The sequence below is a fragment of the Nonomuraea sp. bgisy101 genome (assembly GCF_057708945.1).
Genome location: NZ_JBYITD010000029.1, coordinates 56,343 through 112,424, shown reverse-complemented (window position 1 = coordinate 112,424; position 56,082 = coordinate 56,343). Strand labels below are relative to the sequence as shown.

At 70.5% G+C, this 56,082-nt stretch carries 53 protein-coding genes and 2 tRNA genes (1 of these 55 cut by a window edge); 27 read left to right on the top strand and 28 right to left on the bottom strand.

What is annotated here, in order from left to right:
• A protein-coding gene (locus AC3EO4_RS40910; RefSeq protein ID WP_431900914.1) for an efflux RND transporter periplasmic adaptor subunit crosses the window boundary here: on the bottom strand, positions 1-6 show its start. It extends 1,059 nt beyond the left edge of the window; the window shows 6 of its 1,065 coding nt (coding positions 1-6); it begins with the start codon at positions 4-6; its stop codon lies off the left edge, out of view.
• A complete protein-coding gene (locus AC3EO4_RS40905; protein WP_431900912.1) occupies positions 3-548 on the bottom strand; it encodes a hypothetical protein in 546 nt (181 codons plus the stop codon). Before AC3EO4_RS40905 ends, AC3EO4_RS40910 begins: the two co-directional genes overlap by 4 nt.
• Before the next feature lie 227 nt (positions 549-775).
• Here AC3EO4_RS40905 and AC3EO4_RS40900 point away from each other — a divergent pair, with 227 nt between their 5' ends.
• Both AC3EO4_RS40900 and AC3EO4_RS40895 read left to right on the top strand, forming a co-directional pair.
• Positions 776-1,432, top strand: a complete 657-nt coding sequence (locus AC3EO4_RS40900; RefSeq protein WP_431900909.1) for a response regulator transcription factor — start codon at positions 776-778, stop codon at positions 1,430-1,432.
• Positions 1,429-2,694 (top strand): sensor histidine kinase, encoded by a 1,266-nt coding sequence (locus tag AC3EO4_RS40895; protein ID WP_431900906.1) that lies wholly within the window; start codon positions 1,429-1,431, stop codon positions 2,692-2,694. Before AC3EO4_RS40900 ends, AC3EO4_RS40895 begins: the two co-directional genes overlap by 4 nt.
• Before the next feature lie 25 nt (positions 2,695-2,719).
• Here AC3EO4_RS40895 and AC3EO4_RS40890 read toward each other — a convergent pair whose 3' ends face one another.
• A complete protein-coding gene (locus tag AC3EO4_RS40890) occupies positions 2,720-6,034 on the bottom strand; it encodes a beta-N-acetylglucosaminidase domain-containing protein (RefSeq protein ID WP_431900903.1) in 3,315 nt (1,104 codons plus the stop codon).
• Between the two features lie 182 nt (positions 6,035-6,216).
• Between AC3EO4_RS40890 and AC3EO4_RS40885 the strand changes: the two genes are divergently transcribed.
• From AC3EO4_RS40885 to AC3EO4_RS40875, 3 genes are all read left to right on the top strand, one after another.
• Positions 6,217-6,918: a TetR/AcrR family transcriptional regulator gene (locus tag AC3EO4_RS40885; protein WP_431900900.1), complete on the top strand. Its 702-nt coding sequence runs from the start codon at positions 6,217-6,219 to the stop codon at positions 6,916-6,918.
• 163 nt (positions 6,919-7,081) lie between these two features.
• On the top strand, positions 7,082-8,299 hold the full coding sequence (locus AC3EO4_RS40880; RefSeq protein WP_431900897.1) for a cytochrome P450: 1,218 nt from the start codon (positions 7,082-7,084) through the stop codon (positions 8,297-8,299).
• An 84-nt stretch (positions 8,300-8,383) separates the two neighbouring features.
• Positions 8,384-9,295: an adenosine deaminase gene (locus tag AC3EO4_RS40875; protein WP_431900895.1), complete on the top strand. Its 912-nt coding sequence runs from the start codon at positions 8,384-8,386 to the stop codon at positions 9,293-9,295.
• Here AC3EO4_RS40875 and AC3EO4_RS40870 read toward each other — a convergent pair.
• Genes AC3EO4_RS40870 through AC3EO4_RS40855 form a run of 4 tightly spaced genes read right to left on the bottom strand, consistent with a single transcriptional unit; the run spans position 9,292 to position 14,840 of the window.
• Positions 9,292-9,981 (bottom strand): hypothetical protein, encoded by a 690-nt coding sequence (locus tag AC3EO4_RS40870; RefSeq protein ID WP_431900892.1) that lies wholly within the window; start codon positions 9,979-9,981, stop codon positions 9,292-9,294. The genes AC3EO4_RS40875 and AC3EO4_RS40870 overlap by 4 nt on opposite strands.
• A 10-nt stretch (positions 9,982-9,991) precedes the next feature.
• Positions 9,992-11,317, bottom strand: a complete 1,326-nt coding sequence (locus AC3EO4_RS40865; RefSeq protein WP_431900890.1) for a hypothetical protein — start codon at positions 11,315-11,317, stop codon at positions 9,992-9,994.
• On the bottom strand, positions 11,314-12,687 hold the full coding sequence (gene pelF / locus AC3EO4_RS40860) for a GT4 family glycosyltransferase PelF (RefSeq protein WP_431900887.1): 1,374 nt from the start codon (positions 12,685-12,687) through the stop codon (positions 11,314-11,316). The genes AC3EO4_RS40865 and pelF overlap by 4 nt, the downstream gene beginning before the upstream one ends.
• Positions 12,684-14,840, bottom strand: a complete 2,157-nt coding sequence (locus tag AC3EO4_RS40855) for an Agd3-related carbohydrate deacetylase (protein WP_431900884.1) — start codon at positions 14,838-14,840, stop codon at positions 12,684-12,686. Before AC3EO4_RS40855 ends, pelF begins: the two co-directional genes overlap by 4 nt.
• A gap of 142 nt (positions 14,841-14,982) precedes the next feature.
• Between AC3EO4_RS40855 and AC3EO4_RS40850 the strand changes: the two genes are divergently transcribed.
• Complete coding sequence (locus tag AC3EO4_RS40850) at positions 14,983-15,804, top strand: AfsR/SARP family transcriptional regulator (RefSeq protein WP_379575981.1); 822 nt, start codon at positions 14,983-14,985, stop codon at positions 15,802-15,804.
• Between the two features lie 17 nt (positions 15,805-15,821).
• Here the strand turns inward: AC3EO4_RS40850 and AC3EO4_RS40845 are convergent.
• Positions 15,822-15,895, bottom strand: a tRNA-Met gene (locus AC3EO4_RS40845).
• A 580-nt stretch (positions 15,896-16,475) separates the two neighbouring features.
• On the opposite strand from AC3EO4_RS40845, the gene AC3EO4_RS40840 reads away from it, so the two are divergent.
• From AC3EO4_RS40840 to AC3EO4_RS40830, 3 genes are all read left to right on the top strand, one after another.
• Complete coding sequence (locus AC3EO4_RS40840) at positions 16,476-17,153, top strand: hypothetical protein (RefSeq protein ID WP_431900881.1); 678 nt, start codon at positions 16,476-16,478, stop codon at positions 17,151-17,153.
• Positions 17,154-17,258: 105 nt separating this feature from the next.
• The gene (gene ybiA, locus AC3EO4_RS40835; protein ID WP_431900878.1) at positions 17,259-17,807 is read left to right on the top strand and encodes a riboflavin biosynthesis intermediates N-glycosidase; all 549 of its coding nucleotides are present in this window, start codon (positions 17,259-17,261) and stop codon (positions 17,805-17,807) included.
• Between the two features lie 179 nt (positions 17,808-17,986).
• Complete coding sequence (locus AC3EO4_RS40830) at positions 17,987-18,415, top strand: GNAT family N-acetyltransferase (RefSeq protein WP_431900876.1); 429 nt, start codon at positions 17,987-17,989, stop codon at positions 18,413-18,415.
• A gap of 41 nt (positions 18,416-18,456) precedes the next feature.
• On the opposite strand, the gene AC3EO4_RS40825 is transcribed toward AC3EO4_RS40830, so the two are convergent.
• Positions 18,457-19,515 (bottom strand): glycoside hydrolase family 19 protein, encoded by a 1,059-nt coding sequence (locus tag AC3EO4_RS40825; protein WP_431900950.1) that lies wholly within the window; start codon positions 19,513-19,515, stop codon positions 18,457-18,459.
• Between the two features lie 214 nt (positions 19,516-19,729).
• Here AC3EO4_RS40825 and AC3EO4_RS40820 point away from each other — a divergent pair, with 214 nt between their 5' ends.
• The 4 genes from AC3EO4_RS40820 to AC3EO4_RS40805 all read left to right on the top strand — a co-directional run bounded on the left by AC3EO4_RS40820 (position 19,730) and on the right by AC3EO4_RS40805 (position 21,731).
• A complete protein-coding gene (locus AC3EO4_RS40820) occupies positions 19,730-19,909 on the top strand; it encodes a hypothetical protein (RefSeq protein WP_431900874.1) in 180 nt (59 codons plus the stop codon).
• Positions 19,910-20,038: 129 nt separating this feature from the next.
• Entirely contained in the window at positions 20,039-20,263 is a 225-nt protein-coding gene (locus tag AC3EO4_RS40815) for a hypothetical protein (protein ID WP_431900872.1), read from the top strand.
• Positions 20,263-20,679 (top strand): nucleotide triphosphate diphosphatase NUDT15, encoded by a 417-nt coding sequence (locus tag AC3EO4_RS40810; RefSeq protein WP_431900869.1) that lies wholly within the window; start codon positions 20,263-20,265, stop codon positions 20,677-20,679. The genes AC3EO4_RS40815 and AC3EO4_RS40810 overlap by 1 nt, the downstream gene beginning before the upstream one ends.
• Before the next feature lie 266 nt (positions 20,680-20,945).
• Entirely contained in the window at positions 20,946-21,731 is a 786-nt protein-coding gene (locus AC3EO4_RS40805) for a macro domain-containing protein (RefSeq protein WP_431900866.1), read from the top strand.
• Here the strand turns inward: AC3EO4_RS40805 and AC3EO4_RS40800 are convergent.
• The 6 genes from AC3EO4_RS40800 to AC3EO4_RS40775 all read right to left on the bottom strand — a co-directional run bounded on the left by AC3EO4_RS40800 (position 21,658) and on the right by AC3EO4_RS40775 (position 26,939).
• Complete coding sequence (locus AC3EO4_RS40800) at positions 21,658-22,887, bottom strand: alanine--tRNA ligase-related protein (protein WP_431900863.1); 1,230 nt, start codon at positions 22,885-22,887, stop codon at positions 21,658-21,660. The genes AC3EO4_RS40805 and AC3EO4_RS40800 overlap by 74 nt on opposite strands.
• A 540-nt stretch (positions 22,888-23,427) precedes the next feature.
• Positions 23,428-23,501: transfer RNA gene (locus AC3EO4_RS40795), tRNA-Lys, on the bottom strand.
• A gap of 45 nt (positions 23,502-23,546) precedes the next feature.
• Positions 23,547-24,470, bottom strand: a complete 924-nt coding sequence (locus AC3EO4_RS40790) for a nucleoside hydrolase (RefSeq protein WP_379575991.1) — start codon at positions 24,468-24,470, stop codon at positions 23,547-23,549.
• A 250-nt stretch (positions 24,471-24,720) separates the two neighbouring features.
• Positions 24,721-25,110: an OsmC family protein gene (locus AC3EO4_RS40785; RefSeq protein WP_431900861.1), complete on the bottom strand. Its 390-nt coding sequence runs from the start codon at positions 25,108-25,110 to the stop codon at positions 24,721-24,723.
• 138 nt (positions 25,111-25,248) lie between these two features.
• Entirely contained in the window at positions 25,249-26,265 is a 1,017-nt protein-coding gene (locus AC3EO4_RS40780) for a HAMP domain-containing sensor histidine kinase (RefSeq protein ID WP_379575993.1), read from the bottom strand.
• The gene (locus AC3EO4_RS40775) at positions 26,262-26,939 is read right to left on the bottom strand and encodes a response regulator transcription factor (RefSeq protein WP_379575994.1); all 678 of its coding nucleotides are present in this window, start codon (positions 26,937-26,939) and stop codon (positions 26,262-26,264) included. The genes AC3EO4_RS40780 and AC3EO4_RS40775 overlap by 4 nt, the downstream gene beginning before the upstream one ends.
• A 45-nt stretch (positions 26,940-26,984) precedes the next feature.
• Between AC3EO4_RS40775 and AC3EO4_RS40770 the strand changes: the two genes are divergently transcribed.
• Both AC3EO4_RS40770 and AC3EO4_RS40765 read left to right on the top strand, forming a co-directional pair.
• Positions 26,985-27,647, top strand: coding sequence for a ferric reductase-like transmembrane domain-containing protein (locus tag AC3EO4_RS40770; RefSeq protein WP_431900857.1), 663 nt, complete (start codon positions 26,985-26,987; stop codon positions 27,645-27,647).
• 80 nt (positions 27,648-27,727) lie between these two features.
• Positions 27,728-28,477, top strand: coding sequence for an FAD:protein FMN transferase (locus AC3EO4_RS40765; protein WP_431900855.1), 750 nt, complete (start codon positions 27,728-27,730; stop codon positions 28,475-28,477).
• Here the strand turns inward: AC3EO4_RS40765 and AC3EO4_RS40760 are convergent.
• Positions 28,474-28,749 carry a hypothetical protein gene (locus AC3EO4_RS40760; protein WP_379575997.1) on the bottom strand — a complete coding sequence of 92 codons (276 nt, stop codon included), beginning with the start codon at positions 28,747-28,749 and terminating at the stop codon, positions 28,474-28,476. The genes AC3EO4_RS40765 and AC3EO4_RS40760 overlap by 4 nt on opposite strands.
• A gap of 210 nt (positions 28,750-28,959) precedes the next feature.
• On the opposite strand from AC3EO4_RS40760, the gene AC3EO4_RS40755 reads away from it, so the two are divergent.
• Both AC3EO4_RS40755 and AC3EO4_RS40750 read left to right on the top strand, forming a co-directional pair.
• Complete coding sequence (locus tag AC3EO4_RS40755) at positions 28,960-29,331, top strand: phage holin family protein (protein ID WP_379575998.1); 372 nt, start codon at positions 28,960-28,962, stop codon at positions 29,329-29,331.
• On the top strand, positions 29,331-30,647 hold the full coding sequence (locus tag AC3EO4_RS40750; protein ID WP_431900851.1) for an aromatic amino acid lyase: 1,317 nt from the start codon (positions 29,331-29,333) through the stop codon (positions 30,645-30,647). The genes AC3EO4_RS40755 and AC3EO4_RS40750 overlap by 1 nt, the downstream gene beginning before the upstream one ends.
• On the opposite strand, the gene AC3EO4_RS40745 is transcribed toward AC3EO4_RS40750, so the two are convergent.
• A complete protein-coding gene (locus tag AC3EO4_RS40745) occupies positions 30,637-31,629 on the bottom strand; it encodes a LacI family DNA-binding transcriptional regulator (protein WP_379576000.1) in 993 nt (330 codons plus the stop codon). The two genes, AC3EO4_RS40750 and AC3EO4_RS40745, sit on opposite strands and share 11 nt — an antisense overlap.
• A 124-nt stretch (positions 31,630-31,753) precedes the next feature.
• On the opposite strand from AC3EO4_RS40745, the gene AC3EO4_RS40740 reads away from it, so the two are divergent.
• Together AC3EO4_RS40740 and AC3EO4_RS40735 are read left to right on the top strand one after the other, a co-directional pair.
• Complete coding sequence (locus AC3EO4_RS40740) at positions 31,754-32,650, top strand: amidohydrolase family protein (RefSeq protein ID WP_431900847.1); 897 nt, start codon at positions 31,754-31,756, stop codon at positions 32,648-32,650.
• Positions 32,651-32,656: 6 nt separating this feature from the next.
• Entirely contained in the window at positions 32,657-33,184 is a 528-nt protein-coding gene (locus tag AC3EO4_RS40735) for a cysteine dioxygenase (protein ID WP_379576002.1), read from the top strand.
• A 2-nt stretch (positions 33,185-33,186) separates the two neighbouring features.
• On the opposite strand, the gene AC3EO4_RS40730 is transcribed toward AC3EO4_RS40735, so the two are convergent.
• Both AC3EO4_RS40730 and AC3EO4_RS40725 read right to left on the bottom strand, forming a co-directional pair.
• Positions 33,187-33,858: a hypothetical protein gene (locus AC3EO4_RS40730; RefSeq protein ID WP_379576003.1), complete on the bottom strand. Its 672-nt coding sequence runs from the start codon at positions 33,856-33,858 to the stop codon at positions 33,187-33,189.
• Between the two features lie 34 nt (positions 33,859-33,892).
• A complete protein-coding gene (locus AC3EO4_RS40725; RefSeq protein WP_379576004.1) occupies positions 33,893-35,050 on the bottom strand; it encodes a CynX/NimT family MFS transporter in 1,158 nt (385 codons plus the stop codon).
• Between the two features lie 220 nt (positions 35,051-35,270).
• On the opposite strand from AC3EO4_RS40725, the gene AC3EO4_RS40720 reads away from it, so the two are divergent.
• A complete protein-coding gene (locus AC3EO4_RS40720; RefSeq protein ID WP_431900843.1) occupies positions 35,271-36,269 on the top strand; it encodes a LacI family DNA-binding transcriptional regulator in 999 nt (332 codons plus the stop codon).
• 46 nt (positions 36,270-36,315) lie between these two features.
• Here the strand turns inward: AC3EO4_RS40720 and AC3EO4_RS40715 are convergent, their stop codons facing one another.
• A complete protein-coding gene (locus tag AC3EO4_RS40715; RefSeq protein ID WP_431900840.1) occupies positions 36,316-37,530 on the bottom strand; it encodes an MFS transporter in 1,215 nt (404 codons plus the stop codon).
• A gap of 57 nt (positions 37,531-37,587) precedes the next feature.
• Between AC3EO4_RS40715 and AC3EO4_RS40710 the strand changes: the two genes are divergently transcribed.
• A complete protein-coding gene (locus tag AC3EO4_RS40710) occupies positions 37,588-38,559 on the top strand; it encodes an ArsR/SmtB family transcription factor (protein WP_379576007.1) in 972 nt (323 codons plus the stop codon).
• On the opposite strand, the gene AC3EO4_RS40705 is transcribed toward AC3EO4_RS40710, so the two are convergent.
• The 4 genes from AC3EO4_RS40705 to AC3EO4_RS40690 form a co-directional block, all read right to left on the bottom strand.
• Positions 38,549-39,346 (bottom strand): carbohydrate ABC transporter permease, encoded by a 798-nt coding sequence (locus AC3EO4_RS40705; protein WP_379576327.1) that lies wholly within the window; start codon positions 39,344-39,346, stop codon positions 38,549-38,551. The genes AC3EO4_RS40710 and AC3EO4_RS40705 overlap by 11 nt on opposite strands.
• Positions 39,346-40,251, bottom strand: coding sequence for a carbohydrate ABC transporter permease (locus AC3EO4_RS40700; protein WP_379576008.1), 906 nt, complete (start codon positions 40,249-40,251; stop codon positions 39,346-39,348). The genes AC3EO4_RS40705 and AC3EO4_RS40700 overlap by 1 nt, the downstream gene beginning before the upstream one ends.
• 13 nt (positions 40,252-40,264) lie before the next feature.
• Positions 40,265-41,563 (bottom strand): extracellular solute-binding protein, encoded by a 1,299-nt coding sequence (locus AC3EO4_RS40695; RefSeq protein WP_379576009.1) that lies wholly within the window; start codon positions 41,561-41,563, stop codon positions 40,265-40,267.
• Positions 41,564-41,686: 123 nt separating this feature from the next.
• Entirely contained in the window at positions 41,687-42,436 is a 750-nt protein-coding gene (locus AC3EO4_RS40690) for an AMP-binding protein (RefSeq protein WP_379576010.1), read from the bottom strand.
• 435 nt (positions 42,437-42,871) lie between these two features.
• Between AC3EO4_RS40690 and AC3EO4_RS40685 the strand changes: the two genes are divergently transcribed.
• On the top strand, positions 42,872-43,189 hold the full coding sequence (locus AC3EO4_RS40685; protein ID WP_431900834.1) for a hypothetical protein: 318 nt from the start codon (positions 42,872-42,874) through the stop codon (positions 43,187-43,189).
• A gap of 20 nt (positions 43,190-43,209) precedes the next feature.
• Positions 43,210-45,072, top strand: coding sequence for an ABC transporter ATP-binding protein (locus AC3EO4_RS40680; RefSeq protein WP_379576012.1), 1,863 nt, complete (start codon positions 43,210-43,212; stop codon positions 45,070-45,072).
• 292 nt (positions 45,073-45,364) lie between these two features.
• On the opposite strand, the gene AC3EO4_RS40675 is transcribed toward AC3EO4_RS40680, so the two are convergent.
• Together AC3EO4_RS40675 and AC3EO4_RS40670 are read right to left on the bottom strand one after the other, a co-directional pair.
• The gene (locus AC3EO4_RS40675; RefSeq protein WP_431900831.1) at positions 45,365-46,798 is read right to left on the bottom strand and encodes a peptidoglycan D,D-transpeptidase FtsI family protein; all 1,434 of its coding nucleotides are present in this window, start codon (positions 46,796-46,798) and stop codon (positions 45,365-45,367) included.
• Between the two features lie 60 nt (positions 46,799-46,858).
• Entirely contained in the window at positions 46,859-47,218 is a 360-nt protein-coding gene (locus AC3EO4_RS40670) for a MerR family transcriptional regulator (protein WP_379576014.1), read from the bottom strand.
• Positions 47,219-47,298: 80 nt separating this feature from the next.
• Between AC3EO4_RS40670 and AC3EO4_RS40665 the strand changes: the two genes are divergently transcribed.
• Positions 47,299-48,222, top strand: a complete 924-nt coding sequence (locus tag AC3EO4_RS40665; RefSeq protein WP_431900827.1) for an aldo/keto reductase — start codon at positions 47,299-47,301, stop codon at positions 48,220-48,222.
• On the opposite strand, the gene AC3EO4_RS40660 is transcribed toward AC3EO4_RS40665, so the two are convergent.
• Positions 48,194-48,853, bottom strand: a complete 660-nt coding sequence (locus AC3EO4_RS40660; RefSeq protein WP_379576016.1) for a TetR/AcrR family transcriptional regulator — start codon at positions 48,851-48,853, stop codon at positions 48,194-48,196. The genes AC3EO4_RS40665 and AC3EO4_RS40660 overlap by 29 nt on opposite strands.
• Before the next feature lie 72 nt (positions 48,854-48,925).
• Here AC3EO4_RS40660 and AC3EO4_RS40655 point away from each other — a divergent pair, with 72 nt between their 5' ends.
• Entirely contained in the window at positions 48,926-50,200 is a 1,275-nt protein-coding gene (locus AC3EO4_RS40655) for a GH1 family beta-glucosidase (protein ID WP_431900825.1), read from the top strand.
• A 10-nt stretch (positions 50,201-50,210) separates the two neighbouring features.
• Here AC3EO4_RS40655 and AC3EO4_RS40650 read toward each other — a convergent pair whose 3' ends face one another.
• Positions 50,211-51,110, bottom strand: coding sequence for a coiled-coil domain-containing protein (locus tag AC3EO4_RS40650; RefSeq protein ID WP_379576018.1), 900 nt, complete (start codon positions 51,108-51,110; stop codon positions 50,211-50,213).
• A gap of 192 nt (positions 51,111-51,302) precedes the next feature.
• On the opposite strand from AC3EO4_RS40650, the gene AC3EO4_RS40645 reads away from it, so the two are divergent.
• Both AC3EO4_RS40645 and AC3EO4_RS40640 read left to right on the top strand, forming a co-directional pair.
• Positions 51,303-54,350: a M14 family metallopeptidase gene (locus tag AC3EO4_RS40645; RefSeq protein WP_431900820.1), complete on the top strand. Its 3,048-nt coding sequence runs from the start codon at positions 51,303-51,305 to the stop codon at positions 54,348-54,350.
• Positions 54,351-54,463: 113 nt separating this feature from the next.
• Positions 54,464-55,897, top strand: coding sequence for an aldehyde dehydrogenase (locus AC3EO4_RS40640; RefSeq protein ID WP_431900818.1), 1,434 nt, complete (start codon positions 54,464-54,466; stop codon positions 55,895-55,897).
• Positions 55,898-56,082 lie beyond the last annotated feature (185 nt).

Below are 56,082 nucleotides of genomic sequence, written 5' to 3'. Positions count from 1 at the left end.
CCTCATGAGGGGAATCCCTCGGGGGCGAACTCCTTGCACGCCCGCTGGACCTCCTGGACCTTCCGCTCGGGCGTCCCCCTGGGGATGTCGATGTCGACCCGGCCGTCGGGCGAGGGGTCCTTCATGTCGATGCCGTGCTCGCGCATGCACCGGGCGAACGCGACGAGCTGGTCAAGCATCTCCGGGTCGGGCTTTCCCTTGCTGTCGCCGACGGCGGCCTCCATGAAGTGCTTGCACGCCTGCTGGGCCTTGCCGACCTTCTGCTCCTCTCCCTTGCGGGTCTGGACGCTGATCGCGCCGTTCGGCTCGGGGTCCTTCATGGTGACGCCGTGTTCGCGCATGCACTGGGCGAACTTGAGCTGCGCCTCCCGCCGGTCGGTGGGAGCGGCGGCCGATGCCGAGGCGGCGGGCTTGGCCGTGTCGCCGCCTCGGTCGCCGCCCGTGCCGCTGCTCGCGCCGGTGCCGCCTGCGGGGGCGCCGCACGCGGCAAGGGCCAGTACCAGGACCGGCGGCAGGGCCGCCAGCGCACGGCGGGTTCGCATTCGCATGGTGTCGTCTCCTCGTGTCATGGCCGGAGCTGAAGGCGGCCGCTCGGCAGGCCATGCAACGCGAAGGGCTGTTTCCCCGGCGTTTCGAGGACGACGACCTCCGTCCCCGTGCCCGGTCGCCGCCGACGTCGGTCGCTAACGGAAAGGAAACGTGGCGTCGGCGAGCATGGCCTGCGCGGGCCACAGGCGTCGGATGCGGGCGGCCGCGTCGGGAAGGAGTGCGACGGATGCGGGTGCTGGTGGTGGAGGACGAGGCGATGCTCGCCGACGCGATCGCGGAGTGGCTCCGCGAGGAGACCCATGCCGTCGATGTCGCCTACGACGGCGCCGCCGCCCTGGAACGCGCGGCCGTCAACGACTACGACGTGGTCGTCCTGGATCGGGACCTGCCCGCCGTGCACGGCGACGAGGTCTGCCGCGAGCTGGTCGAGGCGGGGTCGGCGGCGCGGGTGCTGATGCTCACCGCCGCCGGCGAGGTCACCGACCGCGTCGCGGGACTGCGTCTCGGCGCCGATGACTACCTGACGAAACCGTTCGCCTTCGCCGAGCTGGCCGCACGCGTCCTGGCGCTGGGGCGGCGCTCTCGACCGGCCGTTCCTCCGGTGCTGCGCCGCGCGGGCATCACCCTGGACCCGGCGCGGCGCGAGGTGTTCCGCGACGACCGCTACGTGCCGCTGGCGAAGAAGGAGTTCGCCGTCCTGGCCGAGCTGCTGCGCGCCGAAGGGGCCCCGGTCTCGGCCGAACACCTGCTGGAGAAGGTCTGGGACGAGCACGCCGACCCCTTCACGGGGGCCGTCAGGCTCACGGTCCTCCGGCTGCGGCGCAAGCTCGCCGACCCGCCCGTCGTCGAGACCGTCACGGGAGTGGGGTATCGCATCCCGTGAGCCTTCGCCGACCGCTGCCGCGCCGCATCACCCTGCGGACCCGCCTCACGCTGATCTACGGCTGCCTGTTCCTCGCCGCAGGGGTGGTGCTGCTCGGTGTCACCTACGCGCTGTTCGACCAGCAGCTCAGCGGCTCAGGACCGACGTTCGACAGCGCGGGCGCCGCGCCTGCCTCGCAGACCGGCCCGCCCCAGACGAAGGACCTCACCGTGGTCACCGAGCACGGCGACAGGCTCACCGGCGCATCCGCGGAGACGTGGCTCAGTGACCAGAAGAACACGCTGCGCGACGCCGCCAGCACCTCCCTCATCACCCAGGGCGGGCTGGCGCTTCTCGTCGTCGGCGGCGCAGCCGTCGGCTTCGGCTGGCTCGTCGCCGGCCGGGTGCTGGCTCCGCTGCATCGGGTGACCGAGACCGCCCGCCGGATCGCCGGCGCCTCCGCCGCCGCCGACCGCGGCCTGCACGAGCGCATCGCGCTGCGCGGTCCTGACGACGAGGTCAAGGATCTGGCCGACACCTTCGACACCATGGTCGAGCGGCTCGACCGGTCCTTCGACGGGCAGCGCCTCTTCGTCGCCAACGCCTCGCACGAGATGCGCACCCCGTTGACTCTTGGCCGTGCCCTGGTCGAGCTGGCCATGCACCGCGCGACGGCCTCCGAGGACGTCAAGCGGCTCGGCGAGAACCTGCTGGAGATCAACTCGCGCCACGAGCGGCTCATCTCGGGATTGCTGCTGCTGGCCCGCTCCGAGCGTGAGATCACCGACGGCTCCCCTGTGGACCTCGCGGACGTGGTGGGCCACGTGGTCGCTCAGAACGCGCCGCAGGCCCGGCAGGCGGGGGTCACGGTGCGGGAGGAGGCGGGCCCCGCGCCCACCGCGGGCGACGGGCTGCTGCTGGAACGCCTGGTGCACAACCTGGTGGAGAACGGGATCAGGCACAACACCGGCGCAGGCGGCGCCTGGGTACGGGTGACCAGCCGTACGCTGCCCGAAGGGCGCGTGGCGGTGGAGGTGAGCAACACCGGCCCTGTCGTGCCGCCGTACGAGATCCAGTCCCTGTTCGAGCCGTTCCGCCGCCTTGGCGGCGACCGGCTGGTCACCGCCAAGGGCGCGGGCCTCGGCCTGTCCATCGTCCGCTCCATCGCCCGCGCCCACGGAGGCGACATCGTCGCCCGCTCCCGTGAGGGCGGCGGGATGACGGTGACCGTCACCCTGCCGCTGAGCCCCGAAGGCGGAGCGGCGGAGACGAGCGTGACGTGAACGGTGTGCCGGCAGACCCTTGCGGTCAGGTGGTGTGGACCTCCATCTCCCAGAGCGAGTAGCCGAAGCCGGTCGCCCGACGGACCCCTTGCATCCGGACGAACCTCGCGCTGTTGGGCTGGTCGATCCACACCTCGTCCACTCCGCCGTCACTGGCGGTCACCTCCGCGGCGGGCTGCCACGTGGTGCCGTCGGCGGAGACCTCGATGCGGTAGGCGGCGGCGTGGGCGGCCTCCCAGCGGAGCACGACCTTGCCGACGTCGGCCGCCCTTGCCAGCTCGACCTGGAGCCACTCACCGTCGGCGGCCCTGGACGACCAGCGGGTGGCGGCATCGCCGTCCACCGCCTTGGCGGCCTCGAACGTGGTGCCGTTCTCGACGCTGGAGGCGGTGGCGGGCCTGCCGAGCGCCTGGTTGACCGCCGTCACGGGCCGGTGGACTGCCACCTTCAGCTCGGCCTTGACCTCGCCGAAGCTCACCGTCACCGTCTCGGTACGGCCGGCCGCCCCGGCCGGCGGGGTGATCTCCAGCGGGACGACGACCTGCCCGCCGCGCGGCACGGTGACCCGCTTCCCCGCCGGGGCGACGGTCCATCCCTGGGGGGCGCCCACCGCGAGCGTTCCCTCGACCGACCTGGCCAGCCGCGTCGTCAGCACCGCCGTCGCCGTGGACTTCCTGCCCGCCATGGCCTCGAGCATGCCGGGAGTGAGCAGGAGGTCGGCGGGGGGCACGTCGGCGTAGCGTGGGACGATCTCGGCGATCCGCGGCGCGGCGCCGCCCGCCGTCCATGCCAGCCGTACGGCGTCGCCTGTCACGTCGGGCGCGTCGAGCTCGGTGTACGGCCCGGCGAGCGAGCCGATCGCCTGCCACTGGCCACCCACCCTGACCTGCACCTCGGCGGCTCCCGTGCCGATGACGACCACCTTGTCGATCGCGCGCGGCCGGGAGAGCGTCACCTGCAGGGCCTGCCCGCTCGACGGCGAGCCGGAGGCCGCGTAGGCGGTGTCGAGGTTGCCGTCGACGGTGGCCGCCAGGTTGCCCGCGGGCGTGCCGCTCGCGGTGAGCCTGGTCGTGTCCCGGTCGAGCGTGCCGACCGTGAACTCGCGCACGACCAGCCAGTTGTCCTGCCCGCCCGTCGAACGGTAGCGGACGTAGCGGGCCAGTGCGCCCTCGGGCGCCTTGGCCCTGACCTCGGCGCTCGTGCCCGTGGTCAGCGCCGTCCAGGTCGTGCCGTCGACGGAGTGTTCCAGGACGCCCGCGTGGATGTAGTCGGCGGGGCTCGAGCTCTTGCCCATCAGCACGGCGATGTCGCCGATGGTCCTGGCCGAGCCGAGGTCGACGGTCACCGCGTCGCCCGCACCGGGCGCGCCGTTGCTCCAGTAGAAGGTGTCGGGGTTGCCGTCGGTCATCAGCTCGGGGGCGTATCCGGAGTAGACGCCGAGCGTGCTGGAGGCGGTCGGCCGATCCGGGTCGACGCCGATCCAGGCGTCGAAGGCTTTGAGTGCGTCGGCGATGAACAGGTCGACGACGCCGTCGCCGACCTTGGGGAAGGTGGTGGCGTGCGGCTGCCGTACGTCCCTGATGGCCTTGGCGTCGGCGACCAGCTCGGCGATCTCCTCGCGCAGCGCCAGCGCGCGCTTCCCGTCGTCGGCGTGGACGGCGTCGGCCAGGTCGAGGGCCTTCACCATGGCCGTGGTCCACAGCCTGGCCGCGTCGAGCCACGACTTCGCCTCGTCGAGGAAGGCGCGGTCGGCCACGCCGCGGGTGATGAGGTCGGACGCCTTGGCGTACCGTTCGGCGATCGCGCGCAGCCCCTCGCCCTTGGCGATGGCGGCGGCGAGGACGGGCGACTGCTTGGTGTGCAGCGTGCCGTCGAGGGTGTTGAGGTCGGCGAAGTCGCGCAGCGCCTGGATGGCGGCCTGGTCGCCGCCCGCCACCTCGGCCAGCGCGCGCAGCCACGACCGCTCGGCGTCGTAGGCCTTGTCGTTCCATCCGAAGTCGCCGAAGGAGTAGAGCGCGATCTTGCTGACGGCGGCCTGGTTCATCGGGTTGGAGATGATGCCGGCCAGGCTCTCCGACAGGCCGTTCTCCCGCCCGGTGTAGGCGGCGATCGACAGGCGGCCGGGATTGTAGTCGTTGACCGGGTAGTTGTCCCAGACCAGGATCTTGTGGCCGAACACCGCCCGCGCCTCGGCGACCTCCCGCCTGAGGATCACCTTCGGGACCACGCCCCATCCCGTCCAGTGGACGATCACCTCGGGGTCGAGGTTGTCCCTGAACGCCTTCTTGTAGGGGGTGTCGGTGGCGTTGTAGTACTCGGTCGGCACGGTCTGCAGCGGCGCCACGTCGCCCTTGCTCCGCACCCAGGCCTGCACGGTGTTGAGCAGGTCGGTCTGCGCGTGGCCAGGACCGGTCGTGCCGTACTTCGCGCGGTCGCCGTCGCAGTTCCATCTGTTGGGGTCGATGTCGTCCAGCGCGACGTTGAACGACCTGCCGCCGAGCGCGTAGATCGCCTCGAACTTGGCCAGCAGCCTGTTCACGTCGTCGGGCGAGGTGTAGCAGATCGAAAGGCCCGGCGAGATCGCGAACGTGAAGTCCACCCTGTTCGCGCGGGCGCGACTGATCAGCTCGCCCAGCTGCGCCAGCTTGTCCTGAGGGTACGGCTCCCGCCACTTGTCACGGTGGTAGGGGTCGTCCTTGGGCGCGTACTCGTAGGTGTTCATCCGGTGCGCGCCGAGGTAGTCGAGATGGTCCAGCCTGTCCTGGTGCGACCAGGGCGTGCCGTAGAAGCCCTCGATCGAGCCCCGGTAGGCCATGGACGGCCAGTCGCGCACGACCACGCCGGGCACCAGGTCGGTGCCCGCGCGCTTCTGGATGAGCTGGGCGAAGGTGAGCGCGGCGTAGTAGGTGCCGTCCGCGTCGACGCCGTCGAGCGCGATGTGCTTGCCGCCGCGCCTGCCCTTGCCTGCCGCGAGCACGTAACCCTCGGCGGGGAGCCCCTCGGGACCCTTCACGCCCAACCTGTCGGCGCCGCCGCCCAGCCAGAGGGTGACGGGCGTCTTGGGATCCTCGCCGTCGGTGGTCTCGATCCGCTGGACGCCCGCGGCTTCCAGCGCCTTCCTGACGACGGCCTCGGCCTGAGGGTCGCTCCGAGTGGTACGGACCAGTCCGACAACAGGGGTGAGAGGGAAGCCATCTCCTGTGGGGGTGACCTCCTGCGGAGTGGGGTAGAGCTGGTCGGTGGGCCGGTCGGGACGGGCGTGGGCAGGTGTCGCGGCGAGGAGGGAAGAGGCGGCGAGAGCGGTCGCGAGGATGATCAAGCCGGGACGTTTGGGGGGCACGCGTCCTCCTTTGCGCAATACACCCTTCAAGGGTGCACGATTGCTCACATAAGACCACCCACTCCGTATGCGGTCAATACCGGTACGGACCACCATTCATCCACCAGGCCTGGACGGCGACTACACACGCGTGTAGCGTCCTATCTGAGCGAGTAGCCCGTTACACGCATGGATAGGGATGGATGACAGTGACGACGACCGGACCCGACCCCGAGGACCTCACCGCCCGTGCCCGTATCAGGGACGCCGCGATGCAGCACTTCGGCGAGCACGGGTTCGAACGGGCGACGATCAGAGGCATCGCCGAGACCGCCGGTGTGTCGTCAGGGCTGGTACGCCACCACTTCGGTTCCAAGCAGGCGCTGCGCGAGGCGTGCGACGCGTACCTGGCCAGAATGATCCGCAGGCTCAACGACGACGTCAGATCGGGCGACGCCCTCCACAAGGGCAACCCGGTCGCCACCGCCAAGGCCGCGATGGGCCCCTATCAGCAGTACCTGGCGCGCGCGCTCGCGGAGGGATCGGCCGAGACCGTCTTCGACGAGATGGTCGAGCTGAGCGAGCAATGGCTCGCCGACCTTGACAAGACCCGCTCCGACCTCCCCGACGTCGACAGGAAGACCAGGGCCACGGTAGGCACCGCGATGGCGCTGGCCATCGCGGTGCTCCACAAGCACGTGTCCAGGGGCATGGGTGTCGACCTGTTCAGCCCCGAGGGAGACCTGCTGCTCGCCAGGACCCTCATCGACATCTACTCGCACCCCATGCTCAGCCTCGACGACGCCGCCGACGTCAGAGCCGTCCTCGACCGGATCCAGGCCGAGCAGACCAAGACAGATCGCGGAGCCACGCTCCGCCGACCCGAGGAGCATCCCCATGACTGACGCCATCGCGGCGGGGAGCTGACCCTGCTGCCGCTCGCCGTCCTGACCGCCGCGGCGGCGGCGCTCATCCTCCTCGGCCTGTACGGCCTGCGCCGCCGGGACATGGCGGCCGGCTGAGCCGTACCACCGGACTCCCCTGCTCGAACGCACAGGAAGGACCGAGATGTCCGAGCCCACGACCGCCGCGGCCATGCCGACCGCACGCGTGGCAGGCTGCCCCTTCGACCCGCCAGAGGATCTCGCCCGGCTGCGTGAGGACCAGCCGATCGCCCCCATGGTCTACCCCGACGGCCACCTCGGCTGGCTCGCCACCAGTCACGCCCTGGTGCGCGCCGTCCTCGCCGACCCTCGGTTCAGCCACAGGGCCGACCTCACCCACGCGCCCCTGGGGGGAACACGCATGGGCGAACCCCGGCCGGCACCCCCCGGAATCTTCACCGCGATGGACCCGCCCGAGCACACCCGCTACCGGCACCTGCTCACCGGCCAGTTCACCGTCCGCAGGATGCGCCGGCTCACCGGCAGGATCCAGGAGATCACCGCCGAGCACCTCGACGCGATGGAACGGCACGGCCCGCCCGTCGACCTCGTGGAGGCGTTCGCGCTGCCCATTCCCGGCCTGGTCATCTGCGAACTGCTCGGCGTGCCCACCGGTGAACGCGCCAGATTCCAGGACGACATGTCCAAGCTGCTGAGCCTGGAGGTCTCCCCCGAGGAGAAGATCGCCGCCTTCACCACCCTCACGGAGTTCATGCACGCCCTGGTGCTGGCCAAGCGTGCCGACCCCGCCGACGACCTGCTCAGCGACCTCGTCAACGGCACCGACCTGACCGACGAGGAGCTGACGAACATCAGCGGCATCCTCATGGGCGCCGGATTCGAGACCACCGCGAACATGCTCGCCCTCGGCGCCTTCGCCCTCATGAGCCACCCCGGCCAGCTGGCCGCCCTCCAGGCCGACCGCGGCCTCACCGACAGGGCCGTCGAGGAGCTCCTGCGCTACCTGAGCATCGTCCCCGGCACCGTCAGGGCCGCGCTCGAAGACGTCGAGCTCGGCGGGCGGCTCGTCAGGGCCGGCCAGTCGGTCACGGTCTCCATTCCCGCCGCCAACCGCGACCCCGAGCACTTCGCCGATCCCGACACGCTGGACCTCCACCGCTCCGCGGCCGGGCATGTGGCCTTCGGCCACGGCATCCACCAGTGCCTCGGCCAGCAGCTCGCACGCGTCGAGATGCAGGTCGGCATCCCCGCGCTGTTCGCCAGGTTCCCGACGCTGCGCCTGGCCGTACCGCCGGAGGAGGTGCCACTGCGCACCGACATGATGATCTACGGCGTGCACCGGCTCCCCGTCACGTGGGACGTCGCACAGGACGAGGAGTAGGCGATGCGGATCACCGTGGACAGGGAACGCTGCGGCCGGGGCGCGTGATACTCCCCCATCCGTCACTGGTGTTTACTCGATGCCATGCGGCCGAAAGCTGAACTCCACCTGCACATCGAAGGCACCCTCGAGCCCGAGCTCGTCGTCGAGCTGGCCCGGCGCAACGGGGTCGAACTGCCCACTTTCGACGTGGAGGCGATCAGGGCCCGCTACGACTTCGTGAACCTGCAGTCGTTCCTCGACATCTACTACGAGAACATGGCCGTCCTGCGGACCGAGCAGGACTTCTACGACCTGGCCGCCGCCTACCTGGAGCGGTCCGGCGTCCAGCACGCCGAGATCTTCTTCGACCCGCAGGCGCACCTGGTCAGGGGTGTGCCGCTCGAGGTGGTGTTCGGCGGGCTGAGCGCCGCGCTCAAGGACAGCGACGTGCCCGCCGCGCTGATCATGTGCTTCCTGCGTGACAGGGGGGCGGAGGAGGCCGAGGCGGTGCTCAGGGCGGCGCTGCCGTACAGGGAGCACTTCATCGGGGTCGGCCTCGACTCGGCGGAGGTGGGCTATCCGCCCTCGCTGTTCAGGAGGGTGTTCGACATCGCGGCGGGCGAGGGGCTGCACAGGGTCGCGCACGCGGGCGAGGAGGGCGGCCCCGACTACGTGTGGGAGGCGCTCGACATCCTGCGCGTGGAGCGCGTCGACCACGGCATCAGAGCGATGGAGGATCCCGCGCTGGTGGCCAGGCTGCGCGAGGAGCGCATCCCGCTGACCGTCTGCCCGCTGTCGAACGTGCGGCTGCGCGCGGTGCCGACGCTGCGCGACCACATCCTGCCCGCGATGCTGGACGAGGGCCTGCTCGTGACCGTGAACTCCGACGACCCCGCCTACTTCGGCGGGTACGTCGAGGACAACTACCGGATGCTGCGCGACGAGCTGGGCATGACCGAGGACCAGCTCGACCTGCTGGCCCGCAACTCCTTCGAGGCCCGCTTCGACTTCTAGGTCCTCGACAGGATCCGGTCGCTGACGAAGCAGAGCATGCCGTACTCGTTGGCCCGCCGGTAGGCGTACTCGGTCAGCTCGGCGGTGTCGGCGTAGTCCAGTGCGTACAGGTCGAGGTCGTACTCGAGGAGCCGTTCGGCCACGGTGGCGTGCACTTCCAGCACGTCGTCCGGCCAGGGGGCGTAGTTGTGCTCGTCGACCCAGCGGGCGGAGAACGACTCGAACAGGACGCCGTCGACCAGCTCGGCCATCCTGGGCAACAGTCCGAAACCCCTGTTGGCCAGCAGGTAGTCGGGCCTGGCCTCCTCCCTGATCGCGGCGATGAGCGCGAGCAGGTGCGGCAGGTCCTCGGGGTAGGTCTGTTCGAGGTTGAGCGTGTCGAGGAACAGCCCGGTGAAGCCGGTCGCGATCGCCGCCTTCGCCTGGTCGACCACGTGGCCGACCCAGCCGGGGTCGCCGACGTGGACGAAGGCGCCGCCCCAGTCGGGGTTGCGCTCGGGCCGCTGCCAGGGCGCCGGCGGCCCCACGTCCTCCGACAGCGACAGGTAGCCGAGCGTGTGCACGCCGTGGCTCTTGAGCACGGCGAGCTGCTCCGCGCCGTAGAAGTCGGCCTGCAGGACGACCTTGTCGTAGGCGGCGAGCCGGTCGAGCCGCCCGTCGCCGTAGTAGAAGCAGATCGGTTTCACGCGCGCCCCTTCAGCGGTAGTGCCAGACGTCCCTGAGGCCGTGCGACATCAGGGCCAGCAGAACGGACAGGAACAGCAGCGCGGCCGCCAGGAACAGCAGCACGTCACCCAGCACGCTCTCCGGCAGCAGCAGGCCGGCGCCGGGGTGCAGCAGCAGCGCCGCGCCCTGCGCGAGGCAGAGCTCGACCAGCCTGCCCTGATTGGCCAGCAGGAACGCCATGAAGTAGGCACCGCCGAGCACGACGTGCGCCGCGGCCATCACCACGACCGGCAGGCTCACCTGCGTGAACGCGACCGGCACGGCGGTGAGCACGGCCAGCGCCGCGATGGATCCGCCGAGCCCGCGCACGAGCAGCCGGTGGCCCTGCGCGGTGAACTCGGCCGGATAGCAGACCTGCCTGATCACGCCGCGCACCGCCGAGTCGAACCGGTGCGCCTGCCACTCCAGCACGCCCATCCCGAGCACGAGCCCGGCCCCGGTGAGCGCCAGGTCGGGCCTGTCCACGACGTAGGCGGCCTCGGCCTGGAGCAGGAAGGCCGCGGTCAGCCCGCTGTAGAGGGCGGCAACACCCAGGTCCCCGTCGAGCCGTGGCCGCCCGTCGTGCCGCGAAGGCCTGGTCAGCAGGACGGCGGCGCAGGCGACCGCGCCGATCGACGCCACGCCCAGCGTCACCGCCGCCAGCGCCGCCAGCGGGTGTCCGACCACCACGTAGAGCAGGCCCGCGCCCGTGCCAGGCAGCATGAGGAGCGCGAGCAGGCCCTCGCGCCGGTAGAACAGCAGGATCCCCGAGCAGATCTGGAACGTCAGCTGGGTCACGGCCAGCAGGACCAGCGACATCGGCCCGTCCCACAGGGTGGCCGCGCCGCCGGCCAGGACCACGCCCGCGACGAGCCCCCACCGCAGCGTCCTGGCCGCCGAACCAGGCGAGCCGCGCCCTGTCAGGCCGTAGGCGATCCGTGACAGCACCGAGCCGAGCACCCAGCCGATTCCGGTCGTGACGACCAGCCCTGGCATGAGCCACCGCACGCCGATCAGCGCGGTGACGGCGGGCAGCAACGCGGCCGGCATCGCGTAGAGCGGCCCGTGTACGAGCGAACGCCACGCCGCCACGGGGAGCTCGATGGGCGCAGGCTCGGGCTCGTCCCTGTTGAGCCTGGCGTAGACGGCCTCGGCCAGGGAGAAGACGTCCGGGTGCCCGTAGCGCTCGCGCGCCAGCTTGTCGTTGAGCCCTTCCGACTCCAGCGCGGCGGCGACCTGCAGCGGCTCGACCGCCTGGGAGAGCCGGGGGCGCAGCTGCTCCATCAGCTCGTCGAGCGGCTCGATGATGATCTTCATGCCACGACTTCCTCATAGACGCCCCGGTAGTCGGCCAGCGACTGCCTCAACGTGAAGCGCTCCATGACGCGGAGCCTGGCCAGCGTGCCGAGCCTGCGCCTGAGCGGCCCGTCGGTCAGCAGCTTCAGCGCCGCCTCTGCGACCGCCCGGTGGTCGCGCGGCGCGACGACGTAGCCCGCGCCCGCCACCGCCTCGGAGACGCCGCCCACGTTCGTGCACACCACGGGCCTGCCGCAGGCCATCGCCTCGACCACGGTGTAGGGGAAGCCCTCGGAGATGCTCGTCAGCGCCACGACGTGGCCCGCGTGGTAGGCCTCCAGGGGCATCGCGACCCTGCCCTCGAAGACCACCGACGCGTCGAGGTCCAGCTCGGCGGTGAGCGCCACGCAGCTCGCGTGGTAGGACTCGTTGCCCTCCGGCACGCCGCCGAAGATGCGTAACCGCGCGTCGGGCAGCTTGTCGCGGATGACGGCGAAGGCGCGGATCAACGTGTGGATGTCCTTGAGCGGGTCGATCCTGCCCATGAACACCAGCGTGGGCCGGTCCGGCTCGCTCGTCGCGACGGGGAAGTCGGCGGGGTCGACGCCGTTGTACATCACCCTGATCCGTTCGTCGTCGGCGCCGCCCTTGAGCTGCCAGCGCTTGTTGTAGGAGGAGTGCGGGGCGATCCGGTCGGCGATCGCGTACGACGCGCCGGCCAGCCGCCTGAAGAAGCTCAGCAGCAGCACCCGCACGGCGTGCGAGGCGGGCTCCGTGAGGTACTGCAGGTACCGCTCACGCAGGTAGACGCCGTGCTCCGACAGCACGATCGGCGTGCCGTACCGCCATTTGGCCGCCATCGCGACCAGCATCGACAGGCCGTTCATCGCCACGTGCGTCAGGTCGGTGCGGACGGGAGGCTCGGTCAGGGGACGCAGCATGTGCCCGAGCAGGTGCGCGGCGGTGATCGCGTCGGCCAGGTTGATGCCGTCCATGCGGTGGCCGTACCAGCGGTCCATCAGCAGGGTGAGGGCCCGCTCGCCGGTCAGCGCGCCGAGCAGGTCCGCGCACTGGGACAGCTCCCGCAGCGCCGTGAGGAACCCGCGGCTCCCCTCTCCCATCACCGCGGGGGTGAGGATGAGCCGCAGGAACTCCTCGTAAGCCGGCGGGACGGGCGCGGGCCTCCTGGCCTGCTGCCGCCACAGCGGTACCGCGGTCACCCTGTCGAGGTTGCCCGGCCTGTCCCACACCGAGCGTTCTGCCCCGTCCACGGTGAGCGTCACGACGTCCCAGCGGTAGTCCGGCATGCCGCGGATGAGCTGGTCCATCCAGACGCTCACACCCCCCATGGCGAACGGGTAGGTGCCCTCGGAGACGAGCGTCACTCTCACGGGCGCACGCTCGCGGGGACCGTCACCGGCGTGCCGGGCGTGAGCGCGATCCTGGCGACCTTGTCCGTCCCGTACGGCACGGCGTTCGCGTCGGCGTTGGTGGCGAACACGCCGCCCGCCGTGTCCGAGGTGAAGGTGATCGTGGCCGCCTGCTTGTCGAAGACGGCGTCGACGTGCTGGAGCGCGGCGAAGTGGGCGTTGCGCGCCTCGACGTAGGCGGCCAGCTCGGTCCAGGTCGGGGTGAGCACGGGCACCTTGTAGTAGCCCTTGTACTTGGTCATCACGGCGTTGAGCCAGTCGAAGACCAGGTTGGGCGTCCCGCGCAGGTTGCCCTGGTGGAAGGTGTGCGTGTAGACCGAGCCCGACATGACGTGCTGGAGGGCGACGTCGCTCTCGTGCCCCACGATCTGGGTGTAGGTCTGGTTCGTCGGCCAGTAGGGGAACTTGCCGTTCGGCCCGTAGTAGGAGTTGTAGAAGTAGGTCTGCTCGGCGGGCGTCGTCACGTGGTAGGCCACGTTGGTCGGCCAGTCGGGCACGACCAGCAGCGACGGCTCGAGCGGGTGGTGGGTCCCGCAGTTGAAGCACGCCGGCCGGTGGCTGGCGAACGACATGTTGCCGTGCAGGTACTTCACACCCGCCGCCTTGGCCGCCTGGAGCAGGTTGGGGTTGGACGCGGCGAGGCCGTGGTCGGTGGGCGGGTCGATGTCGTTGGCGGGATCGGGATGGTAGACGCCGAGGCCCGAGTACTCGCCCGTCTTCAGCACGGTCCTGTCGACGCTCAGCCCGAGCTGCTGGGCCCTGGTGAGGTTGTCGACGATCTCGTTGTAGCTGGTCTGGTAGTCGGTGGTGTTCATCTTCGGGTGGGTGAAGGTGTGGTTGATCCACGTGAACGCGGTCGCCCTGCACCTGGAGTAGCTGGTCAGCGGGTCGGGGCTGAGCAGGGTGAGCAGGCAGGTCTTGGGCGCGCCGGGGTTGGCGCCCTCGCCGTTGTAGGCCACGTTGAGCTTGAAGTTCGCGGCGAGCGGGTTGGCGGCGCGGAAGTTCTGCTGCTGGTTGTAGGTGCCGTCGGCGTCGTTGCGGCTGATCCTGAAGCCGGGGTTGTCGTCGACCGTGCCGTTGGTCCTGAGGTGCGAGGTGTACGAGAACCAGTCGTCGACGTCCACGTTGAGGTAGTGGCGGCGCTCTCCCAGCATCACACCCCTGGTCGCCCATCGCAGCAGGCCGTAGGTGAGCAGGTCGGCCTGCGGGAGGTACTGGTTCGAGGTGAACGTCAGCGCCATCCGCTCGCGGCCGTCGGCCGAGGTGCTCCTGACGCCCAGCACGTCGTTGCCCATGGTCAGGATCGGGTCGGCCTGGCAGCCCTGCTGGACGACGCTGCGGTAGACGTAGGACAGGCTGATCGGGACCGTGCCCTTGAGGTGGTCGAAGACGGCCGCGCCGGCCGGCGTGAGCGTGGCGTTGGCGGGTGTCGCGCCGATCCCGCCCTCGCTTCCCTGACGCAGGCAGTAGTCCTCGGGGAAGGTCCCGTAGGCGGTGTACAGCGAGACCTGCCTGACCTGGAAGTCACGCTCGTAGGCCCACAGCGCGTTCCACTCGTCGGCGTCGAGCCCGCTCACGAACCCGTTGCCGCCGTCGTGGAGGAGCGAGTTGTTGGTCAGCAGGACCGCGTTGTACCTGCCGATGCCGTCCTGCCTCACCAGGGAGGGAAGCGGCTGCGACCTGCTCTCCACCACGTCGTACGGCATGCCGACCCTGTCGAGGGCGGCCTTCCAGGTGGCCAGGCCGAAGTCGTCCGCGTCGACGGCGACGACCAGTGCCCTGAGCGCGACCTTCCCGCCCGTCGCGGCGAGCGCCTGAGCACCCGGATCGGCCGCCGCCGGGCTTTCCGCCGCCGTCCTGCCGCCCTGCTCGACCGCCTTGAGACCCTCGTCGACGGTGATCGCGCCCTGGGGGGCCTTCGGGAGTGGCCGCGCCTTCCCCGGCTTGGGCCGGTCGACGTCGGCCCGCAGCGGGGCGCCGTGCGCGTGGGGTTCCTCGGCTCCCTGAGCGGGCTGCGACGCGGGCGGACGCGGCGGCGTGGTGGGGTCGGCCGGCTTCCGCGCGGCGGTCGAGGTGGCGGGGAAGGCGGCGATGAGGCCGACCGCAACCGGCACAAACCAGGCCTTTTTCATGACATTCCCTCTCTTGGTGGGTTTTAAGCCCGCGAGGCCGGTGACTTCTCGCTTGAGTGTGGGTTCGGAGGATTTCTCTTCGGTTTCTCCTCCATTTCTCGATCCGCGCTTCTATCCTCCCTTCGTGGAAAAGCTCTTGAGCGCCATGGAATTTCGAATTCTGGGCGCGCTGGATGTCATAAAGGACGATCGCCCCTTACCGGTCAGGTCCGGCAAGCAGCAGGCGCTGCTGGCCCTGCTGCTCTGCCAGGCGGGCAGGGTCGTCCACAGCGACGTGCTCGTCGACTCGCTGTGGGGCCAGGAGGCCGGCGACCAGGGCGTCAAACGCCTCAGGCTCCATCTGCACCGGCTGCGGCGCACGCTCGGCGCGGCCGACGCCATCGTTCACCGCGTCCAGGGGTACACGCTCGACATCCCGCCGGTCGCCCTCGACGCCCGGCGCTTCGAGACCCTGGCCCACCAGGGCAGACAGGCGCTGACCTCGGGCAGGGTCGCCCAGGCGAGCGAGCTCCTGCACGCCGCGCTCTCGCTGTGGCGCGGGCCCGCCCTGGAGGGGCTGGAGGATCTTCCGCTGCTCCATCACGAGGCGACCAGGCTCAACGAGGAACGCCTGTCGGCGCTCGGCGACTGCATGGACGCCGACCTGCGGCTACGCCGGCACACCGACCTCATCGGCAGGCTCTCGGTCCTGGTGGACGAACACCCGTTGCAGGAGCGCTTCCGCGGCCAGCTCATGCTCGCCCTCTACCGCGCGGGACGCCAGGCCGAGGCGCTGGAGGTCTACCGGACGGGCAGGCACATCCTCGCCCGCGATCTCGGGCTGGAGCCGGGCGCGGAGCTTCGCCGCCTGGAGCTCGCCATCCTGACCAGCGACGCCTCGCTGTCGGTCTGCGCGCCGCGGACGGTCCACGCCAGGCGCCGCCGTACGCGCTGTCCGCGGTGCTGATCGCCGCGCGGTCCCGGTAGCGGGTGCGGGAATCGAACCCGCCTGCCGCGGCTTATGAAACCGCCGGGCACAACCAGCGCCCCCACCCGCTGTGAAACGAAAAAACCGCCCCGGAATGGACATTCCACGACGGCTCGCGCTTTGACTCCCTAACGTCGTGCGCGAGCCTTCTGGCGCATTCGGCCGTCGTTCACGGAGAAAGCATCCCGGCATTCACCTTTCACCCGCAACCGCTTTTTCTTCCCTCCCGAGCGGTCGCGAGGGGCGGAGCCTGCCCCGCTCGGCGACGCACCGGTCCGTCCGGAAAGGCTGGGCGCCTACCGCGGCTACACCTGGTACGCCGCTGAGGCCGAGTCCGCCGACTCCTACCTGATCCACAGCGGTTCCGACGTGCTCTCCCTGCGCGTGGGCGGACAATTCCTGGGCACCGTCGTCCCCGGCGGCGGCTTCGCCCGGCTCCCCGGTGCAGAGGGAGGCGCCCTGGAGGTCCGGACCGAGATCTGGGGACATTCGAACTTCGACGACGCCCGCCTGCCCGCGCTCAGACTCGGCGCGCAACGCGGCTTCGACGCGGTCACCGCCGTCCGCTCGGCCAGACCGCTCGGACCGTGGCGGCTGCATCCCGTCGACGGCGGACCGCGGATCGGCGCCGCCCCCGCTCCCGTGGTCGCGTGGGGCTCCTGGATCACCGCGCACCGCCCCGACACACCCGCTACGTCACCGACCTGCTCCCCGACCCCGGTTGCGACACCTGGGTGCTGCACCTGGACGGCGTGACCGCGCACGTCGAGGTCCGCCTCGACGGCGCCGACCTCGGCGTGCTCAACCCGCACGACCCATACGCCGACCTCACACCGTGGCTGCGGCCAGGCGTGCCCGCCCGCCTCGAACTCACCCTGCGCCGCGGGCCCGCCGACAGCGCGGGCGAGCCCGTCCTGCTGGAAGGCCGCCGCGCCACCGGCTGGTCCGCGGTCTCCGGCGAGGAGGCCACGCTGTGGCAGGCCGCCACCCGGACCCTTCCAGGCGAGCAGACCCACCTCCCCGTACGGCTGGCCCCCGGCGAACTCGGCTGGCTGCACGCCGACGTCACCGCGTTCGCCGGACGCACCTGGACCGCCAGGATCACCGGGACGCGGACGAAGGTGACCGCCTGGTTCAACGGCCACGTCGTCGGCAGACTCTGGCTACCGGGCGAACCGCGACCCGCCATGAGCGGCGGCGATCCCGAGCTGCTCACCCTGCCCGCCGCCTGGTTCGACCCCGCGGGCGGCGACCGGCTGTCGCTGCTCGTCGAGGCCGTCCACCGCGACCTGCCGGGCGAGCTCACCGGCGTCGCGTTCGGCCCGTGACGGTCGCGCCGGCCGTACGGTCGGGGCCGGCCAGGCCGTACGGTGAACCTGCTCTGCGCCGATATCGGCTGGTGATCCGCCGGCCGGCTGTGGCACGGTGTGAGCGTGTCCCTCCACAGCCTTGACGAGCTCATCGCCGCCGAACAGGCCGGGCAGGCCCTCCGCTACCTGTACTTCTGGGGCCACCAGCCCGCCCGCGACGGCGGCATCGGCCCCGGCTGCCTCAGCCAGTGGTGGCCCGTCACCTTCACCGAGGACGGCCACGCCTTCGCCTCCGCCGAGCACTACATGATGGCGCACAAGGCGTGGCTGTTCGGCGACGACGACGCCGCTTCGGCCATCCTGTCCGCCGGGCACCCCGGCGAGGCCAAGAAGCTCGGCCGTACCGTCAGGGGCTTCGACGAGCAGACGTGGAACGCGCACAGGTTCGACATCGTGGTGCGCGGGTCCGTCGCCAAGTTCGGACAGCACGACGCGCTGAAGCGGTTCCTCCTGGGCACCGCCGGGCGCGTCCTGGTCGAGGCCAGCCCGCACGACAGGATCTGGGGCATCGGGCTGGTCGCCTCCGACGCCAGGGCCGCCTCGCCCGCGACCTGGCAGGGGCAGAACCTGCTCGGCTTCGCGCTCATGGCCGCGCGAGAAGCGCTCGCATGACGACCGGCCACCCGGATCACGCGGGCTCGGTCCACACGGTCCCGGATCAAACGGCCTCGGATCACGCGAGCTCGGGACCCGAGGACTCCGGCCGCACGGCCTTGAGACGCGCGGACGGAGATCTCCATCCCGGAGGTGGTGTCGGTGTCGGTGCGTCCGATCGCGTGGAAGGCGCCGGCGTGACGCTCAGGGAGGCGTCGGCGGGCGACGCCGAGCCGATCGCCGACGCGTTCCTCGCCGCTCGCGCCGAGATGACCTACCTGCCGCGGCTGCACACCGACGAGGAGACCAGGTGGTGGATCGCCAACCTGGTGCTCCCGTCACACGAGGTGTGGGTGGCCTGCGCAGGCACTCGCGTCGTCGGGTTCGCCGCGGTGCGGGAAGGGTGGCTGGAGCATCTCTACCTCGCCCCCGCGGCACAGGGCGCGGGTATCGGGACCGCGCTGCTGGAGCGGGCCAGGCAGGGCATGTCCACCCTCGACCTTCACGTCTTCCAGGCGAACGGCGGCGCGATCCGCTTCTACGAGCGCCACGGGTTCACCCTGGTCGCGACGGGCAACGAGAACGAGGAAGGCCTTCCCGACGCCCACTACAGGTGGACGGCCTGACCCCGGCCCGCTATGCCGAGCCGGGGCCGCATGGAGCACCGTCAGCAGCTGAGGTTGCCGCCGGTCGGCACGCCGAGGATCTGGGTGAAGCGCTGGTAGGCGTTGATCCGGCTCTGGACCTGCGCGGGGTTGCCGCCGTTGCACTCCAGGCTGCCGTTGATGCTGCGGATCGTCTGGCCGAACCCGTGGCCGTTGACCATGGCGTTGTGGGCGGTCATCGTGCCGGGGCCGTTCTGGGTCATCCAGTACCAGAGCCCGGTCTTCCACGCCACGGCCGACTCCCGCTCGACCCGCCACGGGTCCTGCAGCAGGTTGAGGCCGAGCGCGTCGCCCGCGGCCTTGTAGTTGAAGTTCCAGCTCAGCTGGATCGGGCCGCGACCGTAGTAGGCGGCCTGCCCGGCGGGGCAGCCGTAGGGCTGGGAGGAGTCGCAGTAGTGCGGGTAGTTGGCGGTGTTCTGCTCCACGATGTGGACGAGCCCGCCGGTCTCGTGGTTGACGTTGGCGAGGAAGGCGGCGGCCTCCTGCTTCCTCACGGTGTCGCTGCCGGTCTTGGCGAAGGCGGGGAAGGCGCTCATGGCACTGGTCAGCCCGCTGTAGCTGTAGAAGGAGTTCCGGCTGGGGAACATCTGGCCGAACTGCGCCTCGGTGACGACGAACCCTCCCGGTGACGGCGGCGGATCCGTGGGGGTGGTGCCCCCGCAGGTGTACGGGTCCCAGTACCACGTGCTGATCGTCGGGTCGTAACCCGGATTGTCGTGTTCGGCGATGTAGTACTTGCCGTCGGTGTAGCGCACGATGCTGCCGGTGGCGTACCACTGCCCGGCGACCCAGTTCGGGTGACTGCACGTGGAGGGAGGCGGCGTCGTCCCACCGCCGCCGCAGGCACCCTGGTCGGCCCAGACGTCCGTGGTGCCGGGCACCTCGTTCTGCGTCCACCACTTGGCCGACCAGTTGCGCCCGTTGTGGGAGACCTTCGCGCCGCCGTTGTAGACGGCCGACGAGCTCCACGGGGCGGCGCAGTCGGCGGCGGAGGCGGAGGTCGCCGGAAGGACGGCGGTGAGCACCCCCACCATCAGCGCGATGGCCGCGAAGGGCGCCATGATCCGTTGCCTGAGCACCTCAGCTCACTCCTTCTTATAGGAAAGTTTCCTAAGGATTGGCGCGATCGTAGAGGTATGACGACGCCCTTACAAGACCCAATTCACACCAGTCAGAACCCGGCGTAGACCTCAGAAGACCGCCTACCGGAGAAACCTGCGCGAGCCGCCGAACCCCTGACCGGCCGCCACCTGCCCTGACATCCTGAACCGCGTCATGGCCGATCACGACGCAGCCCAGGCGGCGTTCGGACGAGTGGCGGCACTCGCAGCCGAGCACCACGCCGACCTCGACCCGGCGGCGCGGCTCTCGCGCACGCACGCATGGGTCGGCGGCGGCGCTCCCGCCTTCGCCGCCACGTCGGCCGCGTCTCGCCCTGGTCTGGGCCGAGGGTGACGACCTGTATCTCGCGTCGACCTCCACCTGCGTGTGGCCCAACGGAAGTCCGCCTGCGGACTCCCCCTGATCGGCGGCCGGCCGTCGGGCCCGCGAGGCGAAGTTGGGTTCGCCGTAGACTGACTCCTCGTGGATTGGATCGAGCGGATCGCCGGACGCCCCGAAGCCGGATGGCTCCCCGCGACCGAGACCGCGGGCCGTCCGCATCCCGAACCCGGATGGCTCCCCGCGACCGAGACCGCGGGCCGTCCGCTTCTCGAACTCGCCCCCGCCCGGGCCGAAGATCCCGCTCTGGCCGCCCGCGTCGCCTCCGGCAGCCAGGGCTTCCGCCTCCCCGTTCGGGGAACGCGCTGATGGGGATCATCGGCGTCGGCGTCGTGCTCGTCGATTCGGACGGCCGGATTCTCCTGGGTGAGCGGATCAAGTCAGATGAGGAGCCGTCGTGGTGCCTGCCCGGCGGCGCCGTCGAGCCTGGAGAGTCCTTCGAGGCGGCGGCCGTACGGGAACTCGCCGAGGAGACCGGCATCCATGACGCGGTACGGCCGCTGGTCACCGCCGTGATCGTGGACAGCCATGAAGGTACGGCACGCGTGACGGCGGCCGTGGCGATGACCGCCGGCCGTACCGCCGCGCGGGTCACCGAGCCGGAGGTGTTCGCCTCGTGGCAGTGGTTCGCCCCCGAGCAACTGCCTGAGCCGCTGTTCCCCGCGACCGCCCAGGTGCTCACCTCCGCGTCGGGAGGCTGGCGCTATCCCATCGGCGACCGCTGAGCGCGTAGGGACAGTCGGCGTCGGCCGCGTGCGCTGGGCGACGTCGCCGCCTTGGAGATCCTGGTCGGCGTCCGCGATGACGACTCTCGCCGGGCGACGCCGCCGCCTTGGAGACCCAAGTCGGGCGTCCGCGGTGACGACTCTCGCCGGGCGACGCCGCCGCCTTGGAGACCCAGGTCGGGCGTCCGCGGTGACGACTCTCGTTGACACGCCGGCGGGTTCCGCCACACGCGTTCTTGTCGGTGGTCCGGCGTAGCGTCGATCCTGTGCTTTCCTACGTGACCGGGGACGCGACCTCACCCCTCGGCGAAGGGCCGAAGATCATCTGCCACGTGTGCAACGACCTCGGCCGCTGGGGCCAGGGCTTCGTCCTCGCGCTCTCCGCGCGTTGGCCGGAGCCGGAGGACGGTTACCGCGCCTGGCACCGCTCCGGTGAGGGCTTCGCACTGGGGGCGGTGCGACTGGTCGAGGTGGAGGCGGAGCTGTGGGTGGCGAACATGATCGGCCAGCACGGTGTCCGGGCGACCGAGGAAGGCCCGCCGATCAGATACGACGCTCTCGATCGCTGTTTGGAGGCGCTCGCGTCGCATGCCGTGGAGCTGGGCGCGAGCGTGCACATGCCGCGCATCGGCGCCGGGCTGGCGGGAGGCAGCTGGGACCGGATCGAGCCGATCATCACCCGGCGCCTGGTCGAGCGCGGCATCCCGGTCACCGTGTACGACCTCCCCGCGCCGGACCGGTCGCGAACAGCCGGATCGGCCGCGAACAGCCGGACCGGCCGCGAACAGCCGGACCGGTCACGGGAAGTCGGACCGGCCGCGGACAGCCAGACTGATCGCGGACAGCCGGGAGGCCACGTGCTCCGCCGTACCGGTGGGAGCCCGCACGCCGAGGCACGTGGACCCGGTGATGGCGACCATGCGACCAGGACGGCCCGCCCGGCCCGAGTCCCGACCCAGGTCGGGGCTCGGCTGACGGCTACCGCGACTGGGCGTTCACACGCGTCCGAGGGTCGGATGTCGGAGTGGACGGATCTGATCCGAGTTCGGTGAGCAGGCCGATGACGAGCTCGCGGGGCAGGCCGTGGGTGTGGTGGAGGTAGTCGTAGTTCTCCTCGCTCAACGGCCCGACGAAGCCCAGCCGGGACAGCACCTGCCGGCCTCGCGTCAGCAGCTTGGAGAAGCGTCGCTCTTCATCGAGCAACACCTCGCGTACGTGGTCAACTCCGCATGATTGCCGGAAATGCTCCAGCGTGTGGTCAACAAGCTCCCCAGGAAGGTCGGACAGGGTGCGGGAGGGATCATCGCGCCACAGGGTGGTGAGGACGCGGCGCGTGAGCCGGCGCAGCACGTAGCCGCGCCCGGTGGTGGAGGGCATGGTCCCGTCGCCGATGACCACGACGCCGGAACGCAGGTGATCGATGATGACGCGCAGGGATGACTCGTCGGTGTCCCACAGGCGTGGGATGGTCCTCATCCACGGGTCGAACACGTCACAGTCGAAGACCGATCGTCGGCCCTGCAGGATGGTGACCAGCCGTTCCAGCCCCATGCCCGTATCGATGCCAGGCTGGGGCAGGGGATCAAGGCTGCCGTCCTCATGGCGGTGATAGCGCATCTGCACGTGGTTCCACACCTCGACCCAGCGCTGGTCACTGCTCGGGGTGCCCTGTGGCGGTTCCTCTCCGGTCCATACGAAGATCTCCGAGTCGGGGCCGCACGGCCCGGTGGGCCCGTTGGACCACCAGTTGTCCTCGCCGGTCAGTTCCACCGGCACGCCCATCTCGCTCCACGTCCGGACCGACTCGGTGTCGGGGCCGACCTGCTCGTCGCCGCCGAAGACCGTGACGTGCAGCCGGTCGGGGCGGATACCGAAGCCGTCACGCAGCAGCTCGTATCCCCATCGAAGGCTCTGCGAGCCGCCGTAGTCCCCCAGCGACCATGAGCCGAGCATCTCGAACACCGTCAGGTGGGTGTTGTCACCGACCTCGTCCAGGTCGGTGGTGCGCAGGCAGCGTTGAAGGTTGACCAGGCGCCGCCCGAGCGGGTGCGGGCGGCCTTCCAGATAGGGGGTGAGCGGGTGCATGCCGGAGGTGGTGAACAGCACCGGATCTCCGGGAGGCGGGATGAGCGAGCCTCCGGTGATGCGTCGGTGACCACGCTCACGGAAGAACTCGATGAAAGTGCTGACGGTCTGATCGACGTTCATGACAGCAGGGCCTTTCGGGTCATGGGGACCGGAAAGAACCGCAGGCAGACTGCAGACTGCGAACAGGAGTCAGACGACACACCGGCGGCCGTTTCCGGTGGCCGGTGATGAGGAGGAGGTCAGGCAGCGGCGACCGGCGAGCTCGTAGCTCGGGCGGCTGCGGCGAGATTGCGCGAGGAGACCTCCATGTGCTCGACGCTACCAAACGGCCGGGAGAACCTCACTGGCATTTTCCGTGCCGGCCACACCTGCCTTTCGAACACATCGTGCGCCAGGCCCTCGATGATCACGTTCACAGAGCCGCCGGCCCGCCGGAGGGGCAACGCAGCCGCCCCGGGAACCGGGCCGACAGGACCGATCGGCTCGACCGCGGCCTCCGGCATCTCAGAGCTGGGGATTGTCACCCTCCCGCGAGTATTCGGCGAAAGCCGGTTAAGAAGGGTTGAGTCGCTGATCCGCGGGAGCACCTCCACAGGCAGGCGCATCAAGCGAAAACGAAGAAACCCCAGCTCGGCGAACCGAGCTGGGGTTTTCCGTCTGTGCGCCGCCAGGGACTCGAACCCCGGACCCGCTGATTAAGAGTCAGCTGCTCTAACCAACTGAGCTAGCGGCGCTTGCGACAGGTGTAACTGTAGCAGCAGCCAACCACCACTCGCACATCACGCGATCCTGGCCGCCAGCCTCTCGTACGACTCCAGCATCAGCTTCCAGAAGCGGTCCACGTCGAGGTCGACCGCCACGGCCGCGTTCGGTACGCGCCCGTCCACCTTGAAGTCCGTGACCGTCATTCCGGCCGTGTACGTCCCGGCGGTCTCGACGTTCACGACGGCGGGGACGAGGGTCAGCAGGGTGGGGTCGATGACGTGCGCGACGGCGACCGCGTCGTGGATGGCGGGGCCTCCGTCGGCTTTCACCACACCGTAGAACTGGGAGATCGGCACCACCAGGTCGGCCAGCCGTCCCAGTGACCGCATCTGGTCCAGGATCGACTCGGTGACGACGGCGGTCAGGGTGACGTCGAGGCCGACCATGGTCACCTCCCAGCCGGCGTCGAACACGATCGACGCCGCGGCGGGATCGGCCTTGATGTTGAACTCGGCGGCGGGCGTGTGGTTGCCGCGGGTGTAGGAGCCCCCCATGATCACGAAGTCGCGCGCCCACTCGACGATGCGCGGCTCGCGCCGTACGGCGAGGGCGATGTTGCTGAGCGGGCCGACGGCGACGAGGGTGATCTCGCCGGGCGCGGAGCGGAGGGTCTCGATGATGTAGTCGACGGCGTGACCGTCGGCGACCCCACGGGTCGGCGCGGGGAGGGTGACGCCGCCCAGGCCGGTGGCACCGTGAATGGAGTCGGCACGGACGCCCGCCCCGAGCAGCGCGCCGGCGCTGCCTGGCGTGACCGGGACGTCGCCGAGCCGGTAGAACTCGCGGAGCGAGAGGGCGTTGGCGGTGGTCAGGTCGAGGCTGACGTTGCCGCCGACGGTGGTGATGCCTACCAGGTCGATCTCGGGGGAACCGGCTGCGAGCGCCAGGGCCAGCGCGTCGTCGATGCCGGGGTCGCAGTCAAGGAGGAGCTTCTTCACCCCAAAACAGTACACATGAATCGGGGCCGGACGGCTTCCCCCAAAACCGTCCGGCCCCGATCTACCGCGGTCCAGGCCGACACCTTCCCCCGAAGTGTCGGCGGTCCCGCACAGCAGACGACGGTCCCCCTCCGCGTCCGCATCGGCAAAAGCTCTGCAAGTCAGTCGCAGCACCCTTGACCTGCTTCAACGTTACAGAGACGAATGCAACGGACGCGTCATACCAGGGTCGATTATCGCCCTAATCAGCCTAGGGGAGCTCCAAGCGGACCTCCGTGCCCTCCCTGAGCGAACGGCTCACCGTGCAGTGCTTCTCCTCCACCCGTTCGGCCACCGCCCTGAACACCTCGTCGGCCTGCTCGGAGGGGACCTCCACGTCGTAGGTCACGGTGATGGGCCCGAGCTTGCTCGGCTCGACCTTCTCCGCCTCGACCGTCATCGCCAGCCGGAGCAGGCGGTGCCCTCGCTTTGCCGTGAGCGGTTCCACGGTCACGATGTTGCACCCGCCGACGGCGGCCAGGAGCAGTTCGACGGGGGTGAAGACGCCGTCCTCGTCGCCACCGCCGATCTCGACCCGCGCACCGCGGGCGTTGGTCGCCACGAAACCGTCGTCTGTCCGCTCAACACGCACGTTAGCCATGCCGGTCAACCTACCGGGAGTATCCGGACCGCGCGCGTCCGAGCCGCCCTGTCCGTCGTCGGGTACGGCGGCGCCCCAGGAGTTCGACGGTCCGACAAACCCCTGGACCGAGGGATCCGCAGAACCCAAGGGCCGGGGTCACGCCATCCCGGGGAGGACCAGACGGACCAGGGTTCCCCCGTCCGGGACCGAGACAGCCGACACGGTGCCCCCGTGGCTGTCCACGACCTGCCGTACGATCGCCAGCCCCAGCCCCGACCCCGGTTTCGTCCGCGCCTCGCCGGACCGGTAGAACCGGTCGAAGACGAACGGCAGGTCCGCCACCGGAATCCCGGGCCCGTGATCGCGGACCTCCAGCACCCCGTCCCGCAGCGTCACTTCGACCGCGTCCTCAGGCGCCCCGTACTTGGCGGCGTTGTCCAGCAGGTTCCCCACGGCGCGCGCCAGCCGGTCGGGCACGCCCCTGACCACGGTCGGCTCCACCGCCACCGTGAACCTGGTGGCCGCCCAGTGGAGTCCCGCCCTGGTCACCTCGTGCTCGACGATCTCGTCGAGCCGCACGTCCTCGACCAGCGCCACCGGTTCCTCGTCCCTGGCCAGTTCCACCAGATCCGAGACCAGCCCGCTCAGTTCCTCGAGACCGTAGACGACCGCCTGCCCGACCTCGTCGCGCTCCTCGGCGGGCAGGTCGCCGCGCACCAGGAGTTCGGCGTTGGTCCTGACGGCGGTCAGCGGCGAGCGCAGCTCGTGCGAGGCGTCGGCGACGAGCTGCTTCTGCGCTTTGGCCGATCGCTCCAGGGCGTCCAGCATGGTGTTGAAGCTGGCCGCCAGTTTCCCTATCTCGTCGTCGCGGGCCACGTCGATGCGCAGCCCGAGGTCCCTGGTGACGGCGATCCTGGAGGCCGTGGCGGTGAGCGTCGACAGGGGGCGGAGCGACGCGCGGGCCGCCAGCCACCCGAGGAAGGCGGCGATGACCAGTCCGCCGACGGCCACGGCGAGGAACGGCCAGCCGAACTCCGCCTGCCACCGTCCGATCTGCCCCATGACGCTCTCGGCCCTGCGGCAGGTGACGTAGTAGGCGGCTCCGAGCACGAGCAGGACGGAGAGCGCCGCCGCGAGGCCCGCCGCGAGCGCGAGCCTTAGATGAAGCCTCATGACTCCCTCAACACGTATCCGAGGCCGTGCACTGTCTGGATCAGCCGGGGTTCTCCGTCGTGTTCGGTCTTGCGCCGCAGGTAGCGGATGTAGACCTCCAGCGAGTTGGAGCCTGGCGTGAAGTCGTATCCCCAGATCCGTTCCAGGATGACCTCCCTGGTGAGGACCTGTCCCGCGTTGCGCATGAGCAGTTCGAGCAGCGCGGCTTCCGTCCCGGTCAGGTCGAAGAGCCTGCCGCCGCGTCTGGCCTGGCGGCTCTCGGTGTTCAGCGCGAGTCCCGCGAACTCCAGCGCCCCTCCCGAGGAGTTGGTACGGCGCAGCAGCGCGCGCACCCTGGCGAACAGCTCTTCGAGGGCGAACGGCTTGACCACGTAGTCGTCGGCGCCGGCGTCGAGCCCCTCCACCCTGTCGCCCACGCCGGACAGCGCGGTCAGCATGAGGACGGGGGTTCTGTCGCCTTCGGCTCGCAGGCGGCGGCAGACCTCCAGCCCGTCCATGCCCGGCATCATGACGTCGAGCACGATCAGGTCGGGACGGTCCACGGCGGCCACGGCCAGCGCGGTCGGCCCGTCGGGCGCGCTCCTGACCTGGTATCCCTCGACGCGAAGCGCTCTGCTGACGGCGTCGCGCACCTGGGGCTCATCGTCCACAACCAGAACTTCGGATTTACCCATCTTCTATTCAGGCAACTCTCATCTACTTCGCAGACTGTCTTTTCTATGACTACCAGCACCCAGTCTCTCCCGCCGGTGCTCTTCTGGTCTGGCGCGGCAGTGGGACACTTCGGAGCAATTCACCCCGCTTGGAGTTACCCGTGGCTCCCGACGGCCCATGTCGGCACCGCGGTTCTGGTGGTGCTCGGCCTGGTGGCGGCGCGCTGGAACAGGCAGGAGCGGCTGCACCCCAGCCTCAGGTGGGCGGCGTATCTCGCTGGGGCGCTGGTGGTGGTCCATCAGCTCGCCTCGCCTGCGGCGGTGACGGGGCTGAGCAGGGTGGGCTCGTTCCTCCTGTACGGCGCGGCGCTGGCGGTGCTGCTGTGGGAGCGCAGGCCCGAGCCCCGGACGTCGACCCTGCTGATCGCCGAAGGCGTGGGCGCGGCCGCGATCGCCGCGAGGGTCAAGGACCCGGAGCGCACGGTGGTCCTCTACCGCGCCCGGGACACCCGCGAGGCCCAGCAGGCGCGCGAGCTGCGCGAGCTGGGCGTGCCCGTGGTGCTCGTGGAGGGCACCGAGCACGATCCCCGGGCGAAGGAGGCGGTCAGTGCCTCGGGCCTGCGCCGCCTGGTGCCCGACATCTCCCAGCGCACGGTCCACGTGTACGGCCCGCGAGGCTTCGTCCGCTACGTCAGGGGCGCGTTGACCAGGCTCCGGCGAAGGGCATAGCCGCTGTCACGTTGGCGCGTTGACCAAGCCCAGGTAAAGGACTTAGCCGGCCGTTATGGCTCGCGTGGGACGGTGACCGCATGACCTTTCCCGGTGCCGCTCGAGTCCAGATGGTGATGAGCCTGCCCGTGTGCGTGGACATCCGCACGGCGCTTCCAGGGCGGGAGCTGACGCCGCTGCTGGACGACGCGTTCAGCTGGCTGCGCTGGGTGGAGGACACCTTCCGCCCCGGCGTGGACGGCGGCCACGTCGCCCGGCTCGACGGCGGGCGGCCGATCGAGGGGATCCCCGAGCTCGTCGAGGTCACGCGCAGGTGCGAGGAGCTGAGCGGGGAGACGGGTGGCTGGTTCGACGGCAGCGGGGGCGAGCGGTTCGACCCGATGGCCTACGTGCGGGGCTGGGCCGTGGAGCGCCTTTCGCGCGCGCTGGCCGGCGCCGGCGCGGTCGACCACCGGGTGACCGCGGGCAGCGGGACGAGGGTGCGCGGTTCCTCAGCGCCCGGCCGCCGCTGGAGGGTGGGCATGCGCGACCCGTACGACGGGGTCACCACCAGGGTGCTGTTCGCCCATGACGCCGCGGTGGCGACCGCGGGCGGCGAGCAGTACAGCGGGGACGGCAGGGCATGGGTGTGCGTCGTCGGCCCCGACCTGGGCGCCGCCGGTGCCTACGCGGGCGCGATGCACGCCATGGGCACGGCCAGGGCAAGGCGTTTCGCGAGGGAGCTCGCCGCGCGCCTGCCGTACCAGAGCATGGTGGTCGGCGCGGACGGGCGCGCGACGAGCACCCCGGGGTTCACCGGCCACGGGGTGGAGACCAGGCTGGCGGGCTAGGCCTCGGGGTGCTTCGACAGGTAGTCGACGTAGAGCGGTTTGAGCGCCTCCCCCAGATCTCCGTGTCCCGAGGCCATGGCGTCGCTGAGCAGGGCGGACAGGTGGCTGAGGTCGTTGACGACCTCGCCTCCGTGACCGCTCGCCGCCTCGGCCGCGGGGATCGCCTTGAGCAGGTCCCAGATGAACGCGAAGTCCCCGTGGCGTACGGCGTAGTGGACCGCCCGCTCGTGCAGCTCGATCGTCGGCAGCGTCTCGAGTTCTCCACTGTCCATGTCACTCCCTCCCCAGGAGGGCTCTTCCCCGCGATGTCGCCTCGATAACGCCTTCTCAGGACTACTTAGCGTCATGGCCGGGCACGTAGCGTCCATGATCGACCGTCGGCCGGCGACCTTCCCCGCCGTCACCGGGGGCGCGGCGCCCACCGGGGCCCGGCGGCGGCACCCCTTCCTCATCGCCGATCAGAGATGCGAGGATCCTGTGGCGTGAAGTTCATTATCAAAGTTCTCGTCGTGGCGGCATCCCTCTGGGTCGCCATCCAGTTCGTGAGCGGGGTCGCGATCACGACCCCGACGGGCACGGCCCAGTACTGGGGCACGCTGCTCGTCGTGGCGCTGATCTTCGGTGTGATCAACGCCGTGATCAAGCCGATCATCGAGACGATCGGCTGCGCGTTCTACGTGCTGACGCTGGGGCTGTTCGCCCTGGTCGTCAACGCGGGTCTGATGCTTCTCACCAGCTGGGTGTCCGAGCAGCTCGACGTCCCCTTCCACGTCTCCGGTTTCTGGCCCGCCTTCTGGGGAGCGATCGTGGTCTCCATCGTGAGCTGGGTGCTCAGCCTGGTCCTTCCCGACTGATGGAGCTCGACGGCACCTCCCTCACCTGCGCGCAGGTGGCCACAGGCGGCCCGGTCTCGATCGCGTCACTCGATCGGGCCCGGGCCGCCTGGCGTACGGCGCGGTCGCTGACCGGCCCCGTGTACGGCCAGAGCACGGGCGTCGGCGCCAACAAGGACACCTCGGTCCAGGAGGGCGGCTTCGACCTGTTGCGCAGCCACGCCGGCGGCGCGGGCCCGCTCGTCTCCGAACGACGGGCGAGGGCCATGCTCGTCGTGCGGCTGAACCAGCTCCTCGCGGGCGGCTCGGGCGTGGATCCCGCGCTGTTGCCCGTGCTCGCCGAGGCGATCAACGGCGGGCACACCCCGCCGGTGCGCACCTATGGCGCGATCGGTACGGGCGATCTGACCGCGCTGGCCACGACCGCGCTGTGCCTGCTGGGCGAGCGGGAGTGGCGCGGGAGCGGGCCAGGCCCCAGGTTCCCGCTGTCGTCGGCCGACGCGCTGCCGTTCATCAGTTCGGGCGCGGCCACGCTGGCCGACGCCGCGCTCGCGGTTCACCAGGTGAAGCTGCTGCTCGACGCGGCGATCGGCGTGGCCGCGCGCACCTTCACCGCGGTCAACGCCTCGGCGGAGCCGCTGGCGCGGGCCGTGCACGAGGCACGGCCCCAGCCTGGGCAGGCGGACGTGGCCGCGCGGCTGCGCGGGCTGCTCGCCTCCGAGGAGGCGGTCAGGGTCCAGGATCCGTACGGCTTCCGCGCCTTCGCCCAGGTGCACGGGGCGACCGTCGACGCGCTGGCCCGGGCGCAGCGGGCCGTCGAGGTGGATCTGAACGCCGCCAACGAGAACCCGCTGTTCGACGGCGAGCTCGCCTGGCACAACGGCAACTTCCACGCCGCCCCGATCGCGTTGGCGCTCGACGCGCTGCGCGCGGCGCTCGTGCCGGCCGCGCAGCTCGCGACCGCGCGGCTGGCCACGCTCATGGAGCCCGCCTACACGGGGCTGCTGCCCTTCCTGGCGGGGCGGCAGGGCGACTCGGGCGCGATGATCCTGGAGTACGTCGCCCATGACGCCCTCGCCGAGCTGCGCCTGCTGTCGGCGCCTGTGACGGGCGGCACGGCGGTCATCTCGCGCGGCACCGAGGACCACGCGAGCTTCGCCACCCAGGCGGCGCGGGCCGCGCTGCGCTGCGTGGAGCCGCTGGAGATCGTGCTGGCCTGCGAGCTGGTCGCCGCCAGGCGCGCCCTGGCCGAGCGCGGCGCTCCAGGGGAACGGGATCGGCCCCTCGACACCGATCTCGACGCGGCCAGGGAGGAACTGCGCCTGGTCAGCGGCTGATCCGCCGCACTGATCCGCGTTCGCGCAGTGTGGGCTGCTGGACGACCCTGCGGCGGCGGGCCGCGCCGTCGGCCGCCGCGGCCACCAGGCGTACGGCGGCGCGGACGATGCCGTCGAGGTTCCAGTCGACGGTGGTGAGGCCGGGGGTGAGCAGGCCCGACATGGGATGGTCGTCGTAGCCCATCACCGACACGTCGCCCGGCACCGACAGGCCGCGCTCGGCGGCCGCCGCGTAGACGCCGTAGGCGATGGAGTCGGAGAAGCAGAACACGGCCGTGTGGCGCCCGTCCTCCAGCACCTCGCGGGCCACCTCGGTGGCGCCCACCAGGTCGTAGGGCGCGGGGGCCACCTCGATGTCGAGGCCGAGCCTGTCGGCCTCGGCGCTGGCGTGGACGTCGGCGGGCCTGTCGGGGGTGCGGGCGCCCGTCGGGGTGAGCACCGCGATCCTGCTGTGGCCGAGCGCCTTGAGGTGTTCGAGGGCGAGCGTGACGCCGCTCCTGTTGTCGAAGACCACCTCGCCCGCCGTCCCTGGCAGCCCGTCGCCGATCGCGACGACCGGAACCGACTCGCACAGGTCGGCCCAGAACGGCGCGGCGGGATCGACGGGCTGCACGATGAGGCCGTCGACGCGCTGGTCGCGCAGTTGCGTGGCCAGCGCGCGCTCGCGGCCCGGGTCGCCGACGGCGTCGAGGATCAGCGCGTAGCGGTCCTTCTCCCGCAGGCCCCTGCTGATGCCGACAGCGAGGGACTGCTGCCACAGGTCCTCGAGCGAGCCGCAGAGCACGCCGATCATGCCGGTGCGGCCGCTGGCCAGCGCTCGGGCGATGGGGTCGGCCTCGTAGCCGAGTTCGGCCGCGGCGGCGCGGACGCGCTCCATGGTCTCCTCGGAGACCTGGAGCCCGCGAAGGGCGTACGAGACGGCGGCAGGTGACAGGCCGGTCGCCTGCGCGACCTCTTTGATGGTCGCTCGCTTTCTGGCCATCCGCCAAGCCTACTCAGCGTTGACAAAAGCAGGGGTGAAGCGGTTCACTGAATCGCATCACTGAAACGGTTCACAAGGTGATCCCCAGGTTTACCTGTATTGTCAGTAGGAAATAGAGGGAGGTATGGCCGTGAGCATCGACGTGCATCAGCACCTGTGGACTTCGTCGTTCGTCGACGCGCTCCGCGCTCGCGCCACGCCTCCCTACCTCGACGGGTGGACGCTGATCCTCGACGGCGAGCCCCCGTACGAGGTCGACCCCGCCGACCACGCCGATCGCGACACCACGGGCCTGGAGCTCGCGCTCGTCTCCCTGTCCAGCCCGCTCGGCATCGAGTCGCTGCCACCCGAGGAGGCGTGGCCGCTCATCGACGCCTATCACGAGGGCGCGCTGAAGCTGCCGGAGCCGTACGGCGCGTGGGCGGCGACCTGCCACAGCGAGATCGACCCCGACCGGCTGGCCGCCGACCTCGACCGTGGCTTCGCCGGGCTGCAGATCCCCGCGACCGCCGAGCCCGACGACCGGCTGCTGGAGGTGCTGACCTCGCGCGACCTGCCGCTGTTCGTGCACCCCGGCCCTGCCGCGGCCGAGCTCGACCGTCCCGGGTGGTGGCCCGCGCTGGTGCCGTACGTGCAGCAGATGCACGCGGCGTGGCACCACTTCCGCGCGGTGGTGCGCCCGCGGCACCCGCGCCTGCGGGTCTGCTTCGCGCTGCTGGCGGGGCTCGCGCCGCTGCACTCCGAGCGGCTCATGGCCAGGGGCGGCGGCCGCGGCCAGGTCGACCCCTGCCTGTTCGTGGAGACCTCCTCGTACGGCCCGCGGGCGATCGACGCGATCATCCGCGAGCTCGGCATCGACGTGGTGGTGAACGGCTCGGACGCGCCGTACGCCACCGCCTTCCAGGACGGCCCGGGCATCGGCCAGGCGGCCGCGCACGCCATCAGGGTCACCAACCCGCGTCGCCTCCTGTCGGGAGACGACAGCAGCCACATTTCTCGTGCATTGGGACGAAAGGAGTAAACGCACGTGAGCACCAACCTTCCAGACCGCGCACTCGATCGGCGGGAACTACGCGAGCTGGTCGACGACCTGGCCTCGAAGCCTGCCCAGTGGCAGGACCAGGTGCAGTTCCCGGCCGACGGCGGCCGGCACTACGCCTCGCTCTACCGCGACGCCTATGTCGATGTGTGGCTGCTCTGCTGGCGTCCCGAAGACGACACGGGCTGGCACGACCACGACATCTCGTCGGGAGCGGTGCATGTGGTCCAGGGCGCGCTGCTGGAATGCAACCCGCGCATCGGCGGCGAGCACCTGGAGACCGTCGTCGCCGAGGGGCAGTCGTTCCACTTCGGGCCCGACCACATCCACAGGCTGACAGGAGCGGTGGACAAGAGCGTGTCCATCCACGCCTACTCGCCGCCGCTGTGGCGGCTCGGGCAGTACTCCATCGACGACACGGGCCTCATGCGCCGCGTCTCGGTGAGCTACGCCGACGAGTTGCGCCCCATCGACGGCGAGCCGGTGGGCGACGCCGCCATGGAGGAAGTGGCCTGAGCTCAGGCCGCCTGGGGCTCGCGCAGCACGCAGCAGGTCGCGCAGGCGTCGGCCTCGGGAAGGGTGACCCACAGGCAGCAGGTCCTGCGCCGGTAGCCGTCGGCGGTCTGTTCGAGCAGACCGTCGACGGGCGGCCCCACCTCGCGCAGCAGGCTCATGTAGTCGGCCTTGACCACCACGGTCATCGGGTGCGCGAAGGCCTCGGCCGTGGAGCCCCACAGCGTCCGCCTGCCCACCCTGGCCTGCCCGCTGATCGCGTTGACCAGCGGCTCGTGCGCCTGCAGGAGCGCCTCGCGGATCGCCTCGGCGCTGCCGGCGACCGACACCGACGTGGCCGCGATCGTCACACCCGCGTCGGACCGCCTGAAGTAGATGTCCTCGTGCCGCATGACGGGCGCCTGCCTGTTGAGCGCCCAGCCGAGGGCCATCGGGAAGGTGAGCCAGTAGCCGAGCGTCTTCCACAGCAGCGCCGCGCCCACGTGCCTGGGAGCGTCGTACAGGCCGGCGGTCTGGTCGATCAGCGCGCTCAGCAGCGTGGACGGCTCGCGTGACAGCTCGCTGAGCGGCGTCCACGACTCGTCGGGTTCGACGACAAGACCGGGTAGGACGCCGAGCACCCCGCCACGCTCGGCGGCGACGCGTTCCAGCACTCCGGTCAACTCCGCGAGCGGCACGGCAAAGCCCTTTCCCTGAAAAGGTTAGCCTTACCTAAGATAGCAGAGGACGGCCTGCTCGCACGCCCACAACCAGCTGGATCATGCAGGCCGCGATACCCGCGAGCAACGGAAGCGTCCAGCCGCCGGACACCTCCCTGAGGATCCCGATCAGCAGCGGGCCGAGCGCGGCCAGCACGTAGCCGACCGACTGGGCCACAGCCGACAGCGCGGTCACCGACGCGGGATCGGGCGCGCGCAGGGTGATGATGAGCAGCGCCAGCGCCAGGGAGGCGCCCTGGCCGACGCCGAGCACGATCATCCACACCCACGGCACGGTGGTGGGGGCGAGCAGCACGCCCACGTATCCCGCCACGGTCAGCAGCGCGGCGGCGGCCACGTGCCCGGCCTGCGACCGCCTGCGCTCGGCGTGCACGGGAACGGCCAGCGTGGCGGCGACCTGGGAGAGGTTCGAGACGGCCAGCAGGAAGCCCGCCTGCTCCGCAGGGATGCCCGCCTCCTGGAAGATCGTCGGAAGCCAGGCGAGCATCACGTAGAACGTCAGCGACTGGATGCCCATGAACGCGGTCAGCTTCCAGGTGAGCGGGCTCCTCATCAGCGCCATGAACGGCCGCGGGCCGTTGGCGGGCGCCGCCTGCCTGCCGAACGCCTGAGGCAGCCAGATCAGCGCGGCGGCCACGGCGGGCACCGCGACCAGGGCGGAGACGCCGCGCCAGCCGTACCCGGTGAGGCTTTCGAGGGGGATCATCAGCGCGGAGGCGGCCGCGGCACCGCCCACCAGGGCGGAGACGTAGATGGAGGTGAGCAGGCCCGCCTTCGCGGGGAAGTGCTGCTTGACCACGCCCGGCATGATCACGTTCAGGATCGCGATGGCGGTGCCCGCGATGGCAGCGCCTGTGTAGAGGGCGGGGGCGCCGTCCAGGCTGCGGACCACCACGCCCGCGGCCAGGATGAGCAGGGCGACCAGGAGCGTGCGGTCCAGGCCGATCCTGCGCGCGAGCAGCGGGGCCACGGGGCCGAACAGGCCGAGGCAGACCACCATGACGGTGGTGATGGCGCCGCCTCCGGCGGGGCTGAGGCCCACGTCGGTCATGATCTGGTCGAGGAGGGGGGAGATTCCGGCGATGGCGGGCCGCATGTTGAGCGCGGCAAGCACGAGCCCGGCGACGAGGAGGGTGGATCTCAAGGACATAGCGCGGCCCACTCTGTCATGCCACCCCCACGAGCGGGGCGACCGCCCTCACCCGCCCCGTCACCAGGATCCGAGGTGGCAAGCCAGAAGGGATAGGCGTCGACATCGCCCCGCCTGGTCACCCACCGGGTCTCCCTGAACGCCTCCAGGTTTCGCCGAAGCGCGCCCCCACCGACCTGACAACGTTGTCAAGCCGACGCGCATGATAAATGATCCCTATGTGAGACCGACGATGAAGGATGTCGCGGCGGAGGCGGGGGTCGCGCTCAAGACCGTCTCCCGGGTCGTGAACAACGAGCCAGGCGTGAACGCCGCGACCGCCGAGCGGGTGCGCGCGGCGATCGAGCGCCTCGGCTACAGCCGCAACGAGAGCGCGAGGGTGCTGCGCCAGGGCAGGACGTCGAGCATCGGCCTGGTCATCGAGGACGTCGGCGACCCCTTCTACTCAGGGGTGAGCAGGGCCGTCGAGGAGGTCGCGATCAAGCACGGTTCCCTGGTGCTCAGCGGCTCATCAGGCGAAGAGCCTGCCAGGGAGAAGGAGCTGGTGCTCACCTTCTGCACGCGCAGGGTCGACGGCCTCATCGTGGTGCCCGCCGGGAGCGACCACTCCTACCTGCGGGCCGAACTGGACGCCGGCACGCCCGCCGTGTTCGTGGACCGCCCCGCGGGGCCGGGCCTCGACGTCGACACGGTGCTGTGCGACAACGCGGGCGGGGCGCGGCTGGCCGTCGAGCACCTGCTCGCGCGGGGGCATCGGCGGGTGGCCTTCCTGGGTGACAGCCCGGCGATCTACACGGCGAGCGAGCGAGAGCGCGGCTACAGGGAGGCGCTCGGCGACCTGGTGGACGAGCGGCTGATCTCCATGGCGCAGCCGTCGCTCGACGGGGCGCGGGGGGTCCTGGACCGCATGCTGGGGATGGACGACCCGCCCACCGCGCTGTTCACGGGCAACGGCCGGTGCACTGTCACGGCGCTCCGGGCCTTGGAGGGGCAGCGGATCGCGTTGATCGGGTTCGACGACTTCGAGCTGGCGGACCTGCTGAACCCGGGGGTGAGCGTGGTGGCGCAGGACCCGGCGGGACTGGGGAGGGTGGCGGCTGAGCTGCTGTTCAGGAGGATCGCGGGGGACGTGGGGCCGGTCGAGCGGATCACGCAGCCGGTACGCCTGGTCGCGCGGGGCTCGGGAGAGATCGGACCCACCGGGATGCCGACCGGCTGAGCGCCGGGGTCGGCGGGGGTTCGGGCGGGTCGGCCTTCGGTGGGGGTCACGGGGTGGGGACGGGGATTCGGGCCGGGGTCAGGACGCGGGCGAGGGCGAGCGCGGCGAGGATGCCGACCGCCCCTGAGACCGCCATCGCGGGTCCCGAGCCCGCCAGTTCCGCCACTCCGCCGATCACCGCCGCCCCGACCGCCTGGCCGGTCATCAGCCCTGCCGACTGCAGGCCGTACGCCTGGCCTCTGACCTGCTCGGGGACCGCCTCCAAGAAGCGGCGCTGCAACCCGAGCTGGTAGGCCAGGCACCCGGCCGACAGCGCCGCGAGCGCCGCGGTGACCGGCGCTCCAGGCTCGGCCACGAAGAACAGCCACGGCACCCCCATCGCCGCCGCCAGCGGAAACGACAGCCGTTCCCGCAGCGCGGGAGCGGCGAAGCGGCCCACGGCGAACTCGCCCACCGCCATCCCCACGGCCGCCGTGGCCAGCGCGAGCCCCGCCCCTGTCGCCGTCCCCGCCGAGGTGAGGTACGGCACGACCATCGCCTCGGCCCCCGCCAGGCACATCGGCGGCACCCACATCGCCAGCAGCAGCCCCCGCACGCCAGGCGAGCCGAGCAGGACCCTGTTCACCCGCAGCGTCGTACGCACCGTGCCGCGTCCCGAGCCACCCCTGGCCGGCGTGTACGGCAGGCCGTACCTGAGCACGATCGCCGCCACCCCCGAGACGCCCGCCGTGACCGCCAACGCCCCCTCGGGCCCCGCCACGGCCAGGATCGCGCCGCCCAGCGACAACCCGCCGATCTGCGCGCCCGCGCTGGTCACCCCCATCAGCGACCTCCCCAGCACGAAGGCGTCACCCGGCAGCACGTCGGGCAGCATGGCGTTGCGCGCGGCCCCGAACACCGGCTGGCCGAGACCGCTGACCAGGATCAGCGCCAGCATGGCCCACACGGGCAGCCCCGCGTAGGCGAGCACCAGGCACACCACGAGCCTGACCAGCTCCCCCGCCACCATCAGACCGCGCGGCGGCAGCCTGTCGGCCAGCGACAGCAGGAACATCCCTCCGGCGAGGTACGGCAGCCAGCCCGCCATGTACGCGGCGGCGGACAGCCCTGGCGAGCCCGTCCGCTCGAAGACGAGGACCGACAGGGCCAGCATCTTGACCCCGTCGCCGCCGACCAGCAGCGCGAAGCTGCCGAACAGCACCCTGAACTCCCTGACCCTGAACACGTCGCGAAAAGTCGCCTGATCCCTGCCGGTATCCATGCGCCAACCTTCGAGAACACGCCGTCAGAGGGCGACATATTCGGGAATATCCGAAGGGTGATCAGGATTGAGGTCAGCCCCCAGGACATCGCCGCGAGCCGTTTCGCCATCTCACCCCTCATCGAGACGGTGCACGCGACCTGGGTGCTCGAAGGCAGGGTGAGCGCGGGAGCGTTGCAGGCGTGGGCCGCGCGGTGGCGGGAGCCGTACCGGCGGCTGGGCCGGCCGGGACTGGCGTTGATCCAGGCCATCTCCGGTCACCGCGGCTCGGGGAACGTGGACTTCGTCGCTCCCCCGCCTACCGGGGTGAACGTGCCGTTCGACAGGGAGCTGGCCGCGCTCAGGGCCACGCCGCTCGACCGCGCCCACGAGGAGATCGCGCAGCTGACCGTCCCCCGCGAGCTGCGTGCGGCACTCGAAGGCCCCCACGTCGTACGGCTGATCGCCGACGCCCTCGAAGCGGTGTGGCGGGAGATCGTCTCGCCCGAGTGGCCCCGCTTCCACGCCGTGATGGAGCGCGACGTGGTGTGGAGGGCGGGCAGGCTGGCGACCTCCGGGTGGGCGGCGGCGCTCGACGATCTCAGCGCGCAGGTCCGCTGGCGCGACGGCGGCCTCGACTGCGACCTGTCCAGCGACTTCGTCAAACGTGATCTCAACGGCAGGGGCCTGCTGTTCATGCCGTCGGTGTTCGGCTCGCGCGTGGGCGTCTATCTCGACGACGCGTGGCCGTACGCGCTGGTCTATCCCGCGCGCGGGGTCGGCGCGACCCAGGCGGGAGGCGGCGCGCGGCTGGAGGCGCTGATGCGGCTGATGGGCCGCACCCGCGCCCGCGTCCTGGCCGAGCTGGCCACGCCCGCCACCACGACACAGCTGGCCGCCGTGATGGGGCAGGCGCTCGGCACGGTGGGCGAGCACGTCGCGGCCCTGCGCGGGACCGGTCTCATCACCGGCGCCCGCGCGGGCCGTGGCGTGGTCTACTCGCGCACCCCGCTGGGCGACGCGCTGGTCACGGGGGAGCTCACCCCTTGAGCGCCCCCGCCATCAGCCCGCGCATGAAGAACCGCCCGAGCAGCAGGTAGATCAGCATCGTCGGGATCGAGGCCAGCAGCGCCGCGGCCATCTGCTGGCTGTACGGCGTGGCCTGCGCTCCCGCGATGTTGTTCAGCATGACGGTGGTCGGCCAGCTCGTCGGCCCGGTGAGGAAGACGGCGAACAGGAAGTCGTTCCACAGCGAGGTGAACTGCCAGATGATCACGACGGCGACCGCGGGACCCGAGATGGGCAGCACCACCGACCAGTAGGTCCGCAGCATGCCCGCGCCGTCCACTCTGGACGCCTCGATGAGCTCGTCGGGGATGGTCACGTAGTAGTTGCGGAAGATCAGCGTGCAGATCGGGATGCCGTAGACGACGTGCGCGAGCACGAGTCCCGGGATCCCGCCGTAGATGCCGAGGTTCACCATGAGCTGGACCAGCGGGATCATCACGCCCTGGTAGGGGATGAACATGCCGAACAGGAACAGCGTGAACAGCACGTCCGCGCCGGGAAAGCGCCATTTCGACAGGACATAGCCGTTCATGGAGCCGAGCGCGCACGACAGCAGCGATCCGGGCACCGCCAGCAGGACGCTGTTCCAGATGCCGGGTGCGAGCTTCTCCCACGCCACCCGCCACGCCTCGAACGTCCAGACCTGCGGCAGGTTCCACGCCTGCGCGGGGTTGGCCTCGGTGAGCGGCTTGAAGCTGGTGACCAGCAGCACGTAGATCGGGATCAGGAAGATGACCGCGAAGACGATCAGCAACCCACGGCGGAGGATCACGAGCGCCTCTCCTTGCGGACCGACCAGATCAGGTAGGGGATCACGAAGATCGCCACGCTGAGCACGATGTAGGAGGCGATGGTCGCGCCCTTGGCCGGGTCGTGGGAGTCGAAGACCGCCACCCACATGAACACGGCGGGCACGTCGGTGATGATCTGCTTGCCCGACACGGCCATGACCAGGTCGAAGGTCTTCAGCGAGATGTGCCCCAGGATGATCAGCGCGGACAGCGTCACGGGGCGCAGCAGCGGCAGCACGATGTGCCGGTAGACGCCCCATTCGGTGCATCCGTCCACCCGTGCGGCCTCACGCAGTTCCTCGGGCACGCCTCGGAAACCCGCCAGGAAGAGCGCCATGACATATCCGGACATTTGCCAGATTGCCGGGAGGGCCATGGCGGCCATGCCCCAATCCTGGTCCCTGAACCAGGCCCACTGGGGCAGGCCGATCACGTCGAACAGCCGGTTGAGCCCGACCGCCCGCTCGCCCTGGCCCGAGTTCATCAGCCACCGCCACACGATGCCGGTCGCCACGAACGAGATCGCCATGGGGAACAGGTAGATCGCCCTGAACGTGCCCTCGCCCTTGATCCCCTTCTCCATGAGGAAGGCGAGGAACCAGCCGAGCAGCAGCGCCCCGCCCACGAACACGACCGTGAACAGGATCGCGTGGTTGACCGAGAGGTGCCAGCGGGGCAGGTCCCAGATGTCGATGAGGTTGCGCAGGCCGACGAACGAGCCCTCCGACACCTCGTCGTGCTTGTCGGTCATGGCCAGGCTGAAGTTCCAGCCGAGCATGCCGTACACGAACACGCCGATCAGGATGATCGAGGGGGCCACCAGCAGCAGGCCCGGCAACCAGGCGCGGGCCCGCCGCAGGGCGGACCCGCCTCTCCTAGCCATCACTGTGCAGGCCTCACTGGGCGTTGGCCGCCGCGGCGTCAACGAGGCCCTTCTGCAGCGCGGCGACATCCTTGCTGCCGATGAACAGGCCGACCGCCTCGTTGATGGAGGCCAGCCAGGGCTGGTTGACGGCCACGCCGTGCTGGATGGATCCGGCCAGCTTGTTGGAGGACCAGTCCTTCAGCGCGTCGGCCAGATAGTCGGTGTAGAGCGAGGCGTCGGCGTCCTTGCGCGCAGGGATGGAACCCTTCTTCGGATTGAAGGCGTCCTGTCCCTCCTTGCTCGCCGCCACCTTGAGCCACGCCACCGCGCCGTCCCTGTTCTTGGCGCCCTTGGGCAGCGTGAAACTGTCGGACAGCCACAGGTAGGTGCCCTCGGTGCCAGGCGCGGCCGCCCAGTCGAAGTCGGTCTTCGACTGCTTGCCGAGGCCGCCCTCCGGTGGGTTGTGGAAGTAGCCGTAGGCCCAGTCGCCCATGATGTTGAAGGCGGCCTTGCCCTCCGCCACCTGCGCGGCGGCCGGCTGCCAGTCGTCCTGCGGGTCTCCCGCGTACGACATGATCGTCTTGAAGTTCTCCAGTGCCTTGGTGACCTCGGGAGATCCCCAGTTGGCGCCCGGCTTGAACAGCGCGTTGTAGCCGTCGGTGCCGAGCGAGCCGAGCAGCACGCTCTCCATCAGGTGGGTGACGGTCCACTCCGAGCCGATGGACAGCGGAATCTTGCCCTTGGCCTTGACCTTCTCCAGGGCGGCGATGAACTCCTCGATCGTCTTGGGCGCACCCGCGACCCCTGCCTCCTTCAGGACGCCCGGGTTGAACCAGAGGATGTTCGACCTGTGGATGTTGACGGGCACCGAGTAGATCTTGCCCTCGTAGCTGATCTGCTCGACCAGCTGCGCGGGGAAGACGTCCTTGAGCTTGAGCTCGTCGTAGAGGAAGGTCAGGTCCTCGAGGTCGCCCGACTTGATGTAACCCTGCAGCTCCGCGCCCGCGTGACCCTGGAAGGTGTCCGGCGGGGTGTCGGCCTGGAGCTTGGACTGCAGCAGCGCCTTGGCCTTGTCGCCGGAGCCTCCCGCCACGGCGGCGTCGAAGAAGGTGAAGCCGGAGTTCTGCTTCTCGAAGATCTCCTTCATGGCTTTCAGACCGTCGGCCTCACCGGGCCCGGTCCACCACGAGAAGACCTCCACCTGCTTCTTCGCGTCTCCTCCCGCGCCGGAGGCCTGACCCGACGGAGCCGCAGTGCCGCCTCCGCCGCCGCAGGCCGTCAGCCCGAGCACGGCCGCCAGGGTGATCGCCGCTAACCACCGTCGTCTCATCGCACACCGCTCCTTCACCACGGTCGGTGACAACGTTGTCAGTAGGGCAATCAACCCACTTCGCACTCCGCGACGTCAAGGCATGTGCGGGTAACAGGTCGGCATATTCGGGGAGCGCTCTCTTTACAGTCGCCGCACGCCACGGCCCGCCAGCGCCGTCACCGTCACACCGAAGTCGTGAAGGGTCCCCGCCAGGCTCGCGGGCGCGAGCCCGTTGGCTGCGATCACCAGTGCGCCCCTGCTCACCGCCAGGCCGACCAGCGCGACCAGGTCGCCGCCGCCATCAGGCGGCCAGGTCACCAGCACCACGTCCGAGTCGGCCAGAGCGACGCCGCTGTCCAGGGCGCTCATCTCCCCGAGCAGGTCATGGTGGGTGAGCGTGCGGCCGTCGGCCAGCGACAGCGCGGTCTGCGTCGCGGGGTCGAGCGACGGCAGCGGCACCGCGTCCAGCAGCGAGAGCCGCGCGAAGTCGACGGTGTCGAGCGCGTCGCCGAACGCGATCACCTGCCTCACCCTGGAGTCCTCCACCGCCCTCACAGCCGAGTCGGCCAGGCGGCTCGTGGTGATCATCATGCGCGCGTCGCACTCCGACAGCCGCCCGGCGATCCGCCCGACGGGCAGCGCGGGATCGAGCGGCGCGGCCACCCCGCCCGCCGCGATCACGGTGTGGACGGCCAGCGTCTGCGCGGTGACGGTGTCGACGTGGACGCCCACCACCTGGTGGGGTCTGGCGCCCCTGCGGATCAGGCCCGAGGCGGCCGCGGTCACCTCGGTGACGAGACGGCGGTAGCCGTACACCAGGCCGGCGGTCAGGTCGATCAGCGCGGGACGGTCGCCGCGCTCGTAGGCGGCGGCGAACACACCTCCCGTCACGGCGCCCGGTGAAGGGGATGTCGGTCGCGTGACGCCACAGCGGGCATGTGGGCCGCAGCATCCACCGAGATATGTATAGCGATGTGTATTCAAGGACCGTCCCTGAAGCCTGGGCGGGCTCGAGCCCTGCGCGGCTCGAGCCCGCTGTCGCGCCCGCCGGACCACGACCCCCACCCCTCCGAGGAGGCCAGGCCCACCTGCGAACGCGACGTTTCGGATGGATCGCCCCCGGCCGTGCCCGCCCGCCCGCGATGTGGCACCCGGAGCACCGGGTTCAGGGGGAGCCGCCGGTCGATCACAGACGCAACGCTAGGCGGGGCGGGCTTCGGGCACATGCGCCGAGATGGCCATTCGGCCATGTATCCGCAGTGGGTCAAGGATGTGTAGAGAAGAGGTCGTCACGCAGGCGCGTCCCCGTGAGGAGAACGGCCACGTGTGTACGTGACGAGGGGCCTGCCGGAGCGCGGCGCGTTCGCCTACCGGAGTCCGGCGGCAGCGCTGCGCGACGGCGCCCATCCCGACCAGGCCGCCACGGCGCTGCTCGGCGCGTGGGGTGAGGTGCTGCTCCACTCCACGAGCCGGCGGTTCGACGAGAGCGCGGTCGTGCTCGCCCACGCCGCCTGCCCCGACCCGCGGCCCGACCTGCCCGCGCCCGGTGGCTGCGGCATTCGTCGCGATACGCCCGGATATCGCCGACGCCCTCGGCGCGCGCCTGCCCGCAACGGCGGGGCGGCCGTAGGAAATTGTCGGTGACGCCCGTCACACTCCTGGGTATGGCGGACGAGCCCCTCGAACTCGGCGAGATCTCCTTCTCCGACTGGCACGCACACACCGACAAGATGGCGGAGGTCGGCTTCCTGACCATCGCGCGCCGGTTGCCGGCCCTGGTAGGGCAGGCGATGCGGATGGCGTGGCGGGCCAGCCCGCGCGACACCGCGGCCACCGTCGGATTCAACCTGGCGGGCGGCGTCTTCACCGCCTTCGGGCTGCTGGCCACCACCGGCGTCCTCGAAGCGCTGTTCCGCGAGGGCCCCACGCCCGAACGGGTGCGGGCGGCGCTGCCCAGTCTCGCGCTGGTGGCGGCGGCCGCCGCGCTGCGCACGCTGACGCAGGCGGCCGCGGGCTGGGCGCAGTCCAGGCTCGACCCGCAGGTCTCCAGGCTCACCGAAGAGCGACTGTACGGCCTGACCAGCAGGGTTCCGCTGGTGGCCTACGACGACCCCGACTTCCACGACGCGATGGAACGTGCCAGGATGCGCGGCGTCGCCATGGCCGACGTGGTGGTCATGACGGCGATCGACGTCATGACCGCCTTCATCGGCATCGCGGCCGTGGCCGGCGTGCTGGGCATCCTGCATCCGTCGCTGCTGCCGCTGCTCATCCTCGCCGTGCTGCCCGACGCGTGGGCCGCCGTGCGCTCGGCCAGGATGCGCTACTCGTACATGTACTCGCTGATCCCCGCCCGCAGACGCAAGTGGATCATCGCCGAGCTGCTGGCCGACCGCTCCCCCGCCGCCGAGGTGCGTTCCTTCACCATGCGCGGCTTCCTGCTGCGGATGTACGACGCCGTGGCCAGGGCCGAGCAGGAGGTCCTGCTGCGGCTGGCCAGGCGGCAGACGGTGGCCAGGATCGTCGGAGAGGCGCTGGGCGGCGTCGGCACCGGCCTGGTCTACCTGGCGCTGGGCCTGCTGCTGGCCTTCGGCGCGCTGCCGCTGGCCGTGGCCGGCACCGCCGTCCTCGCGATCCGGCAGGGGCAGATGTCGCTGAGCAACCTGATGTACGCCACCAACCGCCTCTACGAGGAGGGCCTCTACTTCACCGACTTCCTCGACTTCTGCGCCGACGCCGAGCGCCGGATCGCCGATCCGAGGCCCACGCCCGCGCCGCGGTCGTTCGAGGAGATCAGGGCCGACGACGTGACCTTCAGCTATCCGGGCTCGGACAACCCCGCGCTGCGCGGCGTGTCCGTCAGGGTGGGCAGGGGCGAGGTCATCGCGTTCGTCGGCGAGAACGGCTCGGGCAAGACCACCCTCGCCAAGATCCTCTCCGGCCTCTACGAGCCCGACGGGGGCACGGTGAGCTGGGACGGGCTCGACGTGCGCGAGGTGGCGCCGGAGGAGCTGCGCCTGTCCACCGCGGTCATCGCCCAGGACCACACCAGGTGGCCGCTGACGGCCCGCTACAACATCACCATGGGCACCGACAAGGGAGAGCCCGCGCTGGTCGCCGCGGCCGAGGTCGCGGGGGCCGACGAGGTCGTCGCCGAGCTCCCGTACGGCTACAGCACGCTGCTCGACCGGCGCTTCAAGGACGGGCAGGAGCTGTCCGGCGGGCAGTGGCAGCGGATCGCCGTGGCGCGCGGCTTCCATCGCGACGCGCCGCTGCTGATCTGCGACGAGCCCACGGCCGCGCTCGACGCCAGGGCCGAGCACGCCCTGTTCGAGCGCATCCGCCGGCACTCCGACGGGCGGAGCGTGCTGCTGATCACGCATCGGCTGGCGAGCGTGCGGTACGCCGACCGGATCTACGTGCTCGACCACGGCAAGGTGGTGGAGGAGGGCACCCACGATCACCTGATGGCGGAGGAGGGGCTCTACGCCGACCTCTACAACCTCCAGGCCCAGGCCTACCGCTGACGCGGCCCCACCCTCGCCGGAGGCCACCGGTCCTCATCCCGCGAGAGCCCGGCGGGTCGACGGCCGACGCGAACCGCGTCACCCGAAGGCGCGGCCGGCCCGAGAACGGATGCCCGAGAGCGGACGGCCCGAGAACGGACGGCCCGAGAACGGACGGCCCGAGAACGGACGGCCCGAGAACGGACGGCCCGAGAACGGACGGCCCGAGAACGGACGGCCCGAGAACGGACGGCCCGAGAACGGACGGCCGAGAGGTCTCGCGGGAACCGGAGCGCGGAGGCGGGGCTCCGGATCAGGTGAGGACCGCCTGCATGATCTGGCGGGCGATGGGGGCGGCCACGTCGCCGCCGGAGCCGGCCTGCTCGACGACCACGCCCACAGCCACCCGCGGGCTGCCGGCGGGGGCGAAGGCCGTCAGCAGCGCGTGATCCTCCGCGCCCTGGACGTTCTCCGCCGTGCCCGTCTTGGCCGCGACCTGCACGTCGGGCAGCGCGGCCGCCGTACCCGTGCCGCCCTGCTCGGTGACCTCCACCATCATGGCGGTGAGCTGGGCGGCCTCGCGCGCGCTCATGACCGAGCGCCACTGGGACGGCTCGGCCCTGTCGATGACCGAACCGTCCGGCAGCCGGACCTCCTCCACCAGGTAGGGCCGCATCAGCGCGCCGCCGTTCGCCACCGCGGCCGACAGCATGGCGATCTGGAGCGGGGTGGCCCTGTCGTTGAACTGCCCGATCGCCGACATCGCGGTCTGCGCCTGGTCGAGGCCGCTCGGGTAGACGCTCATGGAGACCGGCATCGGCACGGTCAGCGTGTCGTCGTTGAACCCGAACGCCTCCGCCTGCTGGCGCAGCGTGTCCTGCCCCATGTCGAGGCCCATGGCGGCGAAGGCGGTGTTGCAGGAGATCTGGAAGGCGAAGGCCAGCGCCGGACGCCCGTCGCCGCAGGACTCGCCGCCGGCGTTGCGCAGGTAGGTGGAGGTGCCCGGCAGCAGCAGCCTGATGGGCGCGTCCACGGCGGAGGCCGACGCGTACGTGCCGGAGTTCAGGGCGGCGGCGCTGGTGACGACCTTGAAGGTGGAGCCGGGCGGATAGTTCTGGTTGAGCACCCTGTTGAGCAGCGGCCGGCCGGGGTCGGCGTGGAACAGCGTGTCGATCTCCGTCAGCTTGGCGCCGTCGAAGGTGGTGTAGAGGTTGGGGTCGTAGGACGGGTAGGAGACCATCGCCAGGATCGCCCCCGTCGTGGGGTCGAGCGCCACGGCGGCTCCACGCCGCCCCGTCGCGGCCAGGCCCTGGTAGGCGGCCCGCTGGACGTGCTGCTCGATGGTGGTCCGCACGTCGGCGCCCTCGCTGATGCCGTCGGTCACCAGCGCGCGCACCCGCACTCTCGGGTCGCTGCCGGTGAGGGCGGCGTCCTCGGCACGTTCCAGGCCGGTGGTGGTGTAGAGCGAGGAGTGGCCGGTGACCGCGGCGTAGAGGTTGCCGCCGGGGTAGGTCCGCCGGTAGGCGTAACTGGCGTTCTTCGTCCTGCGGCTGGCGGCGATGATCGTCCCGTCGCGGGTGAGGATCTTGCCGCGCGGGTGCTCGAACCTGGAGATCAGCATGCGCTGGTTGCGCGCGTCGGCGTTGAGCCGCGCCGTCGTGAACCCCTGGATGTAGGTGACGTTCGCGAGGAGCGCGAACAGCATCGCCGCGCACAGTATCGCCGCGCGACGCAGCGGGATGTTCATGCGTCTCGCCCGGGGTCCGGCCATACCCCCCGGTTTAGCAACCGCAACGCCAAGCGCGGGCTAGAGCACGCTGCGGTAGTAGGAAATCTTGTTGTGAATGTAGCGCTGGCGCTCGATCAGGTTGTCGATCTGGCCGCGCACCCTGCTGTCGTGCTCCTCCAGGAGCGCGATCCTGTCGGCGATGGTGTGGTCGCCCGCGCGCACCAGTTCGGCGAAGCGCAGCATCTGGGCGATCGGCATGCCCGTGTCGCGCAGGCATCTGATCGTCCCCAGCCACCCGAGGTCCTCCTCGGAGAACCTGCGCTGTCCCGCGGCGTTGCGGTCTACGGGGGCCAGGAGGCCGATCTTCTCGTAGTAGCGAAGGGTGTCCAGGCTGAAGCCGGTCTCCTCGACGACTTCAGCGGGTGTGTAGACGCTCACGAGGCCGATCCTCCCACCTGGAGCGCACTCCAGGTCAATCGCTTGACATGGAGTGCGCTCCAGCTCGCAGAGTCTCGCCCATGGATTTCGCGATCGGCGCCATCGACTTCGGCACCAGGGTCACCCTGCAGGACACCTTCGCTCTTCTCGACAGGTTCACCGAGGCGGGTGGGACGGTGATCGACACGGCGAACAACTACCCGTTCTGGAACGCCGGCCGTACCGGCAGCGAGAGCGAGGAGGCGGTCGGGGCCTGGCTGGCCGCGCGCGGCGCCAGGGACAGGATCGTGTTGAGCACCAAGGTCGGGGCGCGCCCGACGGTGCCGGGTGACACGACGCTCGACTCGGCGGAAGGCCTGTCGGCACAGGCCGTCGGGAAGGGCATCGAGGGCAGCCTGCGGCGGCTGGGGACGGACCGCATCGATGTGTACTGGTCACACATCGAGGATCGGTCCGTCCCGCTCGAGGAGACCCTGGGCGCGTTCAACGAGCTGGCCGAGGCGGGCAAGATCCTCAGGCTGGGCTCGAGCAACATGCCCGCGTGGCGCCTGGAGCGGGCCAGGAACCTGTCCGCGGCCAACGGCTGGCTGCCCTACACCGCGCTGCAGCTGCGGCACACCTACCTGCGGCCGCGACCGCTGGTGAAGCTGCCCGAGGGCGGCCACATGCTCACCACGGACGAGACGCTGGCCTACGTGCGCGAGGAGGAGTACCTGACCCTGTGGGTGTACAACACGTTGATGTCCGGCGCCTACACCCGCGCCGACCGGCCCGTCCCCGAGTGGTACGACCACCCCGGCACGACGCGCCGCCTGGCGAGGCTGCGCGAGGTGGCGGACGAGCTGGGCGCGACGCCGAACCAGGTGGTGCTGGCGTGGCTGACGGCCCAGGGGCTGGTGCCGATCGTGGGGGTGACGACGATGGCCCAGCTGGAGGAGGCGATCGGGGCGGCCGGCCTCAAGCTGGACGAGGCGCTCATGGCTCGGCTGGACGAGCCACGCTGAGGTGCTCGGCGAGGTAGCGGCGGACCAACTGCTTGCACTCGGCGATCAACGCCGGGTCGCCGTCGGAGCTCGTGCGGAAGGCTAGCTTGAGCACCGCGTCGGCCGCCTCGACGGCGACCCGCAGCGCGAGGTCGAGCCGCTCGCCTTCGGGCTTGTCGTACAGCCCGACGACGAGGGCGCGCAGCCGGTCGGCCACGACGGCGCTGTTCTCCGTCGCCGCGTCGAGCATGTGGCTGGTGCCCGGCAGCGCGGGACCGCCGGGCGTGGGCAGCACCTCACCGAAGTCGACCACCGCGAAACCCGGTGTGGTGCGCTTCATCGCCACGAACTCGTCGATCGCCAGGTCGGACAGCTCCGACCAGTGGGCGAGGTCGGCCTGCGCGATCCGGTCGGTGACGCGCGTGAGGAACCTGTCGAGGTTACGCATGGCCAGCGCCCTGACCAGGCCTTGTTTGTCGGAGAAGAACTGGTAGAAGGTGCCGATCGGGACCTCGGCCCGACGGGCGACCTCCTTGGTGGTCAGCCCGTCATAGCCCACTTCGTCCAGGAGCGAGGCGCACTCGTCGAGCATCCGCTCGACCCGTTCGGCGCTGCGGCGCTGGGAGGGACGGCGGCGCAGGGTACTCGTCATATCCCCATCCTGGCCCATCAGCGCCGCCGACCTCGCGACCTCGGACCCCTTGATCGCCTAATATCACCGGTTATGTTCCTCTGGGGTACGGCCACCGCCGCCTACCAGATCGAGGGCGCCGTCCACGAGGACGGCCGCGGCGCCTCCATCTGGGACACCTTCGCCCACCAGCCCGGCAGGACCCGCGACGGGCACACCGGTGACGTGGCGTGCGACCACTACCATCGCTGGCCCGATGACCTCGAGCTGATGACCGGCCTGGGCGTCAACGCCTACCGGTTCTCGATCGCGTGGCCGAGGATCCAGCCCGGCGGCTCCGGCGAGGTCAACCCGAAGGGGCTCGACTTCTACGACAGGCTCGTGGACGGGCTCGGCGAGCGCGGCATCACCCCCGTGCCGACGCTGTTCCACTGGGATCTGCCCCAGGCGCTGGAGGACAGGGGCGGGTGGCTCGACAGGGACACCGCCCACCGTTTCGCGGACTACGCCGCGGTCGTGGCCGACCGGCTCGCCGACCGGGTGAAGATGTGGATCACGCTCAACGAGCCCTTCGTGCACATGGTCTTCGGCTACGCGATGGGCGTGCACGCTCCTGGTCACGCGCTGATGCTGGACGCGCTCCCCGTGGCGCACCACCAACTGCTCGGGCACGGGCTGGCCGTACGGGCGCTGCGGGCCGCGGGCGCGGAGCAGGTGCTGGTCACCAACAACTGCACCCCCGTCTGGGCGGAGGACGCGGCGGCGGGCGACGCCTACGACGCGTTGCACAACCGGCTGTTCAACGACCCGGTCCTGCTGGGGCGCTACCCCGACCTGTCCGCCTACGGCGTCACTCTCGGCTGCGTCCGCGACGGCGATCTGGAGGTCATCTCCACGCCGCTCGACGGGCTCGGCATCAACTACTACAACCCCACGCGGATCGGCGCCCCCACGGACGACTCGCTGCCGTGGACCGACCTCGGCGTCACCGGCTACCCCACCACGGCTTTCGGGTGGCCCGTCGTCCCCGACGGCCTGCGCGAGCTGCTGGTCGGCCTGCGCGACCGGTACGGCGCGGCGCTGCCGCCGATCTACGTCACGGAGAACGGCTGTTCCTACCCCGAGCTGGACGACCAGGCCCGCATCGCCTTCCTCGACGGCCATCTGGCCGCCGTGCGCGCCGCGCAGGACGAGGGCGTCGACGTGCGGGGATACTTCGTCTGGTCGCTGCTGGACAACTTCGAGTGGGCCGAGGGCTACCACCAGCGCTTCGGCCTGGTCCATGTCGACTTCCCCACCGGCCTGCGCACCCCGCGCGCCTCCTACCACTGGCTGAAGGAGCACCTGTCGCGTACGGCGCGGCCGTAGCGGCCTGGACTCAGAACACCGACACGTGCACGTGGTCCCAGTGGTTGGCGGTGACGCCGCCACGGTCGGACATCATGTCCCAGCCGCCGCCTGTGCGGATGTCGTAGTAGCGCTGCTTCCAGATGATGTACATCACGCCGAGCCGCGACCCGTTGGAGATGAGCCACTGGGCCAGCGCGTCGCCTCGCGCCAGGTTGGCACCCGAGGCCATGGATCCGCCGGGGCTCATCATGAAGTCGCAGGCCCGCCCCTTGCCGTGCTCGCCTGGGTCGCCGACCCTCAGGCAGCCGACGCCGTAGAACATCGGGAAGTTGCGCATCACCTCGTCGCGGACCGAGACCATGCGCGCAGTGAGGCCGTTGGCGCTGCCAGGCTGCTGGATGCCGTACTTGGCCAGCAGTTTCTCGATGTCGCGCCGCTTGCTCTGCATCTTCTTGACGTCGCGCTCGAGGTCGTCGATCTTGCCGTCGGCCTCCTTCTTCGCCTTCTGGGCGTCGGCGACCATCTCCTTGACGCGGTTGAGCTTGGAGGTGCGTTCGGCCGACAGGTAGGCCATGCTCGCCGCCTGCCCCAGCACCTGGTAGGGCTCCGCGGGCGAGCTGAACAGGGCGGTGCCGTCGAGCGGCCCCTGGATGTAGGTGGTCTGGGCGATCTGGCTCACCTCGACCTCGGCCCTGGCGAGCGCCGCCTTGAGGTTGGCCGCCCTGTCGGTGGCCTTCTTGGCGGCGAGCCGGGTGTCCTCGAGGCTCTCGATCGTGCCGCGGTAGAGCTTGTTGAGCTGGGCCGCCTGTTTGGTGAGCTTGCGCAGCTTGGTCTGGCTGTCGGGGTCGGCGGTCGCGGAGTGCGGGAAGGGGGCCGCGACCAGCGCGACGAGGACGACGGCGAGCACGGCAAGACGCCCTGATCTCACGCCTGTCCTCCCCTCCTAGACGGAGCGACTATAGAAGATGATCTTGTTCCCTGCCACCTGAACCAGTGAACTCGTGCGCCTTTGGCGAACTATCTACCACTTTGCCGGAAAGTGGGCCAACAGTTGGGTCTTGCCGAGCACTCCGCGCCGGGTGACATTTCGAGCATTCCGTCTTCTGCAAAGGGGCAGAACTTGTCTCGAACTTTCACCCTCGTCACAGCCGTGACCGCCTGCCTGGCCACTTCCCTGGTGGCTGGGCAGGCCGTCGCATCAGAGGACCCCGCCTTACCCTCGGCCGACCGGATCGAGCTCTACCAGTTGGACGGCCCACCGGGCACCGGGCAGGCCCTCGCCGAGGACGGCTTCGATGTCGTGCAGAAGCAGGCCGTCGCGGGCAAGGAGCACATCGAGTTCACCGCCGACAGCGACGACCTGGTCAAGATCGGCAAACTCGGGCACAAGCCCGAGCCCGTACGCAACCCGCAGGGCCAGACCCAGCTCGAGGCCGCCAAGGCCCAGGCCGCGGGCGGTTACACGGTCTGGCGCAGCTACTCCGAGCAGGGCGGCATCGCCGACCAGCTCAAGGCCATCGCCGACGCCAACAAGGACATCGTCAAGCTGCAGTCGATCGGCAAGACGATCAAGGGCCAGGACATCCTGGCCGTCAAGGTGACCAAGCACGCCAGGACCCTGCGCGACGGCGCCAAGCCCGCCGCCCTCTACTCCGCGACCCAGCACGCCCGCGAGTGGATCGCGGCCGAGGTCGACATGCGGCTGCTGAAGTACGTGGTCGCCAACAAGGGCACGCTGTCGGGCCTGCTCAACACGACCGAACTGTGGTTCGTGCCCGTCGCCAACCCCGACGGCTACGACTTCACCTTCACCGAAGGCAACCGTCTGTGGCGCAAGAACCTGCGTGACAACAACGGTGACGGCCAGATCGCCAGCGGCGACGGCGTCGACCCGAACCGCAACTTCCCGACGAACTTCCACTACGACGAGGAGGGCGCCTCCAGCGTCCCCAGCAGCGAGACGTACCGGGGAACGGCCGCCGCCAGCGAGCCCGAGACCAGGGCGATGGACGGGCTGCTGCGCCGGATCAAGTTCAAGCTGCAGCTCAACTACCACTCCTTCGGCCCGCTGCTGCTGTACCCGTTGGGCTGGCAGATGTACACCGCGAGCGCGGACAACCCGGTCTACGAGGCGCTGAGCGGCACCGACGCCAATCCGGCCGTCCCCGGGTTCAATCCGGGCCTGGCCGCGGGAGAGCTGTACATCACCAACGGCGACACCAACGACCGCGCGCACGGCGAGTACGGCACGCTCTCGTGGACGCCTGAGCTGAACGAGGGCTGCGACGGCTGCGGCTTCGTCTTCCCCGACGACGAGGCGCTGGTCCAGGCGGAGTTCGAGAAGAACCTCCCCTTCGCCCTGGACATCGCGAAGTCGGCGGCCAACCCGGTCGAGCCGGTCAGCCACCTGGGCAACAAGACGCCCGACTTCGTCGTCGACGACTTCGAGGTCAGCCACGGCAGGGACCAGGTCGTCCAGGTCAACGCCAAGCGCAAGCTGGGCCCCGTGGTCGTGCAGTACCAGGTCAACGGGGGCCGCACGAAGACCGCGCTCACCAGCGAGTGGAAGGGCGGCGAGAGGTACGGCAAGGGCTACGACGTCTACTACCACCAGCTCCGCGGCAAGATCACCGGCACCGGTCCGGGAGACAGCGTCAAGGTCTGGTTCAGGTCGCTGACCAAGAAGAGCGCTGACTTCACCTACAAGGTGGCCGACGACATCGGCGGCAGGGTCCTGATCCTTGCGGCCGAGGACGTCACGGGCATCAGTCCCGCCCAGGGCGTCACCGAGTCGAAGTACGTCGACGACTACGCCAAGGCGATCTCCGAGGCCGGCTACACCTCCGACGTCTACGACATCGACAAGAGCGGGCGCAAGGCGCCGCACCCGCTGGGCGTGCTCAGCCACTACAAGGCCGTCGTGTGGGAGACCGGCGACGACATCAACCCGCGCTCGCCCGAGCAGGTGCCCGGCACCCTGGCCAGGTACAGCGTCGAGACCGAGATCGCGGTGCGCGACTACCTCAACGAGGGCGGCAAGCTCCTGTCGGCGGGCAAGTACGCCCACTACGCGCGCAACGCCAACCAGGGCTTCTTCTTCCAGCCCGACGCCTCGCTCGGCGAGTGCGTGGTCGCCGCGACACCCCCGTGCTTCGAGGCCAACAACGACTTCCAGCAGTACTGGCTGGGCGCCTACATCTGGTTCGACAACGGCGGCACCAGCCAGCAGACGCATGAGCCGTTCGGGCTGAAGGGCACCGTGGGCGCCTTCAGCGGCTTCACCGGCACGCTGAACGGCGGCGACTCGGCCGACAACCAGGACCACAACAACTCGTGGGTCGCCACCTCCGCGATCCTGCCCGTCGAGACGTTCCCGCAGTTCGAGAGCAGGGCGGGCATCACGTGGGACAGGCCCGGCGGCCCCTTCGACCCGCACACCGGGGCGTGGGACGTGCAGAGCGGCATCGCCGACGCGTCGTGGAAGCGCCTGACCAAGACGATCGACCTGACGGGCAAGAGCAGCGGGGACCTGACGTTCTGGGCCTCCCTCGACACCGAGGCGGACTGGGACTTCTTCACCGTCGAGGCGCACACCGTCGGCCAGGACGACTGGACGACGCTGCCCGACGCGAACGGGCACACCACCCAGTCCACGGGGTCGAGCTGCAACACGCCCAACGGACAGCACTGGAGGGAGATCCACCCGTTCACGACCCGCTACCAGGGGCCGAACTGCGAGCCGACGGGCAGCAGCGGCGCATGGCACGCGGCCACCGGCAACTCGGCGGGCTGGCAGCAGTGGAAGGTCGACCTCACTCCCTACGCGGGCAAGAAGGTCGAGATCTCGCTCTCGTCGATCACCGACTGGAGCACCCACCAGGCCGGCGTCTTCCTCGACGACGCGAAGGTCACGCTCGACGGCGCGGTGGCGGAGGAGACGTCCTTCGAGGCCGACCTCGGCGGATGGACCGCCGGCGGGCCGCCACCCGGCTCCGGTCCGCTGCTCAACAACTGGGGCCGCACCGACAAGATCTTCGATGAGGGCGGCGGCATCATCACCAAGGACACCGTTCTGCTCGGATACGGCGTCGAAGGTGTCACCACGCAGGCACAGCGCACCGACCTGGTGAAGCGGTCGCTGACCCACCTGCTCGGCGATCCTCGCTAGAGCGGGCCGAGGGGTACGGCTCCGGCGAGCCGTACCCCTCTTGCGTGCCCGCACAGAACATGATTCGGTCTCCCAAGGGAGCAAGCACTCGGTCAAACGAGAAGGGTCACGACATGCGCCAGCACGACACGCTGTTCATCGGGGGCGAATGGGTGGCCCCGGCGGGCACCGGCGTCATCGAGGTCATCAACCCGCACACCGAGCAGGTCCTCGGCACGGTCCCTGACGGGACGCCCGCCGACATGGACCGCGCGGTCGCCGCCGCCCGCGAAGCCTTCGACCACGGGCCGTGGCCCCGGCTCAGCTTCGGCGAGCGGGCCGAGGCCATCGGCAGGCTCGCCGACATCTACGCCGCGCGACAGGGCGAGATGGCGGCCCTCATCACCGAGGAGATGGGCTCGCCGATCACCTTCTCCCAGCTCGCCCAGGCCCCCCAACCGCTCGGCATGCTCCAGTACTACGCCGAATACGGCAGGACGTTCCAGCAGGAGGAGGAGCGCCCCGGCCTGTTCGGTCCCTCGACCGTGCGCAGGGAGCCCGTCGGCGTGGTCGCCGCCGTCGTCCCGTGGAACGTCCCCCAGTTCGTCTCCATGACGAAGATCGCCCCCGCGCTGCTGGCCGGATGCACGATCGTGCTCAAGCCCGCGCCCGAGACGCCGCTCGACGCCTACCTGCTGGCCGAGATGGTGCAGGAGGCGGGCATCCCTGGCGGCGTGCTCAACATCGTCCCCGCGGGCCGCGAGGCGGGCGAGCACCTGGTCTCCCACCCGGGCGTGGACAAGGTCGCCTTCACCGGGTCCACCGCCGCGGGCCGCCGCATCGCCTCGATCTGCGGCGAGCAGCTCAAGCGCTGCAGCCTGGAACTGGGCGGCAAGTCGGCGGCGATCGTGCTCGACGACGCCGATCTCGGCGCCAGCATGGGCATGCTCGCCATCGCCTCGCTCATGAACAACGGCCAGGCCTGCGTGGCGCAGACCCGCATCCTCGCCTCCCACCGCCGCTACGACGAGGTCGTCGAGGCCGTGGCGGGCATGGTCACCTCGCAGGCGGTCGGCGATCCCGCCGACCCCGCCACCGGCATCGGCCCGCTGGTCGCCAAGCGCCAGCAGGAACGAGTCGAGGGCTACATCAAGATCGGCATGGACGAGGGCGCGAAGGTCGTCGTCGGCGGCCTCGACCGCCCCCACGACAGGGGCTGGTACGTCGCGCCCACCGTCTTCTCCGGCGTCCACAACGACATGCGGATCGCCCGCGAGGAGATCTTCGGCCCGGTCCTGGCCGTGATCCCCTACGAGGACGAGGCCGACGCCGTCCGCATCGCCAACGACAGCGACTACGGCCTGGCGGGCACGGTGTGGACGGCCGACACCGACCACGGCATGGACATCGCGCGCCAGGTCCGCACCGGCACCTACGGCGTCAACTGCTTCATGCTGGAGGCCAACGTACCCTTCGGCGGCTACAAGGCCAGCGGCGTCGGCCGCGAGCTCGGCCCCGAGGGCCTGTCCGCCTACCTGGAGTACAAGACCATCTCGCGGCTCGGCTGAGCCGCGAGGACCCGGCTGAGCGGCTGGGCCGAGCGGCCGGGCCGGGCCACTGGCCGGCGAAGGACCGCCCCGGTACGGCATGCCGTACCGGGGCAGGGTGCGAGCGGCACCCAGCGCGCCCCCGCGACGCTGGGCGTTCACCCGGCTACAGAAGTATGTCCCGCGTCTACCGCCTTGACGGCTGA

What these genes read in the sequence shown, in the direction of transcription:
- AC3EO4_RS40905 (WP_431900912.1), bottom strand. Translation starts at nt 548, where the DNA reads ATGCGAATGCGAACCCGCCGTGCGCTGGCGGCCCTGCCGCCGGTCCTG.
- AC3EO4_RS40900 (WP_431900909.1), top strand. Translation starts at nt 776, where the DNA reads ATGCGGGTGCTGGTGGTGGAGGACGAGGCGATGCTCGCCGACGCGATC.
- AC3EO4_RS40885 (WP_431900900.1), top strand. Translation starts at nt 6,217, where the DNA reads ATGACAGTGACGACGACCGGACCCGACCCCGAGGACCTCACCGCCCGT.
- AC3EO4_RS40880 (WP_431900897.1), top strand. Translation starts at nt 7,082, where the DNA reads ATGTCCGAGCCCACGACCGCCGCGGCCATGCCGACCGCACGCGTGGCA.
- AC3EO4_RS40875 (WP_431900895.1), top strand. Translation starts at nt 8,384, where the DNA reads ATGCGGCCGAAAGCTGAACTCCACCTGCACATCGAAGGCACCCTCGAG.
- AC3EO4_RS40865 (WP_431900890.1), bottom strand. Translation starts at nt 11,317, where the DNA reads ATGAAGATCATCATCGAGCCGCTCGACGAGCTGATGGAGCAGCTGCGC.
- AC3EO4_RS40825 (WP_431900950.1), bottom strand. Translation starts at nt 19,515, where the DNA reads ATGGCGCCCTTCGCGGCCATCGCGCTGATGGTGGGGGTGCTCACCGCC.
- AC3EO4_RS40820 (WP_431900874.1), top strand. Translation starts at nt 19,730, where the DNA reads ATGGCCGATCACGACGCAGCCCAGGCGGCGTTCGGACGAGTGGCGGCA.
- AC3EO4_RS40810 (WP_431900869.1), top strand. Translation starts at nt 20,263, where the DNA reads ATGGGGATCATCGGCGTCGGCGTCGTGCTCGTCGATTCGGACGGCCGG.
- AC3EO4_RS40800 (WP_431900863.1), bottom strand. Translation starts at nt 22,887, where the DNA reads ATGAACGTCGATCAGACCGTCAGCACTTTCATCGAGTTCTTCCGTGAG.
- AC3EO4_RS40785 (WP_431900861.1), bottom strand. Translation starts at nt 25,110, where the DNA reads ATGGCTAACGTGCGTGTTGAGCGGACAGACGACGGTTTCGTGGCGACC.
- AC3EO4_RS40780 (WP_379575993.1), bottom strand. Translation starts at nt 26,265, where the DNA reads ATGAGGCTTCATCTAAGGCTCGCGCTCGCGGCGGGCCTCGCGGCGGCG.
- AC3EO4_RS40775 (WP_379575994.1), bottom strand. Translation starts at nt 26,939, where the DNA reads ATGGGTAAATCCGAAGTTCTGGTTGTGGACGATGAGCCCCAGGTGCGC.
- AC3EO4_RS40770 (WP_431900857.1), top strand. Translation starts at nt 26,985, where the DNA reads ATGACTACCAGCACCCAGTCTCTCCCGCCGGTGCTCTTCTGGTCTGGC.
- AC3EO4_RS40765 (WP_431900855.1), top strand. Translation starts at nt 27,728, where the DNA reads ATGACCTTTCCCGGTGCCGCTCGAGTCCAGATGGTGATGAGCCTGCCC.
- AC3EO4_RS40760 (WP_379575997.1), bottom strand. Translation starts at nt 28,749, where the DNA reads ATGGACAGTGGAGAACTCGAGACGCTGCCGACGATCGAGCTGCACGAG.
- AC3EO4_RS40750 (WP_431900851.1), top strand. Translation starts at nt 29,331, where the DNA reads ATGGAGCTCGACGGCACCTCCCTCACCTGCGCGCAGGTGGCCACAGGC.
- AC3EO4_RS40745 (WP_379576000.1), bottom strand. Translation starts at nt 31,629, where the DNA reads ATGGCCAGAAAGCGAGCGACCATCAAAGAGGTCGCGCAGGCGACCGGC.
- AC3EO4_RS40740 (WP_431900847.1), top strand. Translation starts at nt 31,754, where the DNA reads ATGGCCGTGAGCATCGACGTGCATCAGCACCTGTGGACTTCGTCGTTC.
- AC3EO4_RS40725 (WP_379576004.1), bottom strand. Translation starts at nt 35,050, where the DNA reads ATGTCCTTGAGATCCACCCTCCTCGTCGCCGGGCTCGTGCTTGCCGCG.
- AC3EO4_RS40715 (WP_431900840.1), bottom strand. Translation starts at nt 37,530, where the DNA reads ATGGATACCGGCAGGGATCAGGCGACTTTTCGCGACGTGTTCAGGGTC.
- AC3EO4_RS40700 (WP_379576008.1), bottom strand. Translation starts at nt 40,251, where the DNA reads ATGGCTAGGAGAGGCGGGTCCGCCCTGCGGCGGGCCCGCGCCTGGTTG.
- AC3EO4_RS40695 (WP_379576009.1), bottom strand. Translation starts at nt 41,563, where the DNA reads ATGAGACGACGGTGGTTAGCGGCGATCACCCTGGCGGCCGTGCTCGGG.
- AC3EO4_RS40680 (WP_379576012.1), top strand. Translation starts at nt 43,210, where the DNA reads ATGGCGGACGAGCCCCTCGAACTCGGCGAGATCTCCTTCTCCGACTGG.
- AC3EO4_RS40675 (WP_431900831.1), bottom strand. Translation starts at nt 46,798, where the DNA reads ATGAACATCCCGCTGCGTCGCGCGGCGATACTGTGCGCGGCGATGCTG.
- AC3EO4_RS40665 (WP_431900827.1), top strand. Translation starts at nt 47,299, where the DNA reads ATGGATTTCGCGATCGGCGCCATCGACTTCGGCACCAGGGTCACCCTG.
- AC3EO4_RS40660 (WP_379576016.1), bottom strand. Translation starts at nt 48,853, where the DNA reads ATGACGAGTACCCTGCGCCGCCGTCCCTCCCAGCGCCGCAGCGCCGAA.
- AC3EO4_RS40655 (WP_431900825.1), top strand. Translation starts at nt 48,926, where the DNA reads ATGTTCCTCTGGGGTACGGCCACCGCCGCCTACCAGATCGAGGGCGCC.
- AC3EO4_RS40640 (WP_431900818.1), top strand. Translation starts at nt 54,464, where the DNA reads ATGCGCCAGCACGACACGCTGTTCATCGGGGGCGAATGGGTGGCCCCG.